Here is a 57,179-nt window from a genome sequence, read left to right on the forward strand (position 1 = left end):
CGAACTCGACCAGCTGGGCACCGCGTTGCGTACCCGGCCCGTCATCGACCAGGCCTGCGGCATCATCATGCACGTACTGGCCTGCGACGCGGATGAGGCCTTCGCGGTCCTGCGCCGTGTCTCCCAGGGCACCAATCGCAAACTGTCCGACGTCGCCTCGTCCCTCGTCGAGACCAGGGGCCGCGGCCTGGAACAGGAACTGGTGTCGCTGGCGTAAGCGCTCCGCTGGGGGCGCGGTTTGTAAGCTGCGGGTTGGTGGGTGGCTGGTCGCGCAGTTCCCCGCGCCCCTGAGGTCCGTGGGTGGGTCGGGGCCGTGGGCCGGTGCGTCAGCCCGTCGCAGGGTGGGCATACGGCCCTCCGGCTTCCACAAGGCGCAGGTGGCCTGAGACAGAACCTACGCGACGGGCATACGACGCACCGGCCCACGTCCCCTCCCGCCGGTGGGAGGCTGCGGGTAGTTGGGGGTACGGGCTTTCAGGGGGCGGGGCTGCTCGGGGCGCCGGGAGCCGCAGGCTTTGCTTTTTTAGGGGCGCGGGGAACTGCGCGACCAGCCCGACGGACTGGCAGCCGCGACACGACCTGTCACCCCCACCCCCTGGCGGGGGCCTGGGGCGCAGCCCCAGTTTCGGGAAGGGGCGGGGCTGGGGAAAGAAACCCTTCCCCCACCCACGACGTACGTCATCCCACCCGTTCGCGTTCGAGAACCACGTACCCCTGGGCCGAGCCCACAACGACGTACTCCGCGCGCGGGTGCAGCTGCCGGACGTAGCCCGGGACGTCCTCGTAACGCCCGGAGGTGTTGTCCAGGGCGATGAAGTCCGGTGTCACCCCTCGGGTGTTGGTGATCCAGAAGACCCGGCACCGAGAGGTGAGACGACTGATCGGCCCGATGTTGGACTCGACGCTGGCACCGTCCGGAATCCGCCCCAGCAGCCGGTCGATGGCGGAAACACGCGCGGGCACGCTATAGGCCGCGGACTCGGTCAGCGCCCCCAGCGGCAACGTGGTCGTCAGCGCGAGCGCCGCCGAGGCGACCGCGGTCGGCAGATGAAGGGCGTACGAACGCAGCCAGGGCCGCGAACTGCGCCGCGCGCCGACCAGCGCGTCAGCCAGGGCAAGCACGACGACCGGCATGAGGATCGCGCTGTAGTGCCACTCCGTATCCCAGTGATGCGGATCGGAGGAGAAGAAGCGCCACCCCAGGGTCGGCAGGATGATCAGGAGGAGCGGGGAACGCAGGGCCAGCAGCCCGGTGGTCGGGATCAACAGCCAGGCGACGGTGCGGAGTTTGGTGTCGAAGCCGTCGAAGGGACCGCTCGAGTCGCTGACTTTGCTCCAGTAGTCGTAGGCGTCCGTGGTGTTGAAGGCAGGTATGACCAGGGTCATGGTGACCACCGTGGCCACCACGCCGAATGCCGCGACCCCGAGCGCGGCCAGGGCCGTCCGGCGAGAGGATTTCCTGGCCCGCAAGGCGACGACGAGCGCGAGAGCCGCCAGGGTCAGACCGAGGTCCTCCTTGACCAGGACCAGGGGAAGGGCCCAGTACAGAGCAGCCCGCCAGCGCTGTCGCAGCAACGCCTCCAGAGAGAAGGCGATCAGGGGAACGGCGAAGCAGATCTCGTGGAAGTCGAAGTCGACGGCCCGCTGGATGCCCCACGACAGCCCGTACGCGACGCCGAGCGCAAGCCCGCGCCGGCGTCCGAGCAGCCGGGCGGCGGCACGGGTCACGGGCACGGCGGACAGCGCCAGCAGCGCGGCCTGGGCGACGAGCAGCGTGACGGGGGAGGGGAAGAGCCGGTAGAAGGGGGCGAGCAGCGCGGTGATGGGGCTGAAGTGGTCGCCCAGGACGTTGGCGCCGGGCCCCTTGAGATCCACGACGGGCACCTGGAGATGCGCGTACGCGCGCACGGCCTGCTCGAAGATGCCGAGGTCCCAGGACCTGGTCCCCAGCCGCAGGTAGCGGCCTATGGAGACCACGGCATACGCCACGAACAGCACGGCGGCCAGGATGTGCGGATCCCCCCGCCCGTCCAGAAGGCGGCGGAGCCCCCGGTCACGGGACGGCGCTGCCGGCGCCGGGGGCTGCGGCGGGTCCTGCGCGGTCCGGTCGGCATCGGACGTGGCGACGGGGGCTCCGTGCACGGGGACGGTCCTTCGGTCGGGCGATCTGTCTAGGGGCTCGATCTGAGACGGTACCTCTGCGGTGAGGGCGCCCAGTAAGGGGCGCGGGGCCGTTCCGGACCCGGACGTTGTCCACAGCCCCGGCACCCGCGACCGAGCCGACGTACCCTAGGACACCCCCGGCCCGTACGACGTGTCGGGCGCTACGCGTTGCCCACCCTCCGGATGGAAGCCCCTTCATGAGCCTGCACGGTCTGCTCGACGCCGTCGTCAAGGACGCCGCTCTCACCGAAGCGGTGAAGGCCGCCACGGACGGCAACCGAATGCACATCGACGTGGTCGGCCCCCCGGCAGCCCGCCCCTTCACGATCGCGGCGCTGGCGCGTGAAACCCGCCGTACGGTCCTCGCGGTGACCGCCACGGGCCGCGAGGCCGAGGATCTGGCGGCGGCGCTCAGGTCGCTGCTGCCCCCCGACACGGTCGTGGAGTACCCGTCCTGGGAAACCCTTCCGCATGAACGCCTCTCCCCGCGCAGCGACACCGTGGGGCGGCGGCTCGCGGTGCTGCGGCGGCTCGCGCACCCGCGCCCGGACGACCCGGAGACCGGGCCGGTCTCGGTCATCGTCTCGCCCGTGCGCTCCGTGCTCCAGCCCCAGGTCAAGGGTCTGGGCGACCTGGAGCCGGTGGCTCTGCGGCCCGGCGAGAGTGCCGACCTCGGCGATGTCGTCGAGGCGCTGGCGGCAGCGGCGTACTCCCGGGTCGAACTGGTCGAGAAGCGCGGCGAGTTCGCCGTACGCGGTGGAATCCTCGACGTCTTCCCGCCCACCGAGGAGCACCCGCTGCGCGTGGAGTTCTGGGGCGACGACGTCGAGGAGATCCGTTACTTCAAGGTCGCCGACCAGCGTTCCCTCGAAGTCGCCGAGCACGGGCTGTGGGCGCCGCCCTGCCGTGAGCTGTTGCTGACGGACGAGGTTCGGCAGCGGGCGGCGGCGCTGGCCGAGGCGCATCCCGAGCTGGGCGAGCTGCTCGGGAAGATCGCGGAGGGCATCGCCGTCGAGGGCATGGAGTCCCTGGCTCCCGTACTCGTCGACGACATGGAGCTGCTCCTCGACGTACTGCCCCAGGGCGCCATGGCCGTCGTATGCGATCCGGAGCGGGTACGCACGCGGGCCTCGGATCTGGTGGCGACCTCGCAGGAGTTCCTGCAGGCGTCATGGGCGGCGACCGCGGGCGGGGGCGAGGCGCCCATCGACGTCGGCGCGGCCTCCCTGTGGTCCCTCGCGGATGTCCGGGACCGGGCCCGTGAGCTGGGCATGATGTGGTGGTCGGTGTCGCCCTTCGCGGCGGACGAGTCCATCGGCGACACGAACGCGGACTCGCTGAAGCTCGGCATGCATGCCCCGGAGGCGTACCGCGGCGACACCGCCAGGGCGCTCGCCGACACCAAGGGGTGGCTCGCGGACGGCTGGCGCACGGTGTTCGTCACCGAGGGGCACGGTCCGGCCGCCCGTACCGTCGAGGTCCTCGGCGGCGAGGGCATCGCGGCCCGCCTGGAGTCGGACCTCGGCGCGCTGGCGCCGTCCGTCGTGCAGGTGGCGTGCGGTTCGATCGAGTACGGCTTCGTCGATACGGCACTCAAGCTCGCCGTCCTCACCGAGACCGACCTCACGGGTCAGAGGGCGGCCGGCAAGGAGGGCGCGCGTATGCCCGCCCGCCGCCGCAAGACCATCGACCCGCTCACCCTGGAGACGGGCGACTACATCGTCCACGAGCAGCACGGAGTCGGCCGCTACATCGAGATGGTGCAGCGGACCGTGCAGGGCGCGACCCGCGAGTACCTGGTCGTCGAGTACGCCCCCGCCAAGCGCGGCCAGCCCGGCGACCGGCTCTACATCCCGACCGACCAGCTGGAGCAGATCACCAAGTACGTGGGTGGCGAGGCCCCCACACTGCATCGCCTGGGCGGCGCGGACTGGACGAAGACCAAGGCGCGCGCGAAGAAGGCCGTCAAGGAGATCGCGGCCGACCTGATCAGGCTCTACAGCGCGCGGATGGCGGCACCGGGGCACGCGTTCGGCGCGGACACCCCGTGGCAGCGGGAGCTGGAGGACGCCTTCCCGTACGTGGAGACGCCCGACCAGCTGACGACCATCGCCGAGGTCAAGGAGGATATGGAGAAGACGGTCCCGATGGACCGGCTGATCTGCGGAGACGTCGGCTACGGCAAGACGGAGATCGCGGTACGGGCCGCCTTCAAGGCCGTGCAGGACGGCAAGCAGGTGGCGGTGCTCGTGCCGACCACCTTGCTGGTGCAGCAGCACTTCGGGACGTTCGGCGAGCGTTACTCCCAGTTCCCCGTGAATGTCCGGGCGTTGTCGCGCTTCCAGTCGGACACGGAGGCGAAGGCGGTCCTGGAGGGTCTGCGGGACGGCTCGGTGGACGTCGTCATCGGCACGCATCGGCTGTTCTCCGCCGAGACGAAGTTCAAGGACCTCGGGCTCGTGATCGTCGACGAGGAGCAGCGGTTCGGGGTCGAGCACAAGGAGCAGCTGAAGAAGCTGCGGGCCAATGTGGATGTGCTGACGATGTCGGCCACTCCGATCCCCCGGACCCTGGAGATGGCGGTGACGGGCATCCGCGAGATGTCGACGATCACGACGCCTCCGGAGGAGCGGCACCCGGTCCTGACCTTCGTCGGGCCGTACGAGGAGAAGCAGATCGGCGCGGCGATCCGACGTGAACTGCTGCGCGAGGGGCAGGTCTTCTACATCCACAACCGCGTCGAGTCCATCGACCGCGCGGCGGCGAGGCTCAGGCAGATCGTCCCGGAGGCGCGCATCGCGACGGCCCACGGCCAGATGTCGGAGCAGGCCCTGGAACAGGTCGTCGTCGACTTCTGGGAGAAGAAGTTCGACGTGCTCGTGTCGACCACGATCGTGGAATCCGGCATCGACATCTCCAACGCGAACACGCTGATCGTGGAGCGCGGCGACAACTTCGGCCTCTCGCAACTGCACCAGCTGCGGGGCCGGGTGGGGCGTGGCCGTGAGCGTGGTTACTCGTACTTCCTGTACCCCCCGGAGAAGCCGCTGACCGAGACGGCCCACGAACGCCTCGCGACCATCGCCCAGCACACGGAGATGGGCGCGGGCATGTACGTGGCCATGAAGGACCTGGAGATCCGAGGCGCCGGAAACCTCCTGGGCGGCGAGCAGTCGGGCCACATCGCGGGCGTCGGCTTCGACCTGTACGTACGCATGGTCGGCGAGGCAGTCGCGGACTACCGGGCCTCGCTGGAGGGCGGTGTGGAGGAGGAGCCGCCGCTGGAGGTCAAGATCGAACTCCCGGTCGACGCACACGTTCCGCACGACTACGCGCCCGGCGAGCGGCTGCGCCTCCAGGCGTACCGGGCGATCGCCTCGGTGAACTCCGAGGACGACATCAAGTCCGTACGCGAGGAACTCGTCGACCGCTACGGCAAGTTGCCCGAGCCGGTGGAGAACCTGCTCCTGGTCGCCGGCCTCCGCATGTTCGCGCGGGCGTGTGGCGTCGCCGAGATCGTGCTGCAGGGCAACAACATCCGCTTCGCGCCGGTGGAGTTGAGGGAGTCCCAGGAGCTGCGGGTCAAGCGTCTGTACCCGGGGGTCGTCATCAAGCCCGCCGTCCACCAGGTCCTGGTTCCGCGCCCGAAGACGGCGAAGGTGGGCGGAAAACCGCTGGTCGGGCGGGACTTGCTGGGGTGGACGGGGGAGTTCCTGGCTTCGATCCTGGGGTCGTGAGGGTCGGGCGCGGCCGGTCGGGGCCGAGGCCGGGGCGTCCGCCTCAGTCCCTCCAGTCCAGCTGGGCTTCCGGTACGCCCACCGAGCGGGCGTACGCCTCCACTTCGGCGCGCGTCGCCGCGTCACCGCGCGCGTAGCGGAAGACGCGGTCGGCGAATACGACGTACGCCTCGGTCGTGGTGCTGTAGTCGACATACCAACCGCCGGTCGGCGCCAGGCAGCTCGCCAGTGCCTCGGCGAGTTGCCCGGCCGCGTTCTCAGGGGCCCGGAAGTGCAGCAGGGTCCAGTGCCGGGGCTGATCGGCGGTGGCGTCGTCGACCGCGATGCGCTGAATCGCCGTGACCTGGAGCGGAACGCCGCTCAACTCGCTGCCGACGCGCAGGCTTTCGGCGATCAGGACGCCGCTGAGTGTGCCGGGGGCGGGTGGTGCGGGGGCCATGCGGTGCTCCTTTGCGTTGGTCCGACCGCGACCGGAACAGCATCCCCGACAGCACGTGGCCGTTATGCCCGGACCTCTTGCTCGCTACGGTGAGGAACACAGCGGGACCGTCCGACCAGGGCGGACCCGGGGAGGCAAGGGGAGGGGAGCGCGCGTGACGCTCTGGACCAGGGGGGCCGGTGTCGCGGTCATGCTGCTCGCCGTGACGGGCTGCACCGTGGACGGCACGGGTTCGGCGGGACCGGACGAACCGACCGGGTCTTCGGCTTCGGGCGGTTCCGGGGAATCGGCCGGCGGTGCCGCCCTCGCCGCCGTCGACTCGCTGGCCGTCAAGGGGAGGGCGCCCAGGACGGGATACGACCGCGACAGGTTCGGCAGTCCCTGGGCCGATACCGACTCGAACAGCTGTGGGACCCGCGACGACATACTCAAACGGGATCTGATGGAGGTGAAGTACGGCGACGACGACTGCGAGGTCAGCTCGGGGACGCTCAATCCGGACCCGTACACCAACAAGGACGTGACGTTCGTACGCGGACGCAGTCAGGTCGACATAGACCACCTCGTCGCCCTGTCGGACGCCTGGCAGAAGGGCGCTCAGCAGTGGGATCCCAGCAAGCGAATAGCCCTGGCCAACGATCCGCTCAACCTCCTCGCCGTGGATGCGAGCACCAACCGCAGCAAGAGCGACGGTGACACGGCGACCTGGCTCCCGCCCAACAAGGCATACCGCTGCACGTATGTGGCAGGGCAGGTGGCGGTGAAGAAGAAGTACGGGCTGTGGGTCACGGAGGCCGAGAAGGCCGCCATGGAGCGGGTGTTGGCCGGTTGCCCCGGGCAGAAGCTCCCCTCGGGAGGGAACCCGACAACGGCGCCGGAACGGTTCCACGCAAACTGAGTAGCCCCGTAGGCGCTCGGCGTTACAACGGTTCGGTACAAGCAGGGACCGTTGTCCTTGTCGGCCTATACGCTCGTCTCCACACTCGTACGTCTGCTGGCATCAGGTCTTCAGGAGCATCCATGCACGGCCACGGCTACGCGCCGCCACCGCCGCGTCGACCCTCGACGGGGGCGGTGGTTACGCTGCGCGTGATCCTCGTGGCGCTGCCCCTGATGACCTGCGGGTTCCTCGGCTGGCCGGCGACGCTGCGGGCCGCCCTGGTGACGCGCCGGCAGCGCGAGTGGTGGGCCTTCGGAGCCTCGCTCGCGATCTGGGTCTTCGCCATCGCGCTCATGAGCACCGACAACACCGACGACTTCAGCAGCCCAAACGGCACCCTGGGTCTGGTCCTCATGATGCTGAGCGGCGTTGCCTGCGCCATCTACTTCCTGATCGTGGACATCCACCACTACGGGCAGCCCATGGTCATGGGCAACGTGCCGCCCCAGCAGACGACCCTCTACGGCTACCAGCAGGCGCCGCCCGCCCCGCAGCCGCCCGCCCCCCAGCCGTATGCCGGCACACCCGTCCCGCAGCCTCCCCCGCCCCAGTCGGCGCCCGCCCCGCCGCCCCCGCAGCGCCCCGCGCCCGTCCGGATCGACCAGGTGCGCGCCGAGCTCGACGAGCTGAGTGACTACCTCCGCAAGCACGAGGACGGCAGGTGACCGTGGCGTCGGGACGCGTGATCACCGGACGCTACGAACTGTCCACGCTCATCGGCCAGGGCGGCATGGGCCAGGTGTGGACGGCATACGACCAGCGTCTGGACCGGCGCGTCGCGGTCAAGCTGCTGCGCCCCGACAAGGTCGCGGGCCAGGAGGCCGACGAGCTGCGCCGCCGTTTCGTACGCGAGTGCCGCGTCACCGCCCAGGTCGACCACCCCGGCCTGGTCACCGTGCACGACGCGGGCACCGAGGGCGAGGAGCTGTTCCTCGTCATGCAGTACGTCGACGGAGTCGACCTCTCCGGCCACTTCGCCGAGCACACTCCGTACCCCTGGCAGTGGGCCGTCGCGGTCGCCGCCCAGCTGTGCGCCGTACTGTCCGCGGTGCACGCCGTGCCGATCGTGCACCGCGACCTGAAGCCCCGCAATGTGATGGTCAAGCAGGACGGCACGGTCACCGTGCTCGACCTCGGTGTCGCCTCCGTCATGGACACGGACACGACCCGCCTCACCCACACCGGCTCACCCATCGGCAGCCCCGCCTATATGGCGCCCGAGCAGGCGATGGGCGGCGCGGTCGGCCCGTACACCGACCTGTACGCGCTGGGCGTGCTGCTGCACGAACTGCTCAGCGGCGATGTGCCGTTCTCGGGCTCCACCGCCCTCGGCGTGCTCCACCGGCACCTCTACGAACCGCCCGTTCCGGTACGCCAACTGCGCCCCGAAGTCCCCGAGCCGCTCGAAGCCCTCGTCCTGCGCCTGCTCTCCAAGGACCCGCAGCACCGCCCGGCCTCCGCGCAGGACACCTACGAGCAACTGCTCCCGATGCTCCCCGCGCGCGGAATCCCGAGCGGCGGCCCGCTCGACCCGGCGCGCCCCTTCCTGCGCCCGCACGCTCCCTGGCCCGACCGGGCCCGCACCCCCGCGGCCCAGCCGCAGGCCACCCCGGCCGTGGAGAAACCCGATGTCGCGCGCGCCGTCGACGAGGTCAAGCAACTCCTCGGCGAAGGCCGTATCACGCAGGCCGTCGACATCCTCGGCTCGATCCTCCCGGCCGCTGCCGAACAGCACGGCGAGCACTCGCCCGTCGTCCGCACCCTGCGCAAGCAGTACGCGGCCACGCTGATGGACGACGGCCAGTTCCGCCGCGCCCTGCCCGAGCTGCGCCGCCTCGCCGACGAGCGCGCCAAGGAGGCGGGCCAGGCCGACCCGCAGTCCCTGCGCTTCCGCTACGAGGCCGCCCAGTGCCTCGAACAGCTCGGCGAACCAGCCGCCGCGCTCGCGGAGTACCGGTCCCTGCTGCCGTACTACGAGAACCAGTACGTGGCCGGCGACCCCGAGCTCGCCTACGACGTACGCCGCCGCATCGGCCACCTCCTCCTCGCCCTCGGCGACCGGGGAGCCGCCCACGAAACGCTGGCCCGGCTGCTCCTCGACGTGGAGCGCCTCCAGGGGCCGGGCCGCCCGATGGCCGTGGAGATCCGGCGGACGCTGCAATGGCTGGGCCAAGTGCGCGGTTAGTGACGTCGCAGGGACTTCGAGGCAGTACGGAACTCTTGGCGAATCGTTGGGTCGAATGGGTGGCCGAGAGCCGGTCCCCTGCCTACCATCGATCACCGCAAGACTTTGTGCACCGCCGCACAAGCTCCCACTGGAGGTCTCCTTGCACCGCCGCCGTCGCACCGCGCTCCTCCTCGCCGCCACGCTCGCCACCGCGGCCCCTCTCCTCACCGCCTGCGGAGACGAGGCGCATCCCGGTGCCGCGGCCGTCGTCGGCGACGACCGGATCACGGTCTCCCAGCTGGAGAACCGGGTGAGCGAGGTGCGTACCGCGCAGCGGGCCGCCATCGCGGACGACACCCAGTACGGGCAGGCCATCGCCCAGTCCGGCGGCCTCACCCGCGAGATCCTCAACAACATGGTCCTGGACCGTGTGCTGCACCGCGCCGCCCAGGACGCGGGCGTGACCGTCTCCCGCAACGAGGTCACGCGGGTCCGGGCCGATCTCGAGGACAAGCCGGGTGGTGTCGAGGCGCTGGAGAGGGACTGGTTGCAGACGTACGGCATCCCGCCGGAGCGGATCGACGAGAACCTCCGCCTCCAGCTCGAGGCCCAGAAGCTCGCCGCCCAGCTGGGCACCGACACCAGCGGGCCCGCGTTCTGGAAGGCCCTGTCCGACGCCTCCAAGAAACTCGACGTCGACCTGAACCCGCGCTACGGCACTTGGGACCCCGAGAAGAACAGCCGCGTCGAGGCCAAGCTGCCGTGGCTGCGCCAGGTCACGCAGGCGGGCAGCCAGGAGACGGCGTAATCGCTGTCCGCGTCTTCCGCGTAATCCGCGTCTGCTGTCCGACCTTGTTGTCGGTGGCGTGGGTTACGTTCGAGGGGTGAACGCATCCAGCCCGGGGCGCATCGTCCTGCTCACCACCAGCCATCGCGTCGCGCCCGGACTCCTGTCCTGGCCCGCCTGGCAGGCGCTGCACGACGCCGACCGCGTCCTGTGCGCGGACGGCGCCCACCCCCAGCTGCCGTATCTGCGCGAGGCCGGCGTCAAGGTCGACGAGGCGGCCCCGACCGCCGAGGAACTCGTCGACGCCTGCGCCGGCGGCCACACGGTGACCGTGGTCGCCACAGGCGAGGGCGAGCCCCAACTGACCGACGGACTCGCCCGCCTGGCCGGCTCCGGCCGCGTCCAGATGCCCGACCTGGAACTGCTCCCCGCCTCGTACGACCTCCCCGGCGCCCGCCTCCTCGACCTCGTCCAGGTCATGGACCGCATCCGAGCCGAATGCCCCTGGTCCTCCCAGCAGACCCACAAGGGACTCGCGAAATACGGCATCGAGGAGGCGTACGAACTCGTCGAGGCGATCGAGGAGGGCGACCGCCACGAGCTGCGGGAGGAACTGGGCGATGTCCTGCTCCAGGTCGTCTTCCATGCCCGGATAGCGGAGGAAGGCCGCCCGGAGGATGGTTCGGAACCCTTCTCCATAGACGACGTCGCAGGCGGCATCGTCACCAAGCTCATCCACCGCCACCCCCACGTCTTCGGCGACGAAACCGCCACGACGCCCGAAGAGGTCAAGGCCCATTGGCTGCGCACCAAGGCGGCGGAGAAGCAGCGCACGTCCGTGACGGAGGGCGTCCCACTGGGTCAGCCCGGTCTGGCCCTGGCAGCGAAGCTGGCATCCCGCGTACGCACAGCGGGACTTGAAGTGCCGATACCGCAGGGCGAGGGCGTCGGTTACGAACTGCTGGCGATGGCGGCACGCGCCGAGGCGGACGGGGTGGACCCGGAGGCGGCGCTGCGGGCTGCCGCGCGGGCCTATCGGGATGCGATACGGGCTGCGGAGGGCTGACGCGGCAGTGTGGCCGGGGCTGCTGCGACTGAGGTAGCTGCACCGTGGAGATACGTCGGCCAGGGCGGGCGGCTACGGTCAAAGGCATGCACGACCAGCCGCCTGCTCAGAGCGCCGCCCTCGCCGGCCCGCCCCCCGAACTCTTCACCTGGGAGTTCGCCACCGACCCCTACCCGGCGTACGCCTGGCTCCGTGAGCACGCCCCCGTGCACAAGACCCGGCTCCCGAGTGGAGTCGAGGCCTGGCTGGTCACCCGGTACGCGGATGCCAAGCAGGCCCTCGCTGATCAGCGGCTCAGCAAGAACCCCGCTCACCACGACGAACCCGCTCACGCCAAGGGCAAGACAGGTATCCCCGGTGAGCGCAAAGCCGAGTTGATGACTCATCTGCTCAATATCGATCCGCCGGATCACACACGGCTCCGGCGGCTCGTGGCCAAGGCGTTCACCCCGCGCCGTGTGGCCGAATTCGCGTCGCGCGTCCAGGAGTTGGCCGACCAGCTCATCGATCAGTTCGCGGACAGGGGCAGCGCCGATCTCATTCACGAGTTCGCCTTCCCGCTCCCCATCTACGCGATCTGCGATCTGCTCGGCGTCCCCCGCGAGGACCAGGACGACTTCCGGGACTGGGCGGGGATGATGATCCGGCACGGGGGAGGACCGCGCGGCGGCGTTGCCCGGTCCGTGAAGAAGATGCGTGGCTATCTCGCCGAGCTCATCCACCGCAAGCGTGCAGCGCTCCCGGACGAAGCCACCCCCGGCGAAGACCTCATCTCCGGACTCATCCGCGCCTCCGACCACGGCGAGCACCTCACCGAGAACGAGGCCGCCGCCATGGCCTTCATCCTCCTGTTCGCCGGTTTCGAGACCACGGTCAATTTGGTGGGCAACGGGGTGTATGCGCTGCTCACGCACCCCGAGCAGCGGTATCGATTGCAGAAGTCCCTGGCAGCCGGAAAAACGGACCTCCTCGAAACCGGCGTCGAGGAGCTGCTCCGGTACGACGGCCCCGTGGAGCTGGCCACCTGGCGGTTCGCGACGGAGGCGGTCACCATCGGCGGGCAGCACATCGCGGTCGGCGACCCCGTACTCGTCGTACTCGCCGCCGCCGACCGTGACCCCGAGCGGTTCGACGACCCCGACACCCTCGACCTCGGCAGACGCGACAACCAGCACCTCGGTTATGGGCACGGCATCCACTACTGCCTAGGCGCACCCCTCGCCCGGCTGGAGGGCCGGACCGCACTCGCGACGCTCCTCACCCGCCTCCCCGATCTGCAACTGGCAGCGGATTCAGCGGATTTGCGGTGGCGTGGGGGACTCATCATGCGCGGCCTGCGGACGTTGCCCGTCAGCTTCACCCCCACTTCGCCCGGTCTCAGCGCCGGCGAAGCCCGGACTCAAAACTGACGAACCCCCAGCTCAAAGCTGACGTACCCTCAGGTCCGTGATCTTCACGTGATCTGCGCTACATCTACTGGTGACAAGTGATCGGGTCCCACTAGGTTCACGCGAAAGCGGACCTCATCAGTCTCATTGGTCACACCCATGTCACACACTGTCGCGTGAAAGGCAACCGCATGCTCTCCGGGAACGGTCGACACCGTCGCCCTCGTCAGGCGCCGGCTCTCTTTGTGGCGGCAGGGGTGACCGGATCGGCCATCGCGATCCCCCTCCTCGCGGCGAGCAGCGCGAGTGCCGCCAGTGGTGCGACCTGGGACGCGGTCGCGGAGTGCGAGAGCGGCGGCCGGTGGAGCGCCAACTCCGGCAACGGGGAGTACGGCGGCCTCCAGATTGCCCAGGGGGAGTGGGAGCAGTACGGCGGTCTCGACTACGCGATGAGGGCTGACCTGGCCAGTCGCTCGCAGCAGATAGCCGTCGCCGAGAAGATCCTTGCGGACAAGGGTACGAGCCCCTGGGCGACCTGTGGACTGGTCGCGGGCCTGACACAGAACTCCGACTCGGCCGACGTTGATACGGGCCTGGCGCAGGACTCGCCCACGCCGACCTCCACTCCGCCCACCGAGGCGGACTCCGGATCGGGCTCCGATTCGGGGCGGACGTCAAGTGACGACTTCCTAAAGGATGATTCGTCCGACAGTTCCGACTCATCCGATACATCCGCTGATTCGGGATCGTCCGGTAGGTCCGGGTCGTCCACCGCCACCTCGCGGGATTCCGGCGGCGACTCCACCGCCGAATCACCGGACCTCGACAGCTCGCCCAGTCCGCCCACAGGCGCGACGAATGAGGGCGACTCGGGCAACTCCGGCCAGAACGCCGACTCTTCGACCGGAGAGAGTGAGAGCACAAACACAGAGGAGGGCGCCGGCCGTCATCGCGGCGGCAGCGCCGAAGAGGACGCCGATGCCTCCCGTGCGGACGACTCCACCGGCCGGCATGCCTCTCGCGCGGACCGCGCCTCACGCGATGCGGCGGACGCTGCGGACGGCTCGTACACCGTCCGTTCCGGAGACAGCCTCTCGGCAATCGCCGACTCCCTTGACCTCCAAGGCGGATGGCCCGAGTTGTACTCCGCGAACAAGCACACTGTCGGCGCCGATCCGGACCTCATCCTCCCCGGTCAGCGCCTTGAACTCGGCGCAGACTGAGTGGTGTGCAAGGTGCCGAACCAGGCCAAAAGTGGCGGCAGTTCGTGCCGGATGTCCGGTTTGGTGAAAGTGAGACATGGATCTCAAAGGCCCTGATCGTCTTTGAAATTCGGCGGATCGCATGTTTACGGTCGTGACCGCTCGCCACAGCGGGCCCCGACGGACGTCACGCCGAATCCTGCCAACGGCCGTACGGGAACAGTCGTCGCGTAAAGCGCCGTAGGCAGGAGCGGGGGACCCAAGGTAAGTGCCGGGCCCGGTCGTCGAGACCGGGTGCGGCTTGGGGTGAAGTCGTGCGGAGCGATCCGCACGGCCGGGCAACTCACCAGGCCCGAACCCGACAGCTCACCTCGTAGGCGTCGGTGAGGGGATCTCTTCATGCTGCTTTCCGGCAAGGGCAAGCACCGTCGCCCGTCCAAGGCCACCCGCATAGCCACGCTCGCCGGTGTCACCGGTGCCGCCATCGCCGCCCCGCTGATGGTGTCGGGTACGGCCTCCGCCGCCACCGCCTCCGAGTGGGACGCCGTCGCGCAGTGCGAGTCGGGCGGCAACTGGTCCATCAACACGGGCAACGGCTACTACGGCGGCCTGCAGTTCTCCGCCTCCACCTGGGCCGGCTACGGCGGCACGAAGTACGCCGCCACCGCCGACCAGGCCAGCAAGGCCCAGCAGATCGAGATCGCCGAGAAGGTCCTCGCGGGCCAGGGCAAGGGTGCCTGGCCGGTCTGCGGCAAGGGTCTGTCGAGCGCCGCGTACACCGGCGGCGGCTCCTCGGGCTCCGGTGCCGCGCAGGAGAACACCCAGCAGTCCCAGCAGCAGAGCGCCCCGGCCCAGGAGGAGCGCGCCTCCCGCTCCGCGGACCGCCCGGCTGCCAAGAAGACCGTCACCACCCCGACCGGCAAGAAGGTCAAGAAGGGTGACGGCGAGTACAAGGTCGTCAAGGGTGACACCCTCAGCGAGATCGCCACGGAGAACGACGTCAAGGGCGGCTGGCAGAAGCTGTTCAAGCTGAACGACGACATCGTCGACAACGCGGACGTCATCTATCCGGGCCAGCAGCTGCACCTCAGCTGAACTGAGCCCCGGCTCAGCTGAAGCCCGGCCCCCAGAGCGGCTGAAGCCGAGCCCCCAGCGGTCCCGCCCCGGTGCGTCTTCCCCCGTACGCACCGGGGCGGGACTTTTTGTTCCGTTCGGAAACATTTTGCTTTCGGTTAGGTCCATGAGAGGGGCGGACGGCTGGCCGATCGCCCGGAGCCGGTTAGGCTCGTCATCGCGGAGCCGCCGCGGCTTCGCGCTGTGCGGGCCCAGCGGCCCGCGTAACCGCGTCACATCCCAGAAGGAGATGCTCGTGCCGTCCATCGACGTCGTCGTAGCCCGGGAAATCCTGGACTCCCGAGGCAATCCCACGGTCGAGGTCGAGGTCGGCCTCGACGACGGCAGCACGGGTCGTGCCGCCGTTCCGTCCGGCGCCTCCACGGGCGCCTTCGAGGCTGTCGAACTCCGCGACGGAGACGCCAACCGCTACCTCGGCAAGGGTGTCGAGAAGGCCGTCCTCGCCGTCATCGAGCAGCTCGGCCCGGAGCTCGTCGGTTACGACGCCACCGAGCAGCGGCTGATCGACCAGGCCATGATCGACCTGGACGCCACCGACAACAAGGGCTCGCTCGGCGCCAACGCCATCCTCGGCGTCTCCCTCGCCGTCGCGCACGCCGCCTCCGAGGCCAGCGACCTCCCGCTGTTCCGTTACCTGGGCGGGCCGAACGCGCACCTGCTGCCCGTACCGATGATGAACATCCTGAACGGCGGCTCGCACGCCGACTCGAACGTGGACATCCAGGAGTTCATGATCGCCCCCATCGGCGCGGAGTCCTTCTCCGAGGCGCTGCGCTGGGGCGCCGAGGTCTACCACACCCTCAAGAAGGTGCTGAAGACCAAGGGCCTGTCCACCGGCCTCGGCGACGAGGGCGGCTTCGCCCCGAACCTGGAGTCCAACCGCGCCGCCCTCGACCTCATCATCGAGGCCATCAAGGAGGCCGGTTACCAGCCCGGCGAGCAGGTGGCCCTCGCGCTCGACGTCGCCGCCTCCGAGTTCTACAAGGACGGCTCGTACCTCTTCGAGGGCAAGTCGCGCTCGGCCGCCGAGATGACGGAGTACTACGAGGAGCTCGTCGCCTCGTACCCGCTCGTCTCCATCGAGGACCCGCTGTTCGAGGACGACTGGGCCGGCTGGAAGGTCATCACCGACAAGATCGGCGACAAGGTCCAGATCGTCGGCGACGACCTCTTCGTCACCAACCCGGAGCGCCTCGCCCGCGGTATCGAGGAGGGCTCCGCCAACGCCCTGCTGGTCAAGGTCAACCAGATCGGCTCGCTGACCGAGACCCTGGACGCCGTCGAGATGGCCCAGCGCAACGGCTTCAAGTGCATGATGTCCCACCGCTCCGGCGAAACCGAGGACGTCACCATCGCCGACCTCGCCGTCGCGGTGAACTGCGGCCAGATCAAGACCGGCGCCCCGGCCCGCTCGGACCGCGTCGCCAAGTACAACCAGCTGCTGCGCATCGAGGAGATCCTCGACGACGCGGCGGTGTACGCGGGCCGTTCGGCGTTCCCCCGCTTCAAGGGCTGACCTACACAGGCACCTCCTTGCCTACGTCCCCGTACACGGTCCCGTACCGTGTGCGGGGACGTACGCGTGTATGAAGGGGAGGCGGGTGACATGGCCGGGAAGGACCGGGACCGGTTCTCCACCGCGACCAGGCTGCGGCTGCTCGGCGAGCAGACGGCGGCGCGCGTCTACCGCTCCCAGACCAGGCGTCAGGCCCGCCGCTCCCGGCTGACCGGGCGGGCCGCGCTCCTCGCCCTCGTCCTGTGCACCCTCGTCGTCGCCCTCGCGTATCCGACCCGGCAGTACGTCTCCCAGCGCGCCGAGATCGCCGAACTCGAGCGGGAGCGGGAGCAGGCCCGTGAGCAGGTCGAGCAGCTGCGCGACCTCAAGGCACGCTGGCAGGACGACGCGTACGCCGAGCAGCGGATCCGCGAGCGCCTGCACTACGTGAAGCCGGGCGAGACCGGCTACATCGTGATCGATCCGCACGCGGCGAAGAAGTCGCGTACGACGCAGGGGGCGGCCGCCCGCCCCTGGTACGCCAATGTCTGGGACGGGGTCGACAAGGCCGACCGCGCCGACCAGTGAATGCGATGAGAAAGACAGTTATGGAAACCCCTCCGCCTCCCACCCCGCGAACCGAGCCCACCGACGCGGACGTCGAGGCCTTCAAACAGCAGCTCGGCCGCCCGCCGCGAGGCCTGCGCGCGATCGCGCACCGTTGCCCGTGCGGTCAGCCCGACGTGGTCGAGACGGCTCCGCGGCTGCCGGACGGTACGCCGTTCCCGACGACGTACTACCTGACGTGCCCTCGGGCCGCCTCCGCGATCGGCACCCTCGAGGCGAACGGCGTCATGAAGGAGATGACGGAGCGGCTGGCCGCCGACCCCGACCTGGCCGCCGCGTACAGCGCCGCCCACGAGGACTACCTCGCCCGCCGCGACGCCATCGAGGTCCTGGAGGGCTTCCCGAGCGCGGGCGGCATGCCGGACCGGGTGAAGTGCCTGCACGTGCTCGTGGCCCACTCCCTGGCCGCGGGCCCCGGCGTGAACCCGCTGGGCGACGAGGCGCTCGCGATGCTGCCCGAGTGGTGGTGGAAGGGGCCGTGCGTGATGCCGTCCCAGTCCCAGGAGGACATCGTGAAGCCCGGCGCCAACGGAGGCGGGTTCTTCAGCACCGAGGAAGAGGAAGGTGGCAAGAAGTGACACGCGTCGCCGCCGTCGACTGCGGTACGAACTCCATCCGCCTCCTCGTCGCCGACGCGGACCCATCGACCGGCGAACTCATCGACCTGGACCGGCGGATGACCATCGTCCGGCTCGGCCAGGGCGTCGACCGGACGGGCCGCCTCGCGCCCGAGGCGCTGGAGCGGACGTTCGCCGCCTGCAAGGAGTACGCGGCGATCATCAAGGAGCATGGAGCGGAGCGCGTCCGCTTCGTGGCGACCTCCGCCTCCCGGGACGCCGAGAACCGCGATGACTTCGTGCGGGGCGTCCTGGACATCCTGGGCGTAGAGCCCGAGGTCATCACCGGTGACGAGGAGGCGGAGTTCTCCTTCACGGGCGCGACCAAGGAGCTGAGCGGCCGGGCGGACCTCGCCAAGCCCTACCTGGTCGTGGACATCGGCGGCGGCTCGACCGAGTTCGTCGTCGGCGACGACCACGTACGCGGCGCACGCTCGGTCGACATCGGCTGCGTACGCATGACGGAACGCCACCTCCTGCACGGCGGAGTGGTCGCCGATCCGCCGACTCCCGCTCAGATCAGCGCCATTCGCGCCGACATCGAGGCGGCCCTCGACCTCGTCGAGCAGAGCGTCCCCCTGCGCGAGGCCCGCACGCTGGTCGGGCTCGCGGGTTCCGTCACCACGGTGTCGGCCATCGCGCAGAACCTCCCGGCGTACGACCCGGCCGCCATCCACCACTCCCGGGTCCCGTACGCCCGCGTCCGCGAGATCACCGAGTCCCTCCTGACCTCCACCCACGCCGAGCGCGCCGCGATCCCCTCGATGCACCCGGGCCGCGTGGACGTCATCGGCGCCGGCGCCCTCGTACTCCTGACGATCATGGAGCGGATCGGGGCGGAGGAGGTCGTCGTGAGCGAGCACGACATCCTTGACGGGATCGCTTGGAAGGCCGCAGAGGATCTTGAGCAGGCCTCTTAAGCTACCCATGGGTAGTAACGCCTGAGCGGTTCCGGTAACGTATGAGCGTGCTTGAGGGACCCCGGAAGCCCTCTCGGAAACGTCCCGCCGAGAAAGTTCGTGAAGTTCTTCACAAGGAAATCTGCCCTGCTGGGGGACGTTTTTTGACGTCTGAGGCGGGTCAGGGGTCGTGCGGGGTCCCGGAGCGCGTGCGCGAGGCCGTTAACGGGGTGCCGGCAGGCGGGGGAATGAGCGACTGGTTCAGCCGGGTCGCAGGCCCAAAGAGCAGCTCACGCGGTGTTGACAACACCTCAAAGCCCCCCATGGTTCCCCCGCGGAGGCGGGGGGCGGGAAATGTGGGCCGGGCAGTGTAGCAGAGGGTGCGATGGAGCTTGTGAAGGGGCGCACGAGCTACCCCCCTGAAGCGGGTGGATACTCGATGGCATGAGCACCACGGAGCGTCCCAGGATCCTCGTAGTAGGCGGTGGGTACGTAGGCCTGTACGCAGCTCGGCGCATTCTGAAGAAGATGCGCTACGGCGAGGCGACCGTCACGGTCGTCGACCCCCGGTCGTACATGACCTACCAGCCCTTCCTCCCCGAAGCCGCCGCCGGCAGCATTTCGCCTCGGCATGTCGTCGTCCCGCTGCGACGCGTGCTGCCCAAGGCGGAAGTTCTGACCGGCCGGGTCACCACCATCGACCAGGACCGCAAGGTCGCCACGATCGCCCCCCTCGTGGGTGAGGCGTACGAGCTGCCTTTCGACTACCTCGTCATCGCGATGGGCGCGGTCTCCCGCACCTTCCCGATCCCCGGCCTTGCCGAGCAGGGCATCGGCATGAAGGGCATCGAGGAGGCCATCGGCCTGCGCAACCACGTGCTTGAGCAGCTCGACAAGGCGGACTCCACGAACGACGAAGAGGTCCGGCGCAAGGCGCTCACCTTCGTCTTCGTCGGCGGCGGCTTCGCGGGTGCGGAGACCATCGGCGAGGTCGAGGACATGGCCCGCGACGCGGCCAAGTACTACAGCAACGTGTCCCGTGAGGACATGCGGTTCATCCTCGTCGACGCCGCGGACAAGATCCTCCCCGAGGTCGGCCCGAAGCTCGGCGCGTACGGCAAGGAGCACCTGGAGTCCCGCGGGGTCGAGGTGTACCTGTCGACCTCCATGGACTCCTGCGTCGACGGCCACGTGGTGCTGAAGAACGGCCTCGAGGTCGACTCCAGCACGATCGTCTGGACTGCCGGCGTCAAGCCGAACCCCGTGCTCTCCCGCTTCGGTCTGCCGCTCGGCCCGCGCGGTCACGTCGACACCCAGGCGACCCTCCAGGTCCAGGGCACCGACTACATCTGGGCCGCCGGCGACAACGCCCAGGTGCCGGATGTCGCCGCCCGCAAGGCCGGCGTCGAGAACGCCTGGTGCCCGCCGAACGCCCAGCACGCGCTGCGTCAGGCGCGGGTCCTCGGCGGCAACGTGATCTCCGGTATGCGGGGCTTCCCGCAGAAGGAGTACGCGCACGCCAACAAGGGTGCGGTGGCCGGTCTCGGCCTCCACAAGGGCGTCGCGATGATCGTCATGGGCAAGATGAAGATCAAGCTCAAGGGGCGGCTCGCCTGGTACATGCACCGCAGCTACCACGGCTTTGCGATGCCGACGTGGAACCGCAAGATCCGGGTCTTCGCCGACTGGACGCTTGCGGTGTTCCTCAAGCGCGAGGTCGTCTCGCTCGGCGCCATCGAGACGCCGCGCGAGGAGTTCTACGAGGCGGCCAAGCCGGCGCCCAGGGTGGCCCAGTCCGCCGAGGCCCAGCTCCCGCCGACCCGCGCCAAGTCGGAGGAGAAGGCCAAGGCCTCCTGACCTCCGGTCACTGCTCGACCCGAAGGGGCTCCTCGCCATCCGTGGTGCGGGGGGCTCCTTCGGCGTTTTCTCGCCCCCGCCGCCCTTACCCGTCCCATCCCGGGGCCAGCCCCGGGGCCGGGGCTGGCCCCCAGACCCCCATCGGCCTGAACGGCCTCGTCCTCAAACGCCGGACGGGCTGATTGATGCCGGCCCGGGCTGACAAAGGTTGGCCGGGGAAAATCGGCCCCTCCGGCGATTGAGGAGCGGGGGTTCGGGGGCAGAGCCCCTGGCGGGGGTTCGGGCCGGCCCGGGGGGTGGGACGGGTGGGGGCGGCGGGGGCGAAAGCCCACAACCCGCACCCCATTTTGCGCAGATGTAATGCTTTTGCGGGACTGCGCTCCGGCCCCCGCAGTGTTTACGTGGTGTTGGACTCTCGGGATCCATCGTCACGGAGGTGTGCGCCATGCAGGACGCCGCACTGCGGCTCAAGACTCTCCTCGAACAGCTGCTGGGGGTCCCGCTCCCGGTGCGTCTGCGCGCCTGGGACGGTTCGGAAGCGGGTCCGCCTGGCGCCCCCGCCCTCGTCGTACGCAATCGCCGTGCAGTTCGCCGACTGCTGTGGAAGCCGGGGGAGCTGGGGCTCGCCCGGGCCTGGGTCGCCGGTGATCTGACCGTGGACGGTGACTTCTACACCGCCCTCGACCTGATGTCGGGGCTCGTATGGGATCGCGGCGAGGACGCCAGAAGCCTGGGCGAGACGCTGCGGGATCCCGAGGCACGGGCCGCCGTGCGCGGGCTCGTGATGATGGCATGGCCCCCGCTGCCGCCCGCCCCGCCCCGCGAGGAGGTGCGCCGGCGCTCCCATCTGCACACCAAGCGCACCGACAGACGCGCCATCAGCCACCACTACGACGTCGGCAACGACTTCTACGAAATCGTCCTCGGGCCGTCCATGGTCTACTCGTGCGCGTACTGGCCCGCCCCGGACGCCACCCTCGAGGACGCCCAGCGCGACAAGCTCGAACTCATCGCCCGCAAGCTGGACTTGAAGCCGGGCGGGCGGCTGCTCGACGTCGGCTGCGGCTGGGGTTCGATGGCCATCCACGCCGCCCGCGAGCACGGCGTGAGCGTCGTCGGCGTCACGCTGTCGCACGAGCAGGCCGCGTACGCCCGCAAGCGCGTCGCCGACGAAGGGCTCACCGACCGCGTCGAGATCCGCGTCCAGGACTACCGTGACGTCGCCGACGGACCGTACGACGCGATCTCCTCCGTCGGCATGGCCGAACACGTCGGCAGCGAACGGTATTTGGAGTACGCCCGAACCCTGTTCGCCCTGCTCAAGCCGGGCGGGCGGCTCCTGAACCACCAGATCGGCCGTCGTCCGCGGCGCGACGAATCGGCGTACGAGGTCGACGAGTTCATCGACGCGTACGTCTTCCCGGACGGCGAGCTCGCGCCCATCGGCAGCACCGTCACGCAACTTGAGCGCGCCGGCTTCGAGGTGCGCGACGTCGAATCGATCCGCGAGCACTACGCGCTCACCCTGCGCCGCTGGGTCGCCAACCTGGAGGCCGGCTGGCCGCTCGCGGTTCGCCTCACCAGCCCCGGCCGCGCCCGCGTCTGGCGCCTCTACATGGCCGCTTCCGCCGTCGCCTTCGAACGCAACCGCATCGGCGTGAACCAGGTTCTCGCCGTGCGGACCCCCGATTCCGGCGCGTCCGGGATGCCGCTGCGGGCGCGTACCTGGGGCTGAAACGCCGAGGGCCCCGTTCCCTCCCGGCCTCCCGGGAACGGGGCCCTTGTGCGCGTACGGCTATTCCGTCTTGATCGCGTTCAGCATGTTCAGCTTCGCGGCGTTGCGGGCCGGCCACAGCGCGGCCAGGACGCCCACCAGACCGGCCAGCACCAGGAAGATCCCGATCCGGTCCCAGGGCAGGACCAGCGCGTAGCCCGGGATCGCTTCCGCGATGGTCTCGCCGATCGCCCAGCCGAGGAACGAGCCGAGACCGATGCCGATGACCGCGCCGAACACCGAGATGACCACGGCCTCCAGCCGGACCATCCGCTTCACCCGGCGCCGGTCGAGACCGATCGCCCGCAGCATGCCGATTTCCTGCTGCCGTTCGAAGACCGACATCGCGAGGGTGTTGACCACGCCCAGCACCGCGATGATCAGGGCCATCGCCAGCAGGCCGTACATGATGTTCAGCATCGTGTTGATGGCGCCGCCGAACTCGTTGCGGATGTCCTGCTTGTCCATGACCGTGATCGCGGGGTTGTCGCCCAGCGCGTTGATGAGGACCTTCTCGTTCGCCGAGGTCTGGCCGCCGTCGACCTTCACGAAGATCTGCGGGATGTACGGCTTCACCTCGTGCGGGTTCACGACCTTGGTGTCGATGAGGACGGGGGAGAGGAACTCGCTGTCCTTGTAGACGGCGCCGACTGTCAGCGTGGCCTTCGCCTCGTCGGTGAAGGTGACGTTGACGCTGTCGCCGGACTTCCAGCCCTTGCTCTTGGCCGTCTTTTCGGCGACCGCGATCTGGCCCTTGGCGAGCGAGTCGATGTCGCCGCTGACGACGTCGACGTTCAGGACCTGCTGGATGGCGCCCGGCGTGACCCCCGAAGCGGACACGAAGTCATCGGCACCGACCTCGAGGCCGACGTCCTGCTGCGGCGAGACCGCGGTGACGCCCTTCGCCTTCTCCAGCGCCGTCAGCGCGGACTGGTCGAGGTCCCCGCCGTTCGCCATCGAGACCATGTAGTCGGCTTTGATGTTGTCCGTGGTCATCTTGTCGATGGCCGTGCCGACCGTGATACCGATCACCGACAGGCCGGTCACCAGCGTCAGTCCGATGGCCAGCGCGGAGGCGGTGGCTCCGGTGCGGCGCGGATTGCGTACCGCGTTCTGGCCGGCCAGCTTGCCGGACACCCCGAAGGGGCCGACCAGAAGCGGACGGACGAGCGCGATCACGGGCCGGGACAGCAGCGGGATCAGGATGATCACACCGATCAGCGCGAAGAACGCGCCCGCCCCGATGTACATACGGCCGTCGCTGCCGCCGGTCGAGGCACCCGCCACGATCGCTGCCGCGCCGAGGCCGGTGATGGCCGTACCGATGGAGTTGCGCACCACCAGCGACTTGGTGGTCGCCACTGCGTGGACGCTGCTCATGGCCGCCACCGGCGGGATCTTCGCGGCCCGACGGCCGGGCAGCCAGGCGGCGAACGTCGTGATCAGCACACCGACGCCGATCGCGGCGAGCACCGGCGTGGCGGACAGGATCAGCGGGCCGTCCGGAACCTTCATCTCGAACGCGGCCATTCCGGACCGCAGACCGACCGCAAGACCGATGCCCAGGACGAAGCCGATCACCGAGGCGACCAGGCCCACCACCGCGGCCTCGGCGAGCACTGAGCGGGTGATCTGCTTGCGCGACGCGCCGACGGCGCGCATCAGGGCGATCTCCTTCGTGCGCTGGGCGACCAGCATCGTGAAGGTGTTGGAGATCAGGAAGATCCCGACGAACAGCGCGATGCCCGCGAAGCCGAGCAGGATCTGCTTGAGCGAGCCCAGACCCTGTTCGATGTCCTTGGCCTGCTCGTCCGCGAGCGCCTGGCCGGTCTGGGCCTCGGCCGTGTCGGGCAGCAGCGGCTTGACCGCGGCCAGGATCTTCGCGTCGTTCGCGCCGGAGGCGGCGGTGACGGTGACGCTCTCGAAGTAGCCCGGCTTGAGGTACTGCTTCTGGGCGACCGCGGTGTCGAAGAGGACGAGGCTGCCGCCGGCGTTCACGGCGCCGTCCTCGGTGGTGAACACACCGCTGAGGGTGTACTCCTTCACCGGTCCGTTGGTCGCGACCCGCACCCGGTCGCCGACCTGGTACTCGCCCTTGGTCGCGGATTCCTTGTCCAGGGCGATCTGATCGTCCTTCACCGGGCCCGAGCCGTCGGTGAACGTGTAGGCCGTGTCCTTGCCGTCCTTGCCGGGGGCGAAGTTGGAGCCCTTGTTGGACCAGCCGACGCCGATCAGCTTCCCGTCGGGGTCGGCGACTCCGGCGAAGCCCTCGACTCGGCCGTACACGCCGGCGACGCCGTCCACGGCGGAGATCTTGTCGAGGGTCTTCCGGGAGAGACCGGGCTCTTCCTTGGCGTCGTCCGGGTTGGCGTACGAGGTGACGGCGACGGCGACGTCGTCGTAGCTCTTCGCCGACTGCTTGCGGAAGGCGTTGGAAAGGGTGTCGGCGAAGACCAGGGTGCCGGACACGAACGCCACGCCGAGCATCACGGCGAGCACGGTCATCAACAACCTGGCCTTGTGCGCGAGCACGTTGCGCAGGGCGGTACGGAACATGGTGTCTTCTCAGTCCAGGAGGGGGAGGGGAGAACAGGCCGGTGGGCGAGTCGGGGCCGTATGGCGGTGGCCGACTGCGGGCTCCAGTGAGGCGCGCCCCCTCAGGGGCGCGTGCTGTATCGATTTGCGGCTCCGCAGCGCGGGCGCGACCAGCCCCAAGGGGCCTGCACCCGAGACACGTCGCAGGGGGCCTGGGGTGCAGCCCCAGCTACCGCACAATCAGCAGTCTCAGCTGGTACGCCCCTTGGCATCGAACTGCTTCATCCGGTCCAGCACCGCGTCCGCCGTCGGCCCGTACACCTCATCCACGATGCGCCCGTCGGCGAGGAACACGACGCGGTCGGCGTAGGCAGCCGCGACGGGGTCGTGGGTGACCATCACCACGGTCTGGCCCAACTCCCGTACGGAGTTGCGCAGGAAGCCGAGCACCTCGGCGCCCGAACGCGAGTCGAGGTTCCCGGTCGGCTCGTCGCCGAAGATGATGTCCGGCTTGGAGGCGAGCGCCCGCGCCACGGCGACACGCTGCTGCTGGCCGCCGGAGAGCTGGGCGGGCCGGTGGGTGAGACGGTCGCCCAGACCGACCATCCCGATCACCGAGTTCAGCCACTCCTTGTCGGCCTTGCGGCCCGCGATGTCCATCGGAAGAGTGATGTTCTCCAGCGCCGTCAACGTCGGCAGCAGATTGAACGCCTGGAAGATGAACCCGATCTTGTCCCGCCGAAGCTTCGTCAGCTGCTTGTCCTTGAGGGAGCCGAGCTCCGTGTCACCGATCCGCACGGATCCGGACGAGAACGAGTCCAGGCCCGCCACACAGTGCATCAGCGTGGACTTGCCGGACCCGGAAGGACCCATGATCGCGGTGAGTTCGGCCTGCCGGAAGTCGATGGAGACCCGGTCCAGGGCGACCACCTGGGTCTCGCCCTGTCCGTAGACCTTCGACAGATCCGAGGCGCGCGCGGCCACGGCGGTGGCGCGGCCGGCGATGGGAGTGGTGGTGGTCACGTGGCAGTGCTCCTGTCGGTACGACGACGAGTGGGGAACGTGACTTCCATCGTCGTGGCCCATCACCGCCGTGTAGTCACCCTCTGTTCTGGTTCTGAAGGGCGACTTCGGTCGGACCGTACGGACCTGAGTCATACCTGCGGATGACACGTACTCCTGACAGGGTCATCGGTGACGGTTCGTCGGACGACCCTCGTTCGGGCGGTGAATTCACGTCATTCCGCATGTGCCGCGACGGCTCTGTGGAAGGGCTCGTGGCAAGTGCCGATGGCCCGTACGGTGGCCTGATGCACCCTCAGACGTCAATAAAATAAGACAACATCGGGTCTCCCGTCCGCTGTTCGGGGGATGCGCCCCGATAGGCTCGGAAGCTCAAAATGCGGAGCCCATGGCCTGCCCGGATGGTGGAATGCAGACACGGCGAGCTTAAACCTCGCTGCCCCTACGCGGGCGTGCCGGTTCAAGTCCGGCTCCGGGCACCACCGACCCTCCCGAGGGCCCGCGACTTTCCTGCATCGTGCATTGAAGACTTCACACCGCGCACCCGTTGACAGCGGGCGTATGTCATCGGAGACTCACGCTGGAACATCAGTGAAGTAAATTTCACTATGCGAACAACACTCACACTACATCACCGCACCAACAGCGCGAAGGGGCGTGCCGATGCGTACCACCGTCGGGATCATCGGGGCCGGACCGGCCGGACTGCTGCTGGCGCGGCTGCTGCACAACGCGGGGATCGACTCGGTCGTCCTGGAGAGCCGCGACCGCGCCTACGTCGAACATCGGCAGCGGGCCGGAATCCTGGAGCAGGGCACGGTCGACGTGCTACGCGCGGCCGGCGCCGGCGAGCGCATGGACCGCGAGGGGCTGCGGCACGACGGGATCGAGCTGCGCTTCGCGAAGAGGCGCCACCGTGTCGACTTCCCCGGGCTCACCGGCGGCCGGTCGGTGATGGTGTACGCGCAGACGGAGGTCTGCAAGGACCTCATCGCCCTCCAGCTCAAGGAGGGCGGCCCGCTGCTCTTCGAGGCGGAGGCGCTGGCCGTGGAGGGTGCGGACAGTGAAAGCCCGCGCGTGCGCTTCAGGCACGACGGGCGCGAGGACGTCCTGGAGTGCGACTACGTCGTCGGCTGCGACGGCTTCTGGGGTGTGGCGCGCAAGGCGATCCCCGAGGAACTCACACAGGTCTTCGAGCGGACGTACCCCTTCAGCTGGCTCGGCATCCTCGCCGACGTCCCGCCCTCGCACGACGAACTCGTCTACGCCCACCACGACCGCGGCTTCGCCCTGCTGAGCATGCGCTCCCCGCAGGTCTCCCGCCTCTACCTCCAGGTGCCCGAGGGCACGGACGCCGGGGAATGGACCGACGAGGCGATCTGGGACGAGCTGGAGCGCCGCTTCGAGACGGCCGACGACTGGAAGCTGGAGAGGGGCCCGATCACGCAGAAGTCCGTGACGCCGATGCGCTCTTACGTCCACGAGCCCATGCGCCACGGACGGCTCTTCCTCGCCGGGGACGCCTCCCATATCGTGCCGCCCACCGGAGCGAAGGGCCTGAACCTCGCCGTCGGCGACGTCGTCACCTTCGCGCGGGCGCTCGCCCATCTCGCGGAGACCGGGTCGGCCGAGCGCCTCGACGCGTACTCCGAGACGTGTCTGCGCCGCGTCTGGCAGGCCGAGCGCTTCTCGTACGCGATGACGACCCTGCTGCACCGCACGCCCGACGCGACCCCCTTCGAGGACCGCATCCAGCTCGCCCGCCTGGACCGGATCACCGTCGCCCGCTCGGCCGAACAGGACCTCGCCGAGTGCTACACGGGCTTCCCGCTGGAGTGAACCGCCGGGAGCACCACGATCGGGGGAACCGGAAGAGCTGGTACCTGCGTTGTAACGGTGCTGGGAATGCTGGATTGAACAGTGGCGTTCCCGGTCACAACAGAGGAAAGATCCTCCCCAAGCACTAGAGGCATTCCTTTGCCTACCCATTACTCTTGAGCCCAGAGCCACGCAGGGTGGCCATGGAGGAGTGAAATGAGGAGCAGCAACCCGGTCTTCTCGCGACGGGGGTTCAGCCGCGACAACGGCTACGCGGGCTTCAACGCCCAGCCGCAGGCCGGGGGCCCCGCTGTCGGCACGCAGGGGAACCCGTACGCACAGGGCTCCCCGTACGCCCCGCAGGGCGGCAACCCGTACGCGCAGAATCCTTACGCACAGACCCCGTACGCCCCGCAGGACGGCCAGTACGGCGCCCCGCCGCAGGCCCCGCCCGCCGCCGACCGCATGACGATGGACGACGTGGTCGCCCGTTCGGCCATGACGCTCGGCACGGTTGTCGTCGGCGCGGTGCTCGCCTGGGCCGTGCTGCCGGTCTCGCCGAGCAGCTGGGGCCTGGCCATCGGCGCCGCGCTCATCGCGATGGTCCTGGCCCTGGTCCAGGTGTTCAAGCGCAAGGCCTCGCCCGCACTGATCCTGTCGTACGCCGCCTTCGAGGGCGTCTTCCTCGGCGTGATCAGTGAGATGTTCAACAGCCGCTGGTCGGGCGCGCCCTTCCAGGCGGTGCTCGGCACCATGGCGATCGCCGGCGCCACCCTGCTCGTCTACCGAGCGGGCTGGATCCGTGTCACCGCCAGGTACGCGCGCATCGGCATGACCATCGCCATCGGCTTCGTGCTCATCATGGCGGTCAACCTGCTGCTGGTCGTGTTCGGCATCGCGCCGGACGGCGGGCTGCGGAGCATGGGCGCACTCGGTGCGATCGTCGGCATCCTGGCGCTCGTCCTGGGCGCGTTCTTCCTGACGCTGGACTTCAAGCAGATCGAGGACGGCGTCGCCTACGGCGCTCCGCGCCAGGAGTCCTGGCTGGCCGCGTTCGGCCTGACCATGACCCTCGTGTGGATCTACATCGAGATGCTGCGCCTGGTCGCCATCTTCAGCGGCGACGACTAGCAGGGCCGTGCCGTCCGGACCACCACCGGGCGGTAGCGGCTGAAGGGCCCGTGAACCTCCGGTTCACGGGCCCTTCGTCGTTGTTCTCCCTGGTGCGCGCCTCAAAGCAGTTTGCGCGCGGCCCTCCTCAGGTCGTACTCGTGAATGATCGCTTTGGCGTGGCCGTATGCGAGGTCGTGCTCGGCACGGAGCCAGCTGACCTTCTCCTCGAAGCGGAAGAGAGCGGGGCCTTCGTCGACGGTGCGCAGCCAGTCGGACACTTCACGACCGGTGCAATGGGGGATGCGGGCGAGCATGTTGCGGTGGGTCTCCTCGGAGAAGACTTGGGACATCGGCGCCTCCGGACGCATGGGATGTAAGCCGGTCCTTCAAGTCACGGTGCCTGAGCGTTGGCTTGTTGGCAACAGTCCGGTTAAGGCGCGTAGTCTCGCGGCGTGCTCGATGCGACCCCCCTCACCCGTGCCGTGGACCATTTCGCCGACCGGCTGCGGGCCGCTCCGCAGAGCCGGCTCCAGAGGGGCGCGGCGGCCGAAGCGCTGGGCCTGGCCAGGGAGTTGGCACTGCGAGCCCAGCGGCTCGAGGACGCTCAGGGGCCGGCGCGTGAGATGCCCGACGCGGGGATGTTCGCCGCGGCCGACCAGATCATGGTCGCCGGACACGATCTGGCCCTCGTACTGAGAACCGAGGGGGAGCTTGCGGAGGCGATGCGGCTCGTCGAGGAGGCGCAGAAACGCGCCGGGGTGTAGTTCGTCCGCTCCCGGCGCGTGTGGGTCTCGCGGGGCTCACAGGCCCTTACAGCGACGCTATGACCCGGTCCGCCAGGATGTAGACGTTCTCCTGGCCGCAGGCGAAGGTCAGGGCGTACGCGCCCGAGATGCCCGAGCCGCCGAGGAGGACCGGAGTCTCGCCCTCCTGGAGGGCGGCGGCCAGCTGCTCGGCGGTCTCGCGGTGGCCGGGGGTCATGCAGAGCGTGGTGCCGTCGGCGAAGACGTAGACGTCGAGCGTGCCCAGCGGGCCGGGGCGGACGTCGGTCAGTTCCGTACGGGACTCCGCCAGGTCCTCCAGGCAGGCGACCGTACGCTCGTGATCGTTCACGACCGGCGACTGGACCGGTACGAAGTCGGGGTGCGAGGGGTGGCGGCGGCGGGCCGCGGCCAGTTCGGGGGAGTCCGCGGCGAGCTCCTCGGCGTCGGCGCCGGGCTCCGTCACCGATTCCAGGTGGTCCAGGCCCGCGAAGTCCGACTGCCGGGGCAGGAACAGTTCGCTGTCCGGCAGGCCGAGCAGCGTGGGCGCGTCAGAGGCGTCACGCGCCTCCTGGGCGGCCCAGAACGCACGGGCCTCGGCAAGCTCCCGCTCCCGCTCCTCCGCGAGCGCCTCGGCGACGGCAGCGCGTATCTCGTCCGTGTCGGCGGCCGAGCGGGCCGCGGGCACCACGGCACGCGGGCCCGCCACACGGCTCGCGGTGAGCTCCGTGTGCAGGGACGCGAGCTCCCGGCGCAGCCTGAGCACGGCGCGCAGGGTGGCGACGCCCACCGCCAGGGCGGCGGCCGCGGTGAGCAGTAGGGCAAGAGGGATGGCGCTCACTGACGTACTCCCGGTTTCAAAGTCGACCCCCGACTTCCTACATCAGCTTGAAGGGCGGACTATCCACCTGTCAGTGCGTAACGTCACGAAAAGGACAGGACATTCAGCCCGGAGTTCCTCAGAGGAGCGGCTCTGACCTGCGTTAATCATTTCCCAAGGGGAGATAGGTCACATCCTGGGGGAGATTCGATCACAAAACGGCCCAGAGCCCCGGGGGTTGCTGGGTTCTGGGCCGCTTCGGTCACGCCGGGTTCACCTGCTGTTACCCGTACGACTTCAGCTGAGGCGCTCGATGACCATCGCCATGCCCTGGCCGCCGCCGACGCACATCGTCTCCAGGCCGAACTGCTTGTCGTGGAACTGGAGGGAATTGATGAGTGTGGCGGTGATGCGGGCGCCGGTCATGCCGAAGGGGTGGCCGACCGCGATCGCGCCGCCGTTGACGTTCAGCTTGTCGAGCGGGATGTTCAGGTCGCGGTAGCTCGGGATGACCTGGGCGGCGAAGGCCTCGTTGATCTCGACCAGGTCGATGTCGTCGATGGTCAGCCCGGCACGGGCGAGCGCCTGCTTACTGGCCTCCACCGGGCCGTACCCCATGATCTCCGGGGAGAGGCCCGTCACACCGGTGGAGACGATGCGGGCGAGCGGGGTCAGGCCCAGCTCACGGGCCTTGGTGTCGCTCATGATGACCAGGGCGGCGGCGCCGTCGTTCAGCGGGCAGCAGTTGCCCGCGGTGACGAGCCCGTCCGGGCGGAAGACCGGCTTCAGGCCCTGGACGCCCTCCATCGTGACGCCTGCGCGGGGGCCGTCGTCCTTGCTGACGACCGTGCCGTCCGGGGTGGTGACCGGGGTGATCTCGCGCTCCCAGAAGCCGTTCTTGATGGCTTCCTCGGCGAGGTTCTGTGAGCGGACGCCGAACTGGTCCATGTCCTGGCGGGTGACGCCCTTCAGCCGGGCCAGGTTCTCGGCGGTCTGGCCCATCGCGATGTACGGGTCGGGGAGGAGACTGTCCTCTCGCGGGTCATGCCAGCCGGCGCCCTCGCTCTGCGCGACTTCGGCGGTACGGGCCTCGGCGTCGGCGAAGAGGGGATTGTGCGTGTCGGGCATCCCGTCGCTCGAGCCCTTCACGCTCCGGCTGACCATCTCCACGCCTGCCGAGATGAACACGTCGCCCTCGCCCGCCTTGATGGCGTGCAGGGCCATGCGGCTGGTCTGGAGCGAGGAGGAGCAGTAACGGGTGATGGTGCAGCCCGGGAGGTGGTCCATGCCCATCTGTACGGCGACGATGCGGCCCAGGTTGTGGCCCTGCTCGCCGCCGGGGAGGCCGCAGCCGAGCATCAGGTCGTCGATGTCCTTCGGGTCCAGCGCCGGCACCTTGGCCAGTGCGGCCTCGATGATCGTGGCGGTCAGGTCGTCCGGGCGCAGGTCCTTCAGCGAGCCCTTGAAGGCGCGGCCGATCGGTGAGCGGGCGGCTGAGACGATCACGGCTTCGGGCATTACGGCTCCATTGGCGTATCGCGTACGAGTGTGACTTGGCAGGGCTGTGAGGGAAGTTACCCGCACGTACCGTCAAGGTCACGGGGATTGCCGTGTGACTCCGGCCGCTTTTTACTAAGCGCTCGCTTTGGCGATCCGTCGGGTGCGGGTGGGTGGGGGCCCGGCGCGGGAGGGGTTCTGTTCCCCAAGCCCGCCCCTACCCGAAACTGGGGCTGCCGCCCCAAGCCCCAGGGGGCGAGGTGACAGGTCGCATGTCGGCTGCGGGCCGTTGTGGCTTCTCGCGCAGTTCCCCGCGCCCCTGAAGGGGCGCTCCCGGAGCCGCCGGCCACCATGCTCACCGGCCATGACGTGCCCGCACCCGACAACGAGGTCCCTCAACCCCCGGAGGGAGCCGGAGCCGGGTCCGTGGCCGGGACACGGCGACGGCGACGGCGCTTCAAGAGGGCCCAGGGGCCGCGCGGACCCGTGGGCACGGCCGCCGCGACCTCCGTACCGGCCTCGGAGGCCGCTTCCGCGGCGGCGCGGGCCACCGGCAGGAAGCCCTCGCGGCGGGATGCGTCCGGGCGCTCCTCCTCCGCCGGCCAGAGCCCCAGCGCAGCGCACACCGTGGGGAGTACCGCCATCGCGGCCGTCGCGTAACCCTCGGCGGAGGGGTGGTAGTTGTCGGGACCGAACAACTCCCGAGGGTTGGCCGCGAACTCCGGACCCAACAGGTCCCCCAGGGACACCGTCCGCCCGCCCTGCTCCACAGCGCCGATCGTCTGCGCCGCGGCCAGCTGCCGAGAGGCCCGCCGAGCCAGCCACCGCAGCGGCTGCTGCACCGGCTCGATGGTGCCGAGATCGGGACACGTGCCGACCACTACCTCGGCACCGGCCGTACGGAGACGGCGGACCGCCGCCGACAGGTGGCGGACCGAGAGCGTCGCAGGCATACGCTGCGTGACATCGTTCGCGCCGACCATGATCACGCATACGTCGGGGACCCGATCCGGGTCCCCGAGAGCCAGGACGACCTGGCGGTCCAGGTCGTCCGACTGGGCGCCCGGCAACGCCACGTTCCGCAACTCCACAGGCCGCTCGGCCACCGCAGCGAGCCCCGAGGCCAGCAACGCACCCGGCGTCTGGCGAGCCCGGTGCACACCCTGCCCCGCAGCCGTGGAATCACCGAGCATGGTCAGCCGCAAGGGGGCATCGGCACCGGCGTACACAAGCCCGTACAGTCCGTCCGCGCTGGGCGGATGCGGACTGTGGCCGTTCCCCACCTGCCGCTTCGCCAACTGCACCTCGGCCAGCACAAGGCCGATCGTCGCCGCGCCCAGCAGCCCGATCCCACCGCCGCCATACGCCGCGCCCGCCGCGATCCGCCGTGCCACCCTCGCCCTCGACAAACTCGACATGCGAAGCCGCCACCTCCTTCAAACCCGTACACCAACTGCTTGCCCCGCCGAGACTGCCGGCCAATCTCAACACAGCGTGAACGCCCAGTACGGGGCTTAGGCTGACGGAAACCACCCCGACCATTTCTTTTCAGCTCCGGAGACAACGGTGCAATTCCACGACTCGATGATCAGTCTCGTCGGCAACACCCCGCTGGTGAGGCTCAACAGCGTGACCGCCGGCATCCAGGCGACCGTCCTCGCGAAGGTCGAGTACTTCAACCCCGGCGGCTCCGTGAAGGACCGCATCGCCCTGCGCATGATCGAGGCCGCGGAGGAGAGCGGAGCCCTGAAACCCGGGGGCACGATCGTCGAGCCGACCAGTGGCAACACCGGCGTCGGGCTCGCCATCGTGGCGCAGCAGAAGGGGTACAAGTGCATCTTCGTGTGCCCCGACAAGGTGTCCACCGACAAGATCAATGTGCTGCGCGCGTACGGCGCCGAGGTCGTCGTATGCCCGACCGCCGTGGATCCCGGGCACCCGGACTCGTACTACAACGTCTCCGACCGGCTGGTGCGTGAGACCCCCGGAGCCTGGAAGCCCGACCAGTACTCCAACCCGAACAACCCGCTCTCGCACTACCACTCCACCGGCCCCGAGCTGTGGGAGCAGACGGAGGGGCGGATCACGCACTTCGTCACCGGAGTCGGGACGGGCGGCACCATCTCCGGTACGGGGCGGTATCTGAAGGACGCGAGTGACGGCAGGGTCCAGGTCATCGGCGCCGACCCGGAGGGGTCCGTGTACTCCGGCGGATCCGGGCGGCCGTATCTCGTGGAGGGCGTCGGCGAGGACTTCTGGCCCACCGCCTACGACCGGACCGTCGCGGACGAGATCGTCGCAGTCTCCGACAAGGACTCCTTCCAGATGACGCGACGGCTCGCGAAGGAGGAGGGGCTGCTCGTCGGCGGGTCCTGCGGGATGGCCGTCGTGGCGGCGCTGAAGGTGGCCTCGCGGCTCGGTCCGGACGATGTGGTGGTCGTGCTGTTGCCGGACAGCGGGCGCGGCTACCTCAGCAAGATTTTTAACGATGAATGGATGGCCGACTACGGCTTCCTGGAGGACAGCGGGCCGAGCGCGCGTGTTGGCGATGTGCTCAGCGACAAGGCGGGCAGGTCCATCCCCTCCCTCGTCCATATGCACCCGGACGAGACGGTCGGGGAGGCGATCGAGGTGCTGCGCGAGTACGGCGTCTCCCAGATGCCGGTCGTCAAGCCGGGCGCCGGACACCCGGACGTGATGGCTGCCGAGGTCGTCGGCTCGGTCGTCGAGCGGGAACTGCTGGGCGCCCTGTTCAGCAAGGCGGCCTCCCTCGAAGACCCGCTGGAGAAGCACATGTCGGCGCCGCTGCCGCAGGTCGGCTCCGGTGAGCCGGTGGCCGACCTGATGTCCGTGCTCGGGGCAGCCGACGCGGCCATCGTGCTGGTCGAGGGCAAGCCGACCGGTGTCGTCAGCCGTCAGGACCTGTTGTCCTTCCTGGCCAAGAGCAACCGGCAGTAGGAATTCCGGTGAACTGTGCGTGCCGGAGGGGAACTTCCGGCACGCGTGACCCGTGCGGAACTTCGCGGAAGTGGTACGAGCGCGTCACGTCCGCGCAGCACCGGCTTAACACGGGTCCGGCACTGTTGTGGATGTCGGCAAGGGCGGGAGCGGCTCCCCGCTCGGGCCGACGCCGAACGGCGCCAAGGACCTCCGGAGCGGCTCCCGGACCTCCATGGACGCCACGGACGCGCAAGCCCGGCCCTGACCCGGCCCGCGTCCCTCGCGGGGACCGCCGTCGTCCCGCCCCCCGTTCACGGGGGTGCGGCGGTCCCCGCGAATAGACCCCCCTTTGCGGCTAAACCGCCGCCGCTCTCGCGGACCTGGTTGCGCTCCCCTTTGCGCCTAAGCCGGCGCCGCTCTCGCGGACCTGGTTGCTCGCCGTCGGGGTTTCTCAATTGATGGTTGCGGCCGTCGTCGCTTGAAAGACGTCGCGGCCGTCGTCATTGAAAGACAGGGCCTACTCTTCCCAGTCCGAGTCCGACTTCTTCTTGCCGCGGCCGAACAGTGGGGTGTGGCGGGCGACCTGGACCACGTTGACCCCCACGATGCCCGTCCAGGCGATGAGGAGGCCGGGCAGGTCCGCGACGCCCCCGCCGATCGCGGACAGGGGGATCGCGAGGACCAGCGAGACGATCCCGAAGCCGAAGCGCTCGCCCCAGGAATCGTTTGCCTGCGGGGAACGTGAGCCCCGGGCCACCACCATCTGCTGTTCCGCGACCTGCCGTCGTACCCGGCGCTCGATCGCGCCGTCCATGCGCTGCTCGACCTTCTCCAGGAAGGAGTCGACCAGCGCCGAGTCGTACTCGTCGCCCAGTTCCCTGCGCGCGTGCAGGGTGGCGTCGAGTTCCTTTTTGAGTTCGGCGTCGCGAGCATCCATACCGGTCATGTGCTTACCGTAAGGAGCCTTGACCGGCTTGGCACTGGGGTTAGCCCCCCTGTCTGCGCTGGGCCGTGCCCCCGGCTGCTATTTCGTCAGGCCCTTCTTCTCGGCGTACGCGTTCGCCACGTCCTCGGGGTCCTTCTTGTCCTTGTCGACCTGACGGTTGAGCTCGGTGAGATCCGCGGTGGTGAGGACGTTGCCGAGCTCGGCGAGGGCCTTTCGGACGGTCGAGTCGGCCCTGCGGTCGGCGATCAGGGGGACGACGTGCTGGCCGGGGATCAGGTTTTTGGGGTCGGTGAGGACGACCCACTGGTTCTCCTGGATGTCGGTGTCGGTGGTGAAGAGGTTCGCCACGTCCACGTCGCCCTTCTTGAGGGCGCCCTTCACCAACGGCCCAGAGGAATCAAGGGACTTGAACTCCTTGAACTCGACGCCGTAGACCTCCTCCAGGCCCACCACGCCGACCTCGCGCTTCTTCACCTCGGGTGCGGCGCCGATGACGAGCTTGCCGTTCTGCTTCTTCAGGTCGGCGAGCGAGGCGAGGCCGTATTTTTCGGCGGTCTCCCGCGTGACGGCGAACGCGTCGGAGTCCTCGGCCATGCCGTACGGCAGCACCTGGAGCCCGGCGGGCAGGGCCATCGCGAGGGCGTTCTGCATCTCGCCCTCCTCGGTGGCCTGCGACTTGGGGTCGACGTAGTGGAGGAGCGCGCCCTGGTACTCGGGGAGCAGGTCGATGTCGCCGCCCTTGATGGCGGGGATGAGGATCTCGCGGGTGCCGAGATTGGGGCGGACGGTCGTCTCGACGCCCGCGGCGTCGAGTACGGCCGCGTAGAGGTACCCGAGGACCTGGTTCTCGGTGAAGTTGGCGGTGCCGATGGTGATGCCGCTCTTGCTGGATCCGCCACCGCCGCCGGCGCCGCCCTCGCCGTCGAGCGAGGTGATGCCGCTGCTGCAGGCAGACAGGACGGGGACGGAAACGGCTGCTCCTGCGAGCGCGCCGAGGAGGGTACGACGATTCATGGGAGGCATTGCGAGGCTCCTAGGCCGGGCGGTGGCGGAAGAGGGCGCGCTGGAGCGCGGAGAGGGCGAGGTCCAGGGCGACGGCGACCACGGCGACCAGCACCGCGCCGCCGAGCACCTGAACGAGGTCGCGCTGGGCGAGCCCGTCGAACACGTAGCGGCCCAGGCCGCCGAACGAGACGTACGCGGCGATCGTGGCCGTCGCCACCACCTGGATCAGTGCGAGGCGCAGGCCCGTCATGATCAAGGGGAGCGCGAGGGGCAGTTCGACCTGGAACAGGACCTGGTGCCAGCGCATGCCCTGGCCGCGTGCGGCGTCCTTCACGTCCGGGTCGACGGCGTTCATGCCCGCGTACGTGTTCGTCACGATCGCCGGGACGGCGAGGGCGACCAGCGCGACGTACACCGGCCACATCGACAGACCGCTCGCGAGGAAGACCAGCACTACCAGGCCGACGGTCGGGAGGGCGCGGCCGAAGGACGCGAGGTTGATCGCGAGGAACGCGCCGCGTCCGGTGTGCCCGATGAGCAGGCCCAGCGGGAGAGCGATCGCGGCTGCCACCAGGGTGGCGAGGAGCGAGTACTGGAGGTGTTCGGCGAGGCGGTGTCCGATGCCGTCGGGGCCGGACCACTGCTCGCCGCTGACCAGCCACTCGCCGAGGTTCTTGAAGAGTTCGTACATGGGCTCAGGCCGCCCTTTGCTTCCGGTGGGTCCATGGCGTGAGTGCGTACTGGAGGGCGACCAGCAGCGCGTCCGCGACCAGCGCCAGCAGCAGGGTCAGGACCACGCCGACGATCACCGGCGTGGGGAAGTTGCGCTGGAAGCCGTCGGTGAAGAGCTGGCCGAGGCCGCCGTCGCCGATGTAGGTCGCCACGGAGACGAGCGAGATCGACATGACCGTCGCGATGCGGACGCCCGCCATGATCACCGGGAGCGCCAGCGGGAGTTCGACGGTGAGGAGGGTGCGGAAGGGGCGGGTGCCCATGGCCTTCGCGGCCTCCTTGGTCTTCGCCGGTACCGAGTCGAGGCCCTCGACCGTGTTCCTGAGCAGGACGACGAGGGTGTAGATCGTCAGGCCGATGACCGTGGTGGTACGGGTGAGCCCGCTCACCGGCAGCAGGAGCACGAAGACCGCGATCGACGGAATCGTGAACAGGACGTTGGAGAGGCCGAGGAGGAGGCCGCGCAGGGGACGGATCCGGTGGGCGATCACGGCCAGGGGGAGGGAGATCAGCACCCCGAAGAAGACGGCGGAGAGGGCGGCCTGGAGGTGGGAGAGGGTGAGGGTGGTGAGGTCGTCGGTGTGGTCGCCTATCCACGACCAGTCGATGGTCATATGGCGGCGCTCGCTGCGCTGTGGGTGCTGTGCGCCTCGCCCGCGTGCTCGTGGATCTCCTCGCGGGAGGTGACGCCGGTGAGGGCTCCGTCCGCGTCGACACGCGCCACGAAACCGGTCGGGGAGGCGATGGACTCGTTGAGCGCGGCAAGCAGCGAGTCGGTGTCCCTGAGGGGTCGTACGGGGAGTTCCGCGTCCTGAGCGCGCCAGTGCCGGGGCTTGCGGGCGTCGTCGAGAACGAGTTCCCAGGTACCGCCCTCGGGCGCCGGCGCCTGCGGTACGTCCGCGAGCGTCGTCAGCGACAGAAGCTTCAGCCCTCGCTCCGCGCCCAGGAAGTCCGCCACGAAGTCGTCCGCCGGGCGCGCCAGCAGCTCCGCTGGTGCCGCGCACTGGACGAGGTGGCCGCCGGTGCGGAAGATCGCGATGCGGTCGCCGAGCCGTACCGCCTCGTCGACGTCGTGCGTGACGAAGACGATCGTCTTGCTCAACTCCTTCTGGAGCCGGAGCAGTTCGTCCTGGAGCTGGGTGCGGACGACCGGGTCGACCGCGCCGAACGGCTCGTCCATCAGGAGGACGGGCGGGTCGGCGGCGAGCGCGCGGGCGACGCCGACGCGCTGCTGCTGGCCGCCGGAGAGCTGGTGCGGGTAGCGCTTCCCGGCCTCGGCCGTCAGGCCGACCGTCTCCAGGAGCTCCGCCGCCCGCGCCCGTGCCTTTCTGCGGCCCCAGCCGAGGAGCAGCGGCACGGTCGCGATGTTGTCGAGCACTGTGCGGTGCGGGAAGAGGCCCGACTGCTGGATGACGTAACCGATGGCGCGGCGCAGCTCCGCGGCATCCTGTTCCAGCACGTCACGGCCGCCGACGCGGATGGTCCCGGAGGTCGGCTCGACCATCCGGTTGACCATGCGCAGGGTGGTCGTCTTGCCGCAACCGGAAGATCCCACGAGGACGGTCACGCCGCCTTCGGGCATCTCCAAGGAGAGGTCGTGGACCGCCGTGGTGCCGTTCGGGAAGCGTTTGTGGACCGCATCGAACTGGATCATGAGGTGTCCCTTGCCCGGTGTGCATATCGTCATGCAGAGTTCTTGGTGTCTGAATAGGTTGTCAACGCCCCGGCGTAAAACGCCGGTTACAGATGACCGCCAGGCAAGATCGAATGTCTGAGTTTGGGAGGAGTTCGCGCGTGATGTCGTCTCGGATCGTGGACGTGCCAAGTGCCACCGCCCCGGACTCCGGGGCCCTCACGCCCGGTCTGGTCGTCCTCGACGGGTACGGCACCGGCGTCGCGGACATCGTGCGCCTCGCCGACGGAGCCGCCCGGCCCGTCCCCGGCACCGAGGCGATGAAGCGTGTCGAGGAGTCCTGGGACGCGGCCCGGCGGATCGCCGCGACCGGGCGCGTCTACGGCCGCTCGACCGGCGTCGGCGCCAACCGGAACGAGGACGTGCCGACCGAGGCGGCCGCCGGCCACGGTCTGCGGCTGCTGCGCAGCCACGCCGGGGCGATCGGCGCGGAGCTGCCCGCGCGGCAGGTACGGGCGATGCTGGCCGTACGGGCGAACCAACTGCTCGCGGGCGGCGCGGGCCTGCGGCCCACCATCGTCACGGCACTGTGCGACGCGCTGGAGACCGGGGCGTATCCGGTCGTGAACGAGTTCGGCTCGGTGGGCACCGGGGACATCGCGGCCCTCGCCCAGGTGGGGCTTGCGCTCGCGGGAGAGCACCCTTGGCGGGAGGCGGAACCCGGGTGGCGTACGCCGGGAGCGGGCGGGCCGGGGGCGGGTGCGCCCGAGGCGCAGCCCCTCGACAACAACGACGCGCTCGCCCTGATCAGCAGCAACGCCCTCACCCTCGGCCAGGCCGCGCTCGCCCTGCACGAGCTCCGCGGACTGATCGGGGCCACACAGGTCGTCGCCGCGCTGTCCCTGCTGGCGGTGGACGGCTCGCACGAGGCGTACGCGGCGCCCGTGCACGCCGCGCGCCGGCATCCCGGGACGGCCGAAGTGGCGCGCCGTATGCGCGAGTTGATCGGTGCCGCCGACCACCCGACGCCGCCGCTCGGGCGCCTTCAGGACCCGTACGGATTCCGCTGCCTGCCGCAGATCCACGGCCCCGCGCTCGACGCCGCCGACGCCCTCGAAGAGGTGCTCACGGTCGAGATCAACGCCGCCGCCGAGAACCCGCTGATCTGCGCCGAGGACATGGCCGCCTACCACCACGGCGGCTTCTACCAGGCCGGACTCGCCCTGGCCCTCGACCACTTCAGGCTCTCCCTCACCCAGGTCGCGCGACTGTCGACGTCCCGCCTTTCGACCTTGAACGAACCCGCCTACACCCGGCTGCGTCCCTTCCTCGCAGGCCACGAGGCCGCGTCCTCCGGCGTGATGATTCTGGAGTACGCCGCAGGGGCCGCCCTCGGTGATCTGCGGGCCTTCTCCGCGCCCGCCTCGCTCGGCCACGCTGTACTCTCCCGGGGCGTCGAGGAGCAGGCGAGCTTCGCCTCGCTCGCCGCACGTCAGACGTTGCGCGTCTGCGACGCGTACCGTCTCGTCGTCGGTTGCGAACTCGTCGCCGCCGTACGGGCCCTGCGTCAGCGTGAGCTGCGACCGGACCCGGAGCTGCCCGTGGGCCGGGCGCTGGAACTCGCCGAGTCGGTGCTCGACGCGGACCAGACCGACCGGCCGCTCACGGACGATGTGACGGCGGCAGCCGTACTGCTCGACCGGTTCACGGACATCTGGAGGGGGAGCACGGCATGAGCGTGGACAGGGATACGGGCTCGATGACGGGCGCGGACACAGACATGGACGGGGACGCGGGCGTGGGCAGGGACATGACGGTGACGGACAGTTCTGCCGCACGTCTGCAGGCCCTCTTCGAGGGGCACCGCCTGACGCCGACACAGCGGCGTATCGCGCACAGCATGGTGCGGCGGGCGGCCGACGTGCCGTTCCTGTCGAGCGTCGAACTCGCGGAACTCGCCGGTGTCAGCCAGCCCTCCGTCACCCGCTTCGCCGTCGCGCTCGGCTTCGACGGCTACCCGGCGCTGCGCAAGCACCTGCGGGAGGTCGCGCCCACAGGGCCGGTCCCGGACACCGCCTCGTACAACGAGTACCAGCAGGCCGTCGAGGCCGAGATCGAGAACCTGCGGCATCTGGCCTCCGTACTGGCCGATCCGCGGCCGGTGGAGCGGGCGGGGCGGCTGCTCGCGGCGTCGCGTCCGCTGCCGGTGCTCGGACTGCGGGCGGCGGCCTCCCAGGCGTACGGCTTCGCGTACTTCGCGGCCAAGGTCCATCCGGACGTCCGGCTGCTGCACGAGGGCGGCACGATGGTCCACGACCGGATCGACTCGGCGGTACGGGCCGGGGCCACGGCTCTGCTGTGCTTCGCGCTGCCGCGCCATCCGCGCGAGGTCGTGGACACCCTGGCGTATGCGAAGGGGGCCGGGCTGACCGTGGTGACCGTCGCGGACTCGGCGTTCGCGCCGGTGGCGAAGGAGTCGGATCTGCTGCTGCCCGCCGCGGTCGGTACGGGACTCGCCTTCGACACGGCCTGTGCGCCGATGCTGCTCGGGCGGGTGCTGCTGGAGGCCATGTGCGACGACCTTCCGGACGCGCAGGCGCGGCTGGAGGAGTTCGACGGGCGGGCGGCTGCGCGGGGCTTGTTCGTCGAGTAGTCGGCTTGTTAAGACTCGTCTCACCTTCGGTCGCTAACCTGCGCGGCTGAAAGGCTTCAGAAGCTTCGGAGGCTTTCGGAGGTTTCAGACCTTCGGACGAGGCTGCGGACGAGGAGGCGGGAAGGTGACGCGCGGAGGTCAGGGACTGGTTCGGGTGGCCGTCGTCGTACGGTCCGGTGCCGTGCCGCTGTGGTGGCTGGGTGTCTTCGCCGCGGGCATCGGCGTGCTGGTGCCGGGTGTGACCGGGCGTCGGATCGGCGTGATCGCGGGGGCGGCACTGTTCCTCGTCACGGCGGCCGTGGTGGCGCTGCTGCGCAGGAAGCGGTACGTCGCCCTGGCCGGCGGTGCCGCCCGTGCGGGCAAGCACGATGTCCTCCAGGACCGTGCCGTGACCGCGCGCAACTGGCGCCGGGGGCATCGCTGGTGGCTGCTCCTCGCCTTCCTGGCCGCGCTGGGCAGCGCGTTCGCGGTGCCCGCGGCCGGGGGCATGCTGCTCGCCGGAGTGGGGGCTGGGCTGCGGCTGAAGGCCGCGTGGCTGGGCAGCCTCGAGCGCGGCTCAGAGGAGTTGTTGTGGGTCCGCGTCGACTGGCTGAGCCCTCGGGCGGGCGCCCCGGCGGGTAAGCGGATCAAGGCCTACCGGGCCACGGGTATCGCGGCGGGCGACGCCGCGCCCGGTGGGGCGCGGCGTCGGGGTGGAGTCCTGGTGTAGTGAGGCTGCCGCTGGGTGGTCGCCCGCCCTGGCCTTCGGCCGGGCGGCGTCTTCCACTCGCGCACCGCCCGTTTCACCTCGGCTGTCCTGTGCGGGTTTCTTGTGGGAGTTGCCCGCCGTTGGCGGCTGCGGGCCATGAGGACGGGCCCGGCTCAAGACTCCGCCGGCCGGGCCCGCCTCCAGCCCTCTTACTCCTCGCCCCGTACCCGGAGCACCACCTTGTTCACCGCCCACAGGACCACGCCGATCGCGAGCAGTACCGCCGCGCGGATGTACACGTCCGCCGGGCGGTCGGCCAGGGGGCTGGCCAGGATCAGGGCGGTGATCGCGCCCAGGATCGGAAGGAACGTCGGGGTGCGGAAGTGGGCGTGGTCCACGGGGTCGCGGCGTAGGACCAGGACCGTGATGTTGACCACGGCGAAGACGCACAGGAGGAGGAACGCCGTCGTGTCGCCCAGGCCTTCGATCTCGCCCGTGGAGACCAGGCCGATCGCGAGTACGGTGACGAAGACGATGCCGACCACGGGGGTGCGGCGGCGGCGCAGGACGCGGCCCATGCCGCGCGGGAGGATGCGTTCGTTGGCCATGCCGTAGCACAGGCGCGAGGCCATCATGATGTTGATCAGCGCGGAGTTGGTGACGGCGAACAGCGCGATGAGGGCGAAGAGTTTGTGCGGGAAGTCGACACCGCCTGCCTTCACGACCTCCAGCAGCGGGCCGCTCGACCCCTCCAGCACCTTGTAGTCGACCAGGAGTGACGAGACGAGCGCCACCAGCACATAGATCGTGCCCGTCACCGCCACCCCGATGAAGATCGCCCGCGGGAAGGTCCGTACGGGATCCTTCGTCTCCTCCGCCATGTTGACCGAGTCCTCGAAGCCCACGAACGCGAAGAAGCCAAGCGCCGTAGCCCCCAACACCCCGGTGATCAGGGCGTATCCGGTGCCGCTCGCCTCGAACTCGCCCAGCCGGGACGGCTCCCCGTCACCCGTCAGCACGGCGTACGCGCCGATCGCGAGGATGATCAGCAGGCCCGTCAGCTCGACGAGGGTCAGGACCACGTTCGTCTTCACCGACTCCGAGACGCCCCGCAGGTTCAGGCCGGCGAGGAGCAGAATGAAGCAGATCGCGATGAGCGTCGGCGGGAGTGCGTCTCCCGTCAGCTCGGAGAGGTAGTCGCCGCTGAAGGCGCGGGCCGCCGCACTCGCGGACGACAGGCCCGAGGCCATCACCATGAAGGCGACGATGAAGGTGAGGAAGGGGACCTTGAAGGCCTTCTGTGTGTAGAGGGCCGCTCCGGCCGCCTTCGGGTACTTGCCGACGAGTTCGACGTACGACGCCGCCGTCAGGATCGCCACGACGAAGCCGATGACGAACGGCAGCCACAACGCCCCGCCGACCTTTCCCGCGACGGCGCCGGTCGTGGCGTAGATGCCCGTCCCGAGAATGTCGCCGATCACGAAGAGGACCAGCAGTTTGGGGCCGATGGCGCGCTTGAGCCCCGGTTCCTCGGCGGGCGACTGCGCGCCCGTGGTGGTTTCGGTGGTGGACAAGAGAACCTCCCCCGGTCGGTGATCCGTCCGGGGGAGTTCTGCCCGGTCGTGTGTCCGGGATGCGTGCGGGTTCGATTCTCAGAGGTTCATCTGAGGTTCCGTCAGACCTCCAGGTCCGCCTCGATCTTCTTCAACTGGTGGCGTGCCATCGCCAGGTTGGCCCGCTTGGCGTCGAGGACCAGGTAGAGGAAGAGGCCGTTGCCGCCGCGGCCGGTGAGCAGGCGGATCAGGTGGTACTGGTCGGACAGGGTGATCAGGATGTCCTCGATTTCGCCCTTCAGGCCCAGGTGTTCCATGGTGCGGAGCTTGGCGCGTACGACATCGGTGTTGCCGGCGGCGGCGACGTTGAGGTCGAAGCTCTTGCTGCCGCCCATCGTGCCCAGCGCCATGCCGCTGGTGTAGTCGACGAGCGCGGCTCCGGTCGCGCCCTCGATGGAGGCGAGGGCTTCTTTCAATGTGGTTTCGGTGTTGGCCATGGTGTGCTGTCCTCTCAACTCTCGTTGGTCGTAGGGGTGTTGGTGGTAGGGGTGTTGGTGGTGGATCGGTTGGTGGTTCGGCTTGTGCTCCGCCCGTTGGACTGGGCGGTCTGTGTGGTCTGTGCAGTCCGCACGGCCTGTGCAGTCCGTGCGGTCCTGGGCCGCGCGGGCTTTGCCGGGCGCGTCGGAAGCGCGGACTTGTCCGTGGTCGTGGAGGCGGCCTGCGACGGGTCCTTGGATCCGGAGGTGGATCCGGCGGTACGCGGAGGCGGTGCCGCGCGGGTCGTCGCTGCGTCGACCAGCTCGCCGATACGGGTCCCGGCGCGGCGTCCCTCCAGGTGCAGGCGCCCGACGTTGACCCGGTCCTGCGCCAGCAGCGTCAGTACGGCCGAGGAGCCGGCCGAGTACGTCGCCACGTAGCCGTTCGTGCCGCGTACGAGCAGCTCGCGGAGGCCGCCCTGGCCGGTGGCGTCCGTCAGCCGCACGGCGACGCCCAGTGCGGCGGCGGTCAGCGCGGCCAGGCCCTCCGGTTCCACGCCGGGCGTGTCCTGGGCGATGACCAGGCCGTCGACGCTGGCCGCGAGCGCGCCGGTCAGCTGGGGTACACGGGCCCGCAACCGGTGGAGTTCGTCGAGGACTTCGGCCTCCGCCGCCATGAGCAGTCTCCTCTCGGCACGCTGTCGAAGCGCGCGGATCACAGGGCCTCCAGGGCGTCTCTCAGGCGGCGCAGCAGAGCGACGTCGGGGTCGGCCGAGGGTTGGGCGAGCAGGACTGACACGGGGTCGAGGGCGGGCGGCGGCTGCTCGGGCGCCGCGTCTGCCCGGGGCGGCCGCGGTGGTTGGGCCGACCGGGGAGGACGGGGTGGCGGGAGGGGCGGGGAAGCCGTCGTCACGATGCCCGCCGTGGCGAGCCTGCGCAGTTCGACCAGGGTGTGGAACGCGGGCCGGCCCAGGGCGAGAGAGATGTCGGCGGCCGTGCGAACCCCGTTGACCTTGCCCAGTACCGCTTCCTGGCGGGCCGGGACCGGCGGCTCGGCGGCTCGGTCGGTCCGTACCAGCGGGGCGGTGTCCGTCGCCGGATCGGGCCAGATGCGGTGCAGCAGCTCCCGGCGGCGCAGGGTCTCGCGCTCCAACGCGGCCACCGGCATGGGGCGCACCGGCCCGAGCCAGTGGGCGGCCCCGTACCGAAAGCGCGCCGGGGCGCTGGACGGCCCGAGAACGAAGTACGCCGCGTCGAACAGCGCCGCCACGAGGCACAGCTCCAGCACGCCCTCGGTGACCCGGCCGCTGTCGACCAGGAACCGCCCGACCCGCCGATCCTCCCCGGCCCGCGCGACCGCCTCCCGCCACACCTCGGAGTCCAGAACACCGCCGGTGGTGAGCAGCACGTCGAGCCCCGGGCTCTCGGGGCTCTCGGCGTACGTGACCTGGCCGTCGGCGAGATGGAGTGCACCGCGCTCGCGCAGCAGTACGCCGGTGGCGCGCTCCTCGGCGAGCCGGCGCAGCATGGGGGAGACACCAGGGCCGAACGAGCGGCGCCGCAAGGGCAGTCGGGGCGGAGGCGTGCTGACCACGGTCATCCCAGCACCAGCCGTCCGGCCATCTCGCCGAGCCGTATGCGTGCCAGCGCGAGGTTGCCGTCGGAGCGGGCCAGCCACAGATGCAGGAAGACGCTGCTGTCGAAGCTCGTCGCCACGAACCGCAGGACGTGGTACGTGTCGACGTTGCTGATGATCAGGTCCTCGACAGGCGGGTCCTGCGCTGCCTCGTCCGGCCCCGCCTCCGGCGCGAATGCCCGGTGCTCCGCCGCGAGCCGCGCCAGCTCCGCCGCCTCCGCCGCGGTCGTCTCGTGGTCACCGCCCGGGGCGTCCCCGACCGTGCCCAGTGCCAGGCCGCTGGTCCAGTCGACCACCGCGGCGCCCAGGGCACCGGGCAGCCTCATGGCCTCCAGCAGACACTCGTCGATTCCGGGCACCTGGGCTCCCCTCCCGCCTCGGGTACGGCTGAGTGACCACGAAGCTACGCACCGTGTGCGTCAGGGGTGAGGATTCTGGCATTTTCCAGCGGAACATGCGCCGGCTGACTAAGGTGGGTTAACTGGCCTTCTGTCGGGGCACGTTGGTGGCCTGATGGTCGCCGGTGGCCTGACGTGGGTGGACGGCTCCGGGTGCCGGGTCCGGTCTGTGAGACTACGGCGTCAAACCGGCGCGCAAGTGCTGCCGAGTTGAAGCACGGCGCACTGCTGCGCGCCGGGGTGCGGGTGCGCGCGAGCGCCGTGCCGGCGCTACAGCTCCAACAAGCCGCCCGCATGAGGCCCGCCCGACTCCGCCGCAATCTCCTCCAGCGTCTGCGGCGTCCGAACGGTCGCGAACCGCATCCCGCCTTCCTCGTCCGGCCCGAACCCATAAATCCCCGGCCGCGGAAGCGAGTTGTACGCGTAGTGGTGCGCGAAGTTGTACGCCCCCGTGTCAAAGGCGGCCACGTAGTCGCCCTGTTCGAGCAACGGCAGCGCACGCCCCTCGGCCAGCAGGTCACCCGCGAAACACGCGGGACCCGCCACGTCCTGTACGACCACGGGCCCGGCCTTGGGGCGCCCCTTCGCGTCGTACGCCCCCACCCGCAGCGGCCACGTCGCCGGCGCATACACCGTGCGGGTCGCCACCTGCACGCCCGCGTGCGTCACGGCGATCGCGCGCCCTCCGGCGCTCTTCGCGTACTCGACCCGTGCCAGCACCACCCCGTGCTTGGCGAGCAATGACCGCCCGAACTCCGTGACCAGTCCGTACCGCCCGTCGAACAGCTCCGGCACGGTCCGGGCCAGCAGCCGCGCAAACTCCGCGTAGGTCGGGCTCTGGGCGTCCGACGCGTAGTTCACCGGCAGTCCGCCGCCGATGTCGAGGGTGTCGATCTGCCGCCGCCCGGCGCGCTCGTTGATCTCCTCGGCGAGCTCGTACGTCTGCGCCGCCCCGCGCGCCAGCAACTCCAGCGGCATCCCCTGCGAACCGGAGTGCGCATGCAGCCGGGTCAGCCACGGCCGGTCCAGATACGCTTGTACGACCCACTCGCGTGCCCCCTCGTCCCGCAGCGCCACCCCGAACTTCGAGGTCGCCGTCGCCGTGGACAGTGCCTCGATCGAACCCCCGCCGACCTGCGGATTCACCCGCAGTCCTATGGGTGATCGGGTCGACGCCGACTGGACCAGGCCGTCGATACGGGCCAGCTCCTGCGGATTGTCCGCGTTGACCGCGATGCCGAGTGCCAGCGCCTCCCGTAGCTCCGCCGGGGTCTTGGCCGGGGAGTCGAGGACCGTACGGGACGGGGGCACCCCGGCCGCGCGGGCGAGGGCCAGTTCGCCGGCGCTCGCCACCTCCGCGCCGAGGCCCTCCTCGCGCAGCAGCCGCAGCACTGGCACGAGCGGGGTCGCCTTCACCGCGAACGCGTGCAGCACCGGCGTACCCGGTGCGACCACCGCTTTGAAGGCCGCGCGCAGTGCCGCCGCCGACCTGCGGATGCCGGTGATGTCGAGGAGTCCGATGATGGGGGTGGCGGGGCCCACGAGCCCCTGTTCCACGGCCGCGCGGACGGCGTCGTCCCGCCGCGCGACCCCGTTCGTCGCTGCGTCCGCCGCGTCCTGTGCCTCGCCCGATGGGTGCGTGTCCCCTGTGTATGCCGTCATGGATTCAGCCAAACACCCGTACGGCGCCGGTGCCGACGCAGGGGCCGTATTGACTAGTTCTATTCATGAAGCCAGGATGTGAATATCTCTGCAATGGACGACTGCGGTGACCGATCGCGGTGACGGATTGCGGAGACCGATTGCCGAGACCGACTGCAACGCCGGAGCACCACGAGCCCGCCAGGAGGCAGCCCATGTCAGGACCCCGCCCGGTACGAGCGCCCCGCGGTACGGAACTGAGCGCCCTGGGATGGCAGCAGGAAGCCGCCCTGCGGATGCTGCAGAACAACCTCGACCCCGAGGTCGCCGAGCACCCCGACAAGCTCGTCGTCTACGGCGGCACGGGCAAGGCCGCCCGCGACTGGCGCTCCTTCGACGCCATGGTCCGTACGCTGCGCACCCTCAAGCAGGACGAGACGATGCTCGTCCAGTCCGGCCGCCCGGTCGGCGTCATGCAGACCCACGAGTGGGCGCCGCGCGTGCTCCTCGCCAACTCGAACCTGGTGGGCGACTGGGCGAACTGGGAGGAGTTCCGGCGCCTGGAGCAGCTCGGACTCACCATGTACGGCCAGATGACGGCCGGTTCGTGGATCTACATCGGTACGCAGGGCATCCTGCAGGGCACCTACGAGACGTTCGCGGCGGTCGCCGCGAAGCGGTTCGGGGGTTCGCTCGCCGGGACGATCACGCTCACCGCCGGGCTCGGTGGCATGGGCGGCGCCCAGCCGCTCGCGGTGACGATGAACGACGGCGTCGCCATCTGTATCGACTGTGACCCGCGGGCGATCGAGCGCCGTATCGAGCACCGGTTCCTGGACGTACGCGCCGACTCGCTCGAGCACGCCCTCCAGCTGGCCGTGGAGGCGCGCGACGCCCGGCGCCCGCTGTCGATCGGGCTGCTCGGCAACGCCGCTGAGCTGCTGCCGCGCATGCTCGCCGAGGGCGCCCCCGTCGACATCGTGACCGACCAGACCTCGGCCCACGATCCGCTGTCCTACCTGCCGCTCGGCGTGGACTTCGACGACATGGCCTCGTACGCGGCCAAGGACCCGGCGGGTTTCACCACCCGTGCCCGCGAGTCCATGGCCCGGCACGTGGAAGCGATGGTCGGCTTCATGGACGCCGGTGCCGAGGTCTTCGACTACGGCAACTCCATCCGTGGCGAGGCCCAACTAGTCGGCTACGAGCGGGCGTTCGCCTTTCCCGGCTTCGTGCCCGCCTACATCCGACCGCTGTTCTGCGAGGGCAAGGGACCCTTCCGGTGGGCCGCACTGTCCGGTGAGGCCTCGGACATCGCCAAGACGGACAAGGCGATCCTCGACCTCTTCCCCGAGAACGAATCCCTCCACCGCTGGATCAAGATGGCCGGTGAGCGGGTGCACTTCCAGGGGCTTCCGGCGCGTATCTGCTGGCTCGGGTACGGGGAGCGGGACCGGGCGGGGGAGCGGTTCAACGACATGGTCGCGAGCGGGGAGTTGCAGGCCCCGCTCGCCATCGGCCGCGACCACCTCGACTGCGGGTCGGTGGCCTCCCCGTACCGTGAGACCGAGGCGATGCTCGACGGCTCCGACGCGATTGCCGACTGGCCGCTGCTGAATGCCATGGTGAACGTGGCGTCGGGGGCGTCCTGGGTTTCCCTTCACCATGGGGGTGGTGTGGGGATGGGGCGGTCCATCCATGCCGGGCAGGTGTCCGTGGCCGACGGTACGAAGCTGGCCGGGGAGAAGATTCGCCGGGTTCTGACGAATGACCCCGGGATGGGGGTCATCCGGCATGTGGATGCCGGGTACGACATCGCGGAGTCGGTGGCGGACGAGCGCGGTGTGCGGGTGCCTATGCGGGAGGGCGAGTGAGCCTGTCGTCCGGTGAGGGCCGGGAATCTTCCCCCACCCCGCCCCTTCCCGAAACTGGGGGCGCTGCCCCTGGGCTCCGCCCCCAGAACCCCGATCGGTCTGAACGGCCTCGTCCTCAAAGGCAGGACGGGGTGGTTGGTGCGGGACCGGGCCCGAAGGCTCAGCCACGTTCAGCGTCTCCCTCCTTTCATGAGATGTGGCGGCAGTTGGAGCCCATCGGGCGGCACCCCGACTCCGGTGGGTACCGGCGGTTCGCCTGGACCGGGGCAGATGCCGAATGTCGGGCCTGGTTCGAGGAGCAGGCCCGGGCGCGGGGGCTGGCGTACGAGGTGGACCGGAACGGGAATCAGTGGGCCTGGCTCGGGAATCCCGCTGCCGGGGACGCTGTCGTCACCGGGTCGCACCTCGACTCGGTGCCCGATGGCGGCGCCTTCGACGGTCCCCTCGGCGTCGTGTCCTCCTTCGCCGCGCTGGATGAACTGCGGAGCAGGAACGCGCAGCTCAGCAAGCCCCTGGCCATCGTGAACTTCGGTGACGAGGAAGGGGCCCGCTTCGGGCTGGCCTGTGTGGGGTCGCGGCTCGCGGCCGGAGAGCTCACCGTCGAGCAGGCGCATCGGCTCAGGGATGCCGACGGCGTCAGCCTGCCGGAGGCGATGGAGGCCGCGGGATTCGACCCGGACGCCATCGGGGCGGACCCGGAGCGCCTGGCCCGTATCGGCGCGTTCGTCGAGCTGCATGTCGAGCAGGGGCGTGCCCTCGACCTGTCCGGCGACCGGGTCGGCATCGCCAGCGCCATCTGGCCGCACGGGCGGTGGCGGTTCGACTTCCGGGGTGAGGCCAACCACGCGGGGACCACTCGGCTCGTGGACCGCCGCGACCCCATGCTGGCGTACGCGGAGACCGTGCTCGCGGCCCGCCGGGAAGCCCAACTCGCCGGCGCCGTCGCCACCTTCGGCAAGATCTCCGTCGAGCCGAACGGCGTGAACGCCATCCCGTCCCTCGTCCGCGGCTGGCTCGACTCCCGCGCCGCCGACCAGGCGAGTCTCGACACCGTCGTCAGCGGCATCGAGCAGGCGGCCCGCGACTACGCCGGCGCCCACGGCGTCCAACTCGACGTCGTCCGCGAGTCGTTCACCCCCGTCGTCGAGTTCGACCACGCCCTGCGCGACGAAGTCGCCCGCATTCTGGGAACCGACACGGACCTCAAGGTCCCCGTCCTCGGCACGGGCGCCGGACACGACGCCGGAATCCTCTCCGGGACCATCCCCACCGCCATGCTGTTCGTGCGCAACCCCACCGGTGTCTCGCACTCCCCGGCCGAGTACGCGGCCGAGGACGACTGCGTGGCCGGGGTACTCGCCCTGGCCGACGTACTGGAAGGGCTGGCCCGCAGGTGACCCACCCCCACACACAGACGTACTGGCTGGAGCACGCCTGGCTAGACTCGTACGTCGAGCCCGGCGTGGCCGTCGAGGTCGCCGACGGCCGGATCGCCGCCGTCCGTACGGGCATCGACAGCCCACCGCCCGGCTCCGAAATCCTGCGCGGACTGACCCTGCCGGGCCTGGCGAACGCCCACTCGCACTGCTTTCACCGAGCCCTGCGCGGCACCGTCCAGGTCGGTTCCGGGACCTTCTGGACCTGGCGCGAGGTCATGTACGCCACAGCCGACCGGCTGACCCCGGAGACCTACCACGCCCTCGCCCGCGCGGTGTACGCCGAGATGGCGCTCGCCGGCATCACCTGCGTGGGCGAGTTCCACTACGTCCATCACGCCCCCGGCGGCACCCGCTACGCCGACCCCAACGCGATGGGCGAGGCGCTCACTGACGCTGCCGCCGAAGCCGGTATCCGCATCACCCTCCTCGACACCGCCTACCTTTCTTCCGGCTTCGGACAGCCACCCAACACCCACCAGCTCCGCTTCTCCGACGGGAACGCCGACGCCTGGGCGGAACGCTGCTCAGTTCTCAAGGACCGGGATCACCTGCGGATCGGTGCGGCCATCCACTCCGTACGGGCCGTGCCCGCGCGGGAGTTGGCCACGGTGGCGCGATGGGCCGAGGGGCGGGGGGCCCCGCTCCACGTGCACCTGTCCGAGCAGACGGCGGAGAACGACGCCTGCCGGGCCGCGCACGGATGCACACCCACTCGGCTGCTCGCCGACCACGGTGTGCTCGGCCCGCGCACGACGGGCGTCCACAACACACACCTCACCGACGAGGACATCGCGCTGCTCGGCGACTCCAGGACCGGCACGTGCATGTGCCCGACCACCGAACGCGACCTGGCCGACGGCATCGGACCCGCTGCCGCCCTCCAGAAGGCCGGCTCGCCGCTCTCCCTCGGCTCCGACAGCCACGCCGTCATCGACCTGCTCGAAGAGGCGCGCGCGATGGAGCTGAACGAGCGCCTGCGCACCCGTACGCGCGGTCACTGGACGGCGGCTGCCCTCCTGCGGGCGGCCTCGGCCGACGGCCACGCGGCCCTCGGCTGGGACGACACGGGCACCATCGAGACCGGCGCGCTCGCGGACCTCACGACGATCGCGCTCGACTCGGTCAGGACAGCGGGGCCGTTGCCCAGGCTCGGCGCCGAGACGGCCGTATTCGCCGCGACAGCGGCGGACGTACGGCACACGATCGTGGGCGGCCGTCACGTCGTACGAGACGGGGCGCACACGCTCGTACCGGATGTGCCGCAAGCCCTCGCGCAGGCAGTCGAAGCCCTGCGTGTTTGATGACGACCACCGAACCGCGCCCCCGCGAGGACGACATGAGCAGCCCGACGAGCAGCCCGACCACCGTCATCACCAACATCGCCACGCTGGTCACCAACGACCCCTCCCTTGGTGACGGTTCCCCCCTTGGTCTGATCCATGACGCGGCCGTCGTCATCGACGGCGACCGCATCGCATGGACCGGTGAATCAAGCAAAGCACCCGCCACTGACAATCGGGTCGACGCGGGCGGCCGGGCGGTGATCCCGGGCTTCGTCGACTCCCACTCGCACCTGGTCTTCGCGGGCGACCGCACCCAGGAGTTCAACGCCCGCATGTCGGGCCGGCCCTACAGCGCGGGCGGCATCCGTACGACGGTCGCCGCGACGCGTGCGGCGAGCGACGAGGAACTGGAGCGCAACCTCACGCGCTACCTCGCCGAGGCCTTCCGCCAGGGCACAACCACCTTCGAGACCAAGTCCGGCTACGGCCTCACCGTCGAGGACGAGTCCCGCGCCCTGCGCATCGCGTCCCGGCACACGGACGAGGTCACGTACATGGGCGCACACATCGTGTCCCCCGACTACGCCGACGACCCGGCGGCGTACGTAGCCCTCGTCACCGGCGACATGCTCAACGCCTGTGCCCCGTACGCCCGTTGGATCGACGTCTTCTGCGAGAAGGGCGCCTTCGACGGTGACCAGGCCCGCGCGATCCTCGCGGCGGGCAAGGCGGCCGGCCTGCACCCGCGCATCCACGCCAACCAGCTCTCCTACGGCCCCGGCGTGCAGCTCGCGGTCGAACTGGACGCCGCCAGCGCCGACCACTGCACCCACCTCACCGACGCGGATGTCGACGCCCTGGCGAACAGCCGGACGGTCGCCACGCTCCTCCCCGGTGCCGAGTTCTCCACGCGCGCCGAGTGGCCGAACGCCCGCCGCCTCCTCGACGCAGGCGTCACGGTCGCCCTGTCCACGGACTGCAACCCGGGCTCGTCCTTCACCTCCTCCGTACCGTTCTGCATCGCGCTGGCGGTACGGGACATGGGGATGACGCCGGACGAGGCGGTGTGGTCGGCCACGGCGGGTGGAGCAAGGGCGCTGCGGCGGGAGGACGTCGGCCGTCTCACGCCGGGGGCGTACGCCGATCTTGTGCTCCTGGACGCCCCGAGCCATGTGCATCTGGCGTACCGACCGGGTGTGCCGCTGGTTACCGAGGCGTGGCGGCGTGGAAGCGGCCTGACTTCAAGCCGCGTATGAGGTGAGCCAACGAGCCGGCTCCAAGCCCTCCACGTAACCGAACAACCCGGCCCTCCCCGGGCCGGGTTGCTCAGTCACCGTCATCGTTCAGGCCACCGTCGGCGGCAGCCCGCGTCACTCTTCGACCGTCAGGCCCCTCCGCAGGCGCACCAGCGTTCGCGACAGCAGTCGCGAAACGTGCATCTGCGAGATGCCCAGCTCGTCGCCTATCTCGGACTGGGTCATGTTGGCGACGAAGCGGAGGGACAGGATCTTCCGGTCACGGGAAGGAAGTTCGGCGATCAGGGGCTTCAGGGACTCGACGTACTCGATGCCTTCCAGGCCGTGGTCCTCGTAGCCGATGCGGTCGGCCAGGGCGCCCTCGGAGTCGTCCTCCTCGGGCTGGGCGTCGAGTGAAGATGCCGTGTAGGCGTTGGACGCGGCCATGCCCTCGACGACCTCGTCGTTGGACAGGCCCAGGCGTTCCGCCAGCTCTCCCACTGTCGGAGCGCGGTCCAGTTTCTGGGCCAGCTCGTCGCCGGCCTTGGCCAGGTCCAGGCGGAGTTCCTGGAGTCGGCGGGGTACGCGCACCGACCAGCTGGTGTCGCGGAAGAAGCGCTTGATCTCGCCAACGATGGTCGGCATCGCGAAGGTCGGGAACTCCACGCCACGGCTGAGTTCGAAGCGGTCGATCGCCTTGATGAGGCCGATCGTGCCGACCTGGATGATGTCCTCCATCGGCTCGCTGCGGGAGCGGAACCGGGAGGCGGCGAACTTCACCAGAGCGAGGTTCAGTTCGACCAGGGTGTTGCGTACATAGGAATACTCGTGCGTGCCCTCTTCCAGGGATTCCAGCCGTTCGAAGAGGGTCTTGGACAGGGCCCGTGCGTCCACCGGCCCCACCTCGTCGTACGGCGGGATCTCCGGAAGGCCGGCGAGTCCGTCGAGGTCCTCCTCGACGAGATCCGCCTGTTCTGGAGAGGGTGTCGACGTCGCCTGCGGGGTCTGCGATGCGTCGAGCCGGGGTGACATGATGTCCTCCATCGTTCTCGGCATATGGCCGCCGATGCCAATACGTGCACTGCGGTGTGCGGCGCCTCCAAAGCCGGCCGTGTTGATTCGTGTCCCTACTAGCCCTACCCGCTTTCGTCAGTCCACCGCAAGTGCGCTTGCTAGAGAAATGTCCAGGTCTGGACGGGTATTCGGGTGTGGCAAGGTCGTAGAGAGGTCGTAGGGAAGGAACCGCACGGCAGGAGTCGTGGTCGTAGGAAAGGCGTAGTGTTCAGGAGCGTCAATCAACAGCCACGACGGTCGGAAGAGAGAGACGGCATGGACCGCGGGACGGTCGGCAGCGCACAATCGGGCCGGCTTCTGGTCGAGGTGCGGGAAGAGGGCCTCAGTGCCGTCGTGACCCCGGCGGGTGAATTGGATCACCACACGGCCGATCTACTGCGCGAACCGCTCGAGGACTGCCTCGAGCGCGGGTTCGCGCGCCTCGTCGTGGACTGTTCGCGGCTCGAGTTCTGCGACTCCACCGGGCTGAACGTGCTGCTCGGTGCCCGGCTCAAAGCCGAGGACGCGGGCGGTGGGGTGCATCTGGCCGGGATGCTTCCGGTGGTGGCCCGGGTGTTCGAGATCACCGGTGCGGCTGCCGTCTTCACTGTGCATGACACGCTCGATGCGGCTCTGCGCGAGTGATCGCATGGTGCATGACACGCTCGATGCAGTCGATGCGCCCTGCGTGAGTATGTGAGTATTCGCGCTCTCGAGGACATGTTCGAGCGACCCCCGGTGAGTAACCGCCTGGCTGCGGGGTGCAAAGTTATGGCTCAGTTGTCTCTATGTGACCGGTGCGTTACCAGCGTCACAGTGCTCATGCCGAATCAGTGGGTGTTCTGACGGATCGGCCGGGCAGGAGACATCCTGAATATGTCAACAAGGCCAACGGCAAGCGCGCGGCAGTCCCGGATCCTGAGTGTCCTGAGCTTTCTGAATGTCTTGAGTCTTGAATCGTGAACTGGTGAATCGGTGAGGTGAAGCGCTGATGAGCACCACCCGGCCTTACCCGCCGGGCGACCGCGGCCCGGAAGCGGGCGTCTGCGGCGCTTCGGGGGAGGCCAGAGACGACGGGTCCGCGCGCCCGGCCGCCCGTCAGGCCCGTCGGCTCAACCTCGACGGCGCGAGCGGGGTCGTCCCCCTCGCCCGCGACTTCGCGCGCCAGGCGCTGTACGCGTGGGGCTGGCTTCCCGCCGCGACCGCCGACCGGCGGGCCGCCGCCGAGGATGTACTGCTGGTCGTCTCCGAGCTCGTCACCAACGCCTGCCTGCACGCCGAGGGCCCGGACGAGCTGTGGATCGCCTGCGACAGCAAAGTGCTGCGCGTCGAGGTCTCCGACAGGGGCTCCGGCCAGCCCGCCCCGCGCACCCCGCACCGCGCCGGGCGCCCCGGCGGCCACGGGATGTTCATCGTGCAGCGGCTGTGCCTGGACTGGGGGGTCCTCCGGGCTCCAGGGGTGGCCGGCAAGACGGTATGGGCGGAGCTCGCAGCGCCCGCTTAGCCGGAAGCCCGGGGTGTCCGCTTGGCCGGACGTAACTCCCACCAAGGGTTACCGCAGGTTCGAATCCTTCTTCGTACGCGGCGGATCGATCGAGATCCGGCGCGTCCTTTGTCTTCCCTCCACAAGGCCCCGGGCGTACCTTGACGGCCGATCTGATGTGCCGTCAGGAATGAGGGGACCGTGTCATACCGGACGTACCAGAAACGAACCGCCGCGCTCGCGTTCGCCGCGGCCCTGGCCGGCTCGGCGGTGCTGATGGCCGCCCCCGCAGCATGGGCCGAGGTCGTCGACGTCGAGTACAACTGCAAGACGCCCATCGGTGACAAGTCCGCCGTCTCGCCCATCGACATCAAGAGTGCCGAGAGCGGCGGCGGCTACAAGCTCACCATGTCCTGGCAGAAGGGCGTCTCGTCCAGCCCGGTGGAACTGGGCAAGGGCGCGATGAGCCCGAGCGCCACCATCAAGCTGGGCGGCGCCGAGAGCGGGACGCTCACGGTGAAGGGCCCGGCCAACGCCGAAGCCATCCCCGCCAACACCCCGATCAAAGTCAGCGACTTGAGCGGCACGTACACGCCGTCCAAGAGCGGCAAGGTCACCTTCACGCCGGGCGTGCTCACCATCAAGGCGCTCG

General features: G+C 69.7%; 50 protein-coding genes, 1 tRNA gene and 1 riboswitch (2 of these 52 only partly in view). Of the genes, 31 read left to right on the forward strand and 20 right to left on the reverse strand.

Annotation, left to right across the window (positions count from 1 at the left end; genetic code table 11):
- A protein-coding gene (locus tag ACGFNK_RS15305; protein ID WP_393415945.1) for an ANTAR domain-containing response regulator crosses the window boundary here: on the forward strand, positions 1-217 show its 3' portion. It extends 497 nt beyond the left edge of the window; only the last 217 of its 714 coding nucleotides appear in the window; its start codon lies beyond the left edge, outside the window; its stop codon occupies positions 215-217.
- Positions 218-678: 461 nt separating this feature from the next.
- Here ACGFNK_RS15305 and ACGFNK_RS15310 read toward each other — a convergent pair whose 3' ends face one another.
- A complete protein-coding gene (locus tag ACGFNK_RS15310; protein ID WP_393415947.1) occupies positions 679-2,142 on the reverse strand; it encodes a DUF2079 domain-containing protein in 1,464 nt (487 codons plus the stop codon).
- A gap of 218 nt (positions 2,143-2,360) precedes the next feature.
- Between ACGFNK_RS15310 and mfd the strand changes: the two genes are divergently transcribed.
- Positions 2,361-5,900, forward strand: a complete 3,540-nt coding sequence (mfd, locus tag ACGFNK_RS15315) for a transcription-repair coupling factor (protein ID WP_393415949.1) — start codon at positions 2,361-2,363, stop codon at positions 5,898-5,900.
- A gap of 43 nt (positions 5,901-5,943) precedes the next feature.
- Here the strand turns inward: mfd and ACGFNK_RS15320 are convergent, their stop codons facing one another.
- Complete coding sequence (locus tag ACGFNK_RS15320; RefSeq protein WP_393415951.1) at positions 5,944-6,339, reverse strand: hypothetical protein; 396 nt, start codon at positions 6,337-6,339, stop codon at positions 5,944-5,946.
- Between the two features lie 190 nt (positions 6,340-6,529).
- Between ACGFNK_RS15320 and ACGFNK_RS15325 the strand changes: the two genes are divergently transcribed.
- The 14 genes from ACGFNK_RS15325 (at position 6,530) to ACGFNK_RS15390 (ending at position 22,253) form a co-directional block, all read left to right on the forward strand.
- Positions 6,530-7,237, forward strand: coding sequence for an HNH endonuclease family protein (locus tag ACGFNK_RS15325; RefSeq protein WP_393416280.1), 708 nt, complete (start codon positions 6,530-6,532; stop codon positions 7,235-7,237).
- Between the two features lie 122 nt (positions 7,238-7,359).
- A complete protein-coding gene (locus ACGFNK_RS15330; RefSeq protein WP_393415953.1) occupies positions 7,360-7,944 on the forward strand; it encodes a hypothetical protein in 585 nt (194 codons plus the stop codon).
- Positions 7,945-7,982: 38 nt separating this feature from the next.
- Positions 7,983-9,464, forward strand: coding sequence for a protein kinase (locus tag ACGFNK_RS15335; RefSeq protein WP_393416282.1), 1,482 nt, complete (start codon positions 7,983-7,985; stop codon positions 9,462-9,464).
- Between the two features lie 142 nt (positions 9,465-9,606).
- Positions 9,607-10,254 (forward strand): SurA N-terminal domain-containing protein, encoded by a 648-nt coding sequence (locus ACGFNK_RS15340; protein WP_386343942.1) that lies wholly within the window; start codon positions 9,607-9,609, stop codon positions 10,252-10,254.
- A gap of 58 nt (positions 10,255-10,312) precedes the next feature.
- Entirely contained in the window at positions 10,313-11,299 is a 987-nt protein-coding gene (locus tag ACGFNK_RS15345; protein WP_393415955.1) for a nucleoside triphosphate pyrophosphohydrolase, read from the forward strand.
- An 86-nt stretch (positions 11,300-11,385) separates the two neighbouring features.
- The gene (locus ACGFNK_RS15350) at positions 11,386-12,708 is read left to right on the forward strand and encodes a cytochrome P450 (protein WP_393415957.1); all 1,323 of its coding nucleotides are present in this window, start codon (positions 11,386-11,388) and stop codon (positions 12,706-12,708) included.
- A gap of 236 nt (positions 12,709-12,944) precedes the next feature.
- Entirely contained in the window at positions 12,945-13,910 is a 966-nt protein-coding gene (locus ACGFNK_RS15355) for a transglycosylase family protein (protein WP_393415959.1), read from the forward strand.
- 205 nt (positions 13,911-14,115) lie between these two features.
- Positions 14,116-14,284, forward strand: a riboswitch (cyclic di-AMP (ydaO/yuaA leader).
- Positions 14,285-14,288: 4 nt separating this feature from the next.
- A complete protein-coding gene (locus ACGFNK_RS15360; RefSeq protein WP_388679129.1) occupies positions 14,289-14,984 on the forward strand; it encodes a transglycosylase family protein in 696 nt (231 codons plus the stop codon).
- 268 nt (positions 14,985-15,252) lie between these two features.
- Complete coding sequence (gene eno, locus ACGFNK_RS15365) at positions 15,253-16,539, forward strand: phosphopyruvate hydratase (protein WP_344395049.1); 1,287 nt, start codon at positions 15,253-15,255, stop codon at positions 16,537-16,539.
- Positions 16,540-16,629: 90 nt separating this feature from the next.
- Positions 16,630-17,106, forward strand: a complete 477-nt coding sequence (locus ACGFNK_RS15370; RefSeq protein WP_393415962.1) for a septum formation initiator family protein — start codon at positions 16,630-16,632, stop codon at positions 17,104-17,106.
- Between the two features lie 20 nt (positions 17,107-17,126).
- Entirely contained in the window at positions 17,127-17,723 is a 597-nt protein-coding gene (locus tag ACGFNK_RS15375; protein ID WP_393416284.1) for a DUF501 domain-containing protein, read from the forward strand.
- On the forward strand, positions 17,720-18,682 hold the full coding sequence (locus tag ACGFNK_RS15380) for an exopolyphosphatase (RefSeq protein ID WP_393415964.1): 963 nt from the start codon (positions 17,720-17,722) through the stop codon (positions 18,680-18,682). Before ACGFNK_RS15375 ends, ACGFNK_RS15380 begins: the two co-directional genes overlap by 4 nt.
- A 423-nt stretch (positions 18,683-19,105) precedes the next feature.
- On the forward strand, positions 19,106-20,518 hold the full coding sequence (locus ACGFNK_RS15385) for an NAD(P)/FAD-dependent oxidoreductase (protein WP_393415966.1): 1,413 nt from the start codon (positions 19,106-19,108) through the stop codon (positions 20,516-20,518).
- A 445-nt stretch (positions 20,519-20,963) separates the two neighbouring features.
- On the forward strand, positions 20,964-22,253 hold the full coding sequence (locus ACGFNK_RS15390; RefSeq protein WP_393415968.1) for a class I SAM-dependent methyltransferase: 1,290 nt from the start codon (positions 20,964-20,966) through the stop codon (positions 22,251-22,253).
- Between the two features lie 60 nt (positions 22,254-22,313).
- Here the strand turns inward: ACGFNK_RS15390 and ACGFNK_RS15395 are convergent, their stop codons facing one another.
- Together ACGFNK_RS15395 and ACGFNK_RS15400 are read right to left on the reverse strand one after the other, a co-directional pair.
- Complete coding sequence (locus tag ACGFNK_RS15395) at positions 22,314-24,848, reverse strand: ABC transporter permease (RefSeq protein ID WP_393415970.1); 2,535 nt, start codon at positions 24,846-24,848, stop codon at positions 22,314-22,316.
- A gap of 228 nt (positions 24,849-25,076) precedes the next feature.
- Complete coding sequence (locus ACGFNK_RS15400; protein WP_393415972.1) at positions 25,077-25,850, reverse strand: ABC transporter ATP-binding protein; 774 nt, start codon at positions 25,848-25,850, stop codon at positions 25,077-25,079.
- Between the two features lie 395 nt (positions 25,851-26,245).
- On the opposite strand from ACGFNK_RS15400, the gene ACGFNK_RS15405 reads away from it, so the two are divergent.
- The 3 genes from ACGFNK_RS15405 (at position 26,246) to ACGFNK_RS15415 (ending at position 28,799) form a co-directional block, all read left to right on the forward strand.
- Positions 26,246-26,332: transfer RNA gene (locus tag ACGFNK_RS15405), tRNA-Leu, on the forward strand.
- 181 nt (positions 26,333-26,513) lie between these two features.
- The gene (locus ACGFNK_RS15410) at positions 26,514-27,689 is read left to right on the forward strand and encodes a 4-hydroxybenzoate 3-monooxygenase (RefSeq protein ID WP_393415974.1); all 1,176 of its coding nucleotides are present in this window, start codon (positions 26,514-26,516) and stop codon (positions 27,687-27,689) included.
- Between the two features lie 195 nt (positions 27,690-27,884).
- Complete coding sequence (locus tag ACGFNK_RS15415) at positions 27,885-28,799, forward strand: Bax inhibitor-1/YccA family protein (protein ID WP_393415976.1); 915 nt, start codon at positions 27,885-27,887, stop codon at positions 28,797-28,799.
- Positions 28,800-28,900: 101 nt separating this feature from the next.
- Here ACGFNK_RS15415 and ACGFNK_RS15420 read toward each other — a convergent pair whose 3' ends face one another.
- Complete coding sequence (locus ACGFNK_RS15420; protein WP_165342835.1) at positions 28,901-29,131, reverse strand: DUF4287 domain-containing protein; 231 nt, start codon at positions 29,129-29,131, stop codon at positions 28,901-28,903.
- Positions 29,132-29,233: 102 nt separating this feature from the next.
- Between ACGFNK_RS15420 and ACGFNK_RS15425 the strand changes: the two genes are divergently transcribed.
- Entirely contained in the window at positions 29,234-29,545 is a 312-nt protein-coding gene (locus tag ACGFNK_RS15425; protein WP_393415978.1) for a hypothetical protein, read from the forward strand.
- Positions 29,546-29,591: 46 nt separating this feature from the next.
- Here the strand turns inward: ACGFNK_RS15425 and ACGFNK_RS15430 are convergent, their stop codons facing one another.
- From ACGFNK_RS15430 to ACGFNK_RS15440, 3 genes are all read right to left on the reverse strand, one after another.
- Positions 29,592-30,374 carry a hypothetical protein gene (locus ACGFNK_RS15430; RefSeq protein WP_386343992.1) on the reverse strand — a complete coding sequence of 261 codons (783 nt, stop codon included), beginning with the start codon at positions 30,372-30,374 and terminating at the stop codon, positions 29,592-29,594.
- A 285-nt stretch (positions 30,375-30,659) separates the two neighbouring features.
- The gene (locus ACGFNK_RS15435) at positions 30,660-31,880 is read right to left on the reverse strand and encodes an acetyl-CoA C-acetyltransferase (RefSeq protein ID WP_393415980.1); all 1,221 of its coding nucleotides are present in this window, start codon (positions 31,878-31,880) and stop codon (positions 30,660-30,662) included.
- A gap of 374 nt (positions 31,881-32,254) precedes the next feature.
- Positions 32,255-33,277 carry an SGNH/GDSL hydrolase family protein gene (locus ACGFNK_RS15440; protein ID WP_386343975.1) on the reverse strand — a complete coding sequence of 341 codons (1,023 nt, stop codon included), beginning with the start codon at positions 33,275-33,277 and terminating at the stop codon, positions 32,255-32,257.
- 148 nt (positions 33,278-33,425) lie between these two features.
- On the opposite strand from ACGFNK_RS15440, the gene ACGFNK_RS15445 reads away from it, so the two are divergent.
- The gene (locus ACGFNK_RS15445; RefSeq protein ID WP_393415982.1) at positions 33,426-34,817 is read left to right on the forward strand and encodes a cystathionine beta-synthase; all 1,392 of its coding nucleotides are present in this window, start codon (positions 33,426-33,428) and stop codon (positions 34,815-34,817) included.
- A 499-nt stretch (positions 34,818-35,316) separates the two neighbouring features.
- Here the strand turns inward: ACGFNK_RS15445 and ACGFNK_RS15450 are convergent, their stop codons facing one another.
- From ACGFNK_RS15450 to ACGFNK_RS15470, 5 genes are all read right to left on the reverse strand, one after another.
- Positions 35,317-35,745 carry a hypothetical protein gene (locus tag ACGFNK_RS15450; protein ID WP_393415984.1) on the reverse strand — a complete coding sequence of 143 codons (429 nt, stop codon included), beginning with the start codon at positions 35,743-35,745 and terminating at the stop codon, positions 35,317-35,319.
- 78 nt (positions 35,746-35,823) lie between these two features.
- On the reverse strand, positions 35,824-36,759 hold the full coding sequence (locus tag ACGFNK_RS15455; RefSeq protein ID WP_393415986.1) for an ABC transporter substrate-binding protein: 936 nt from the start codon (positions 36,757-36,759) through the stop codon (positions 35,824-35,826).
- Between the two features lie 19 nt (positions 36,760-36,778).
- Positions 36,779-37,441, reverse strand: coding sequence for an ABC transporter permease (locus tag ACGFNK_RS15460; RefSeq protein ID WP_386351535.1), 663 nt, complete (start codon positions 37,439-37,441; stop codon positions 36,779-36,781).
- 4 nt (positions 37,442-37,445) lie between these two features.
- Positions 37,446-38,096 (reverse strand): ABC transporter permease, encoded by a 651-nt coding sequence (locus ACGFNK_RS15465; RefSeq protein WP_386351532.1) that lies wholly within the window; start codon positions 38,094-38,096, stop codon positions 37,446-37,448.
- Complete coding sequence (locus tag ACGFNK_RS15470) at positions 38,093-39,136, reverse strand: ABC transporter ATP-binding protein (RefSeq protein WP_393415989.1); 1,044 nt, start codon at positions 39,134-39,136, stop codon at positions 38,093-38,095. The genes ACGFNK_RS15465 and ACGFNK_RS15470 overlap by 4 nt, the downstream gene beginning before the upstream one ends.
- 143 nt (positions 39,137-39,279) lie before the next feature.
- Between ACGFNK_RS15470 and ACGFNK_RS15475 the strand changes: the two genes are divergently transcribed.
- The 3 genes from ACGFNK_RS15475 (at position 39,280) to ACGFNK_RS15485 (ending at position 42,477) form a co-directional block, all read left to right on the forward strand.
- Positions 39,280-40,851, forward strand: coding sequence for an aromatic amino acid ammonia-lyase (locus ACGFNK_RS15475; protein WP_393415991.1), 1,572 nt, complete (start codon positions 39,280-39,282; stop codon positions 40,849-40,851).
- A gap of 44 nt (positions 40,852-40,895) precedes the next feature.
- Entirely contained in the window at positions 40,896-41,768 is an 873-nt protein-coding gene (locus ACGFNK_RS15480) for a MurR/RpiR family transcriptional regulator (RefSeq protein ID WP_386351574.1), read from the forward strand.
- A gap of 124 nt (positions 41,769-41,892) precedes the next feature.
- Positions 41,893-42,477, forward strand: coding sequence for a hypothetical protein (locus ACGFNK_RS15485; RefSeq protein ID WP_393415993.1), 585 nt, complete (start codon positions 41,893-41,895; stop codon positions 42,475-42,477).
- Between the two features lie 188 nt (positions 42,478-42,665).
- On the opposite strand, the gene ACGFNK_RS15490 is transcribed toward ACGFNK_RS15485, so the two are convergent.
- The 6 genes from ACGFNK_RS15490 to ACGFNK_RS15515 form a co-directional block, all read right to left on the reverse strand.
- A complete protein-coding gene (locus ACGFNK_RS15490) occupies positions 42,666-44,030 on the reverse strand; it encodes an APC family permease (protein ID WP_386351521.1) in 1,365 nt (454 codons plus the stop codon).
- 101 nt (positions 44,031-44,131) lie between these two features.
- Entirely contained in the window at positions 44,132-44,506 is a 375-nt protein-coding gene (locus ACGFNK_RS15495; RefSeq protein ID WP_386351518.1) for a hypothetical protein, read from the reverse strand.
- Positions 44,507-44,520: 14 nt separating this feature from the next.
- Positions 44,521-45,162, reverse strand: coding sequence for a roadblock/LC7 domain-containing protein (locus tag ACGFNK_RS15500; protein ID WP_393415996.1), 642 nt, complete (start codon positions 45,160-45,162; stop codon positions 44,521-44,523).
- A 38-nt stretch (positions 45,163-45,200) separates the two neighbouring features.
- Positions 45,201-46,085, reverse strand: a complete 885-nt coding sequence (locus tag ACGFNK_RS15505; protein WP_393415998.1) for a hypothetical protein — start codon at positions 46,083-46,085, stop codon at positions 45,201-45,203.
- A complete protein-coding gene (locus ACGFNK_RS15510; protein ID WP_344387114.1) occupies positions 46,082-46,480 on the reverse strand; it encodes a hypothetical protein in 399 nt (132 codons plus the stop codon). The genes ACGFNK_RS15505 and ACGFNK_RS15510 overlap by 4 nt, the downstream gene beginning before the upstream one ends.
- A 309-nt stretch (positions 46,481-46,789) precedes the next feature.
- A complete protein-coding gene (locus tag ACGFNK_RS15515; protein ID WP_393416000.1) occupies positions 46,790-48,181 on the reverse strand; it encodes a diaminopimelate decarboxylase in 1,392 nt (463 codons plus the stop codon).
- A 194-nt stretch (positions 48,182-48,375) separates the two neighbouring features.
- Between ACGFNK_RS15515 and hutU the strand changes: the two genes are divergently transcribed.
- The 4 genes from hutU to hutI all read left to right on the forward strand — a co-directional run bounded on the left by hutU (position 48,376) and on the right by hutI (position 54,012).
- Positions 48,376-50,034: a urocanate hydratase gene (gene hutU, locus ACGFNK_RS15520; protein ID WP_388679057.1), complete on the forward strand. Its 1,659-nt coding sequence runs from the start codon at positions 48,376-48,378 to the stop codon at positions 50,032-50,034.
- A gap of 194 nt (positions 50,035-50,228) precedes the next feature.
- A complete protein-coding gene (locus tag ACGFNK_RS15525) occupies positions 50,229-51,431 on the forward strand; it encodes an allantoate amidohydrolase (RefSeq protein WP_393416002.1) in 1,203 nt (400 codons plus the stop codon).
- Positions 51,428-52,774 carry a formimidoylglutamate deiminase gene (locus ACGFNK_RS15530; RefSeq protein WP_393416004.1) on the forward strand — a complete coding sequence of 449 codons (1,347 nt, stop codon included), beginning with the start codon at positions 51,428-51,430 and terminating at the stop codon, positions 52,772-52,774. The genes ACGFNK_RS15525 and ACGFNK_RS15530 overlap by 4 nt, the downstream gene beginning before the upstream one ends.
- Positions 52,774-54,012, forward strand: coding sequence for an imidazolonepropionase (gene hutI / locus ACGFNK_RS15535; protein WP_393416006.1), 1,239 nt, complete (start codon positions 52,774-52,776; stop codon positions 54,010-54,012). Before ACGFNK_RS15530 ends, hutI begins: the two co-directional genes overlap by 1 nt.
- Positions 54,013-54,126: 114 nt before the next feature.
- Here the strand turns inward: hutI and ACGFNK_RS15540 are convergent, their stop codons facing one another.
- Positions 54,127-55,023: an RNA polymerase sigma factor SigF gene (locus ACGFNK_RS15540; RefSeq protein WP_386351497.1), complete on the reverse strand. Its 897-nt coding sequence runs from the start codon at positions 55,021-55,023 to the stop codon at positions 54,127-54,129.
- A gap of 297 nt (positions 55,024-55,320) precedes the next feature.
- Here ACGFNK_RS15540 and ACGFNK_RS15545 point away from each other — a divergent pair, with 297 nt between their 5' ends.
- The 3 genes from ACGFNK_RS15545 to ACGFNK_RS15555 all read left to right on the forward strand — a co-directional run.
- Positions 55,321-55,689, forward strand: coding sequence for an STAS domain-containing protein (locus ACGFNK_RS15545; protein WP_393416009.1), 369 nt, complete (start codon positions 55,321-55,323; stop codon positions 55,687-55,689).
- 346 nt (positions 55,690-56,035) lie between these two features.
- Positions 56,036-56,548 carry an ATP-binding protein gene (locus ACGFNK_RS15550; RefSeq protein WP_393416011.1) on the forward strand — a complete coding sequence of 171 codons (513 nt, stop codon included), beginning with the start codon at positions 56,036-56,038 and terminating at the stop codon, positions 56,546-56,548.
- A 180-nt stretch (positions 56,549-56,728) separates the two neighbouring features.
- Positions 56,729-57,179: the 5' portion of an LPXTG cell wall anchor domain-containing protein gene (locus tag ACGFNK_RS15555; protein WP_393416013.1), read on the forward strand. The gene runs 260 nt beyond the window's last position; only the first 451 of its 711 coding nucleotides appear in the window; the start codon lies at positions 56,729-56,731; its stop codon lies beyond the right edge, outside the window.

Origin of the sequence: Streptomyces sp. NPDC048825 (genome assembly GCF_043198355.1) — a bacterium.
Classification (GTDB): Bacteria; Actinomycetota; Actinomycetes; order Streptomycetales; family Streptomycetaceae; genus Streptomyces; species Streptomyces xiangluensis.

What these genes read in the sequence shown, in the direction of transcription:
- ACGFNK_RS15385 (WP_393415966.1), top strand. Translation starts at nt 19,106, where the DNA reads ATGAGCACCACGGAGCGTCCCAGGATCCTCGTAGTAGGCGGTGGGTAC.
- ACGFNK_RS15375 (WP_393416284.1), top strand. Translation starts at nt 17,127, where the DNA reads ATGGAAACCCCTCCGCCTCCCACCCCGCGAACCGAGCCCACCGACGCG.
- hutI (WP_393416006.1), top strand. Translation starts at nt 52,774, where the DNA reads ATGACGACCACCGAACCGCGCCCCCGCGAGGACGACATGAGCAGCCCG.
- ACGFNK_RS15325 (WP_393416280.1), top strand. Translation starts at nt 6,530, where the DNA reads ATGCTGCTCGCCGTGACGGGCTGCACCGTGGACGGCACGGGTTCGGCG.
- ACGFNK_RS15455 (WP_393415986.1), bottom strand. Translation starts at nt 36,759, where the DNA reads ATGAATCGTCGTACCCTCCTCGGCGCGCTCGCAGGAGCAGCCGTTTCC.
- ACGFNK_RS15415 (WP_393415976.1), top strand. Translation starts at nt 27,885, where the DNA reads ATGAGGAGCAGCAACCCGGTCTTCTCGCGACGGGGGTTCAGCCGCGAC.
- ACGFNK_RS15435 (WP_393415980.1), bottom strand. Translation starts at nt 31,880, where the DNA reads ATGCCCGAAGCCGTGATCGTCTCAGCCGCCCGCTCACCGATCGGCCGC.
- hutU (WP_388679057.1), top strand. Translation starts at nt 48,376, where the DNA reads ATGTCAGGACCCCGCCCGGTACGAGCGCCCCGCGGTACGGAACTGAGC.
- ACGFNK_RS15370 (WP_393415962.1), top strand. Translation starts at nt 16,630, where the DNA reads ATGGCCGGGAAGGACCGGGACCGGTTCTCCACCGCGACCAGGCTGCGG.
- ACGFNK_RS15320 (WP_393415951.1), bottom strand. Translation starts at nt 6,339, where the DNA reads ATGGCCCCCGCACCACCCGCCCCCGGCACACTCAGCGGCGTCCTGATC.
- ACGFNK_RS15495 (WP_386351518.1), bottom strand. Translation starts at nt 44,506, where the DNA reads ATGGCCAACACCGAAACCACATTGAAAGAAGCCCTCGCCTCCATCGAG.
- ACGFNK_RS15460 (WP_386351535.1), bottom strand. Translation starts at nt 37,441, where the DNA reads ATGTACGAACTCTTCAAGAACCTCGGCGAGTGGCTGGTCAGCGGCGAG.
- ACGFNK_RS15330 (WP_393415953.1), top strand. Translation starts at nt 7,360, where the DNA reads ATGCACGGCCACGGCTACGCGCCGCCACCGCCGCGTCGACCCTCGACG.
- eno (WP_344395049.1), top strand. Translation starts at nt 15,253, where the DNA reads ATGCTCGTGCCGTCCATCGACGTCGTCGTAGCCCGGGAAATCCTGGAC.
- ACGFNK_RS15440 (WP_386343975.1), bottom strand. Translation starts at nt 33,277, where the DNA reads ATGTCGAGTTTGTCGAGGGCGAGGGTGGCACGGCGGATCGCGGCGGGC.
- ACGFNK_RS15505 (WP_393415998.1), bottom strand. Translation starts at nt 46,085, where the DNA reads ATGACCGTGGTCAGCACGCCTCCGCCCCGACTGCCCTTGCGGCGCCGC.
- ACGFNK_RS15500 (WP_393415996.1), bottom strand. Translation starts at nt 45,162, where the DNA reads ATGGCGGCGGAGGCCGAAGTCCTCGACGAACTCCACCGGTTGCGGGCC.
- ACGFNK_RS15470 (WP_393415989.1), bottom strand. Translation starts at nt 39,136, where the DNA reads ATGATCCAGTTCGATGCGGTCCACAAACGCTTCCCGAACGGCACCACG.
- ACGFNK_RS15410 (WP_393415974.1), top strand. Translation starts at nt 26,514, where the DNA reads ATGCGTACCACCGTCGGGATCATCGGGGCCGGACCGGCCGGACTGCTG.
- ACGFNK_RS15540 (WP_386351497.1), bottom strand. Translation starts at nt 55,023, where the DNA reads ATGTCACCCCGGCTCGACGCATCGCAGACCCCGCAGGCGACGTCGACA.
- ACGFNK_RS15480 (WP_386351574.1), top strand. Translation starts at nt 40,896, where the DNA reads ATGGACGGGGACGCGGGCGTGGGCAGGGACATGACGGTGACGGACAGT.
- ACGFNK_RS15395 (WP_393415970.1), bottom strand. Translation starts at nt 24,848, where the DNA reads ATGTTCCGTACCGCCCTGCGCAACGTGCTCGCGCACAAGGCCAGGTTG.
- ACGFNK_RS15515 (WP_393416000.1), bottom strand. Translation starts at nt 48,181, where the DNA reads ATGACGGCATACACAGGGGACACGCACCCATCGGGCGAGGCACAGGAC.
- ACGFNK_RS15420 (WP_165342835.1), bottom strand. Translation starts at nt 29,131, where the DNA reads ATGTCCCAAGTCTTCTCCGAGGAGACCCACCGCAACATGCTCGCCCGC.
- ACGFNK_RS15525 (WP_393416002.1), top strand. Translation starts at nt 50,229, where the DNA reads ATGTGGCGGCAGTTGGAGCCCATCGGGCGGCACCCCGACTCCGGTGGG.
- ACGFNK_RS15475 (WP_393415991.1), top strand. Translation starts at nt 39,280, where the DNA reads ATGTCGTCTCGGATCGTGGACGTGCCAAGTGCCACCGCCCCGGACTCC.
- ACGFNK_RS15465 (WP_386351532.1), bottom strand. Translation starts at nt 38,096, where the DNA reads ATGACCATCGACTGGTCGTGGATAGGCGACCACACCGACGACCTCACC.
- ACGFNK_RS15550 (WP_393416011.1), top strand. Translation starts at nt 56,036, where the DNA reads ATGAGCACCACCCGGCCTTACCCGCCGGGCGACCGCGGCCCGGAAGCG.
- ACGFNK_RS15450 (WP_393415984.1), bottom strand. Translation starts at nt 35,745, where the DNA reads ATGACCGGTATGGATGCTCGCGACGCCGAACTCAAAAAGGAACTCGAC.
- mfd (WP_393415949.1), top strand. Translation starts at nt 2,361, where the DNA reads ATGAGCCTGCACGGTCTGCTCGACGCCGTCGTCAAGGACGCCGCTCTC.
- ACGFNK_RS15350 (WP_393415957.1), top strand. Translation starts at nt 11,386, where the DNA reads ATGCACGACCAGCCGCCTGCTCAGAGCGCCGCCCTCGCCGGCCCGCCC.
- ACGFNK_RS15545 (WP_393416009.1), top strand. Translation starts at nt 55,321, where the DNA reads ATGGACCGCGGGACGGTCGGCAGCGCACAATCGGGCCGGCTTCTGGTC.
- ACGFNK_RS15360 (WP_388679129.1), top strand. Translation starts at nt 14,289, where the DNA reads ATGCTGCTTTCCGGCAAGGGCAAGCACCGTCGCCCGTCCAAGGCCACC.
- ACGFNK_RS15390 (WP_393415968.1), top strand. Translation starts at nt 20,964, where the DNA reads ATGCAGGACGCCGCACTGCGGCTCAAGACTCTCCTCGAACAGCTGCTG.